Below are 57,671 nucleotides of genomic sequence, written 5' to 3' on the forward strand. Positions count from 1 at the left end.
GCAAGTTGGAGGTTATTTTTGTCGTTGATGATAATCAGGTTATCCAGCTTGTAGTGGGCGGCGACCAGTGCGGCTTCCCAGTTGCTTCCTTCTGCCAGTTCACCATCACCGGTAACGACAAACACCCGGCGCTTGCTGTTGTTACGTTTAGCTGCCAGCGCAATGCCCACGGCGACCGGCAGACCGTGACCGAGCGCTCCGGTATTCAGTTCGATCCCAGGCGTTTTGTGTTTCACCGGATGACCCGGCAAGTGTGAATCGGCGTGCTGATAGGTCGCCAGCCAGTCCACGGGAATAAAACCAGCCTCAGCCAGCACGCAGTAGTAACCGCCCACTGCATGACCTTTCGACTGGATGTAGATGTCGCGCTCATCGCTTGCTATAAGCTCTGGTGAGCAATTCAGGATGCGAAAATAGAGTGCTGTCAGCAGTTCGACCTGCGACAGGTCAGCGCCGGTATGTCCCCCCGCCGGGCTTTCTGCATTCAACACGATAATGCGACGACGTACCGCACGTGCTTTCTTGACTAGCTCTGGTATTGAGAGCGAAAACGGATTCATAAGACACCTCTTGAATGTTTAATCCTTAGTGAATAAATATTCCATGTGAGTGCAGTAGTGCAACTGTCTCGCTATCCACTGCGTAATATGCAGCTAAAACAGTTGGTCGTTATCGGTTAGAATAAATATTCACTACTGATTTATTATTCATGATTAAAGATATGCCTTGTCTGAGGGTTTGTCTACGCCTTGTAGCAGCAATTTTTGGCGAAAAGAGAAAAGGATCACACTAACGCGATAACCGGAAAGGCGCAGATGACTTGTTATCTATTCAGGTATGAATAAAAATAACAGGCAGTTTACCAGGGGAAATGTTATGTCAAAGCAGGATGAACAGCGGTTGCTGGTTAAGATTGCCACACTTTACTACGCCGAAAATAAAAAACAGTCTGAAATCGCCACGCTGCTGCATTTGTCGCAGTCCTTTGTCTCCCGTGCCTTGACGCGTTGTCAGAAAGAAGGGCTGGTGAAAATCACCGTCGTACAGCCGACTAATATCTTTGTCGAGCTGGAAAAAGCCATTGAAGAGCGGTTTGGTCTTCGCCAGGCGATTGTGGTGGATGTTGGCGACAACCCCAGCAATACGCAAATTAAGCATGCCATTGGCAGCGCGGCGGCACATTACGTTGAAACTCGTCTGCGTGCCGAAGACCTGGTCGGTATTTCCTCCTGGAGTAGTACCATTCGCTGCATGGTTGATGAAATGCACCCGCAAAATATCCGGGCGGCAGGCGTGATCCAATTACTGGGTGGCGTGGGGCCAAACGGCAACGTGCAGGCCACGATTCTGACGCAACAGCTGGCGGCACACCTCGGCTGCCCGGCCTGGCTGTTGCCTTCGCAAAGTATTGAGCATTCGGTGGAAGAACGTTCTCGGCTGGTTAACAGCCCGGACGTGGCGGCGGTCGTCGAAAAATTTGCTGAAGTGGATGTGGCGATTGTCGGCATCGGGGAGCTGGAACCTTCTCAATTGCTGAAAAATTCAGGAAACTATTACAACGAAGAGATGCTGCGACTGCTGGCCGAACGCGGCGCGGTCGGGGATATCTGTCTGCATTATTACGACGCGGCGGGCAATCCGGTACTCAGCCATGAGGAAGACCCGGTTATCGGCATGGAGCTGGCGCAGATCCGCGACTGCAACCATGTGATAGCGTTGGCGGGCGGGGTAGAAAAACAGAATGCGATCCGTGGCGCGCTGCAGGGGAATTATATCGACGTACTGATCACCGACTACCCGACAGCGCGCAATCTGGTTAAAGGGTGACGCCGCGTTGAGTCAAGTTATCGCCAGCCCCTGGGGCTGGCTGTAGTTATCAGAGTTTTATTAAGCGTAGAGCAATCCATGGCTTAGCCGGTAGATCCAGCTTGTCACCGTGTTGGATAACCCCCGCAACCGGCGTGATCGTCATGGCCCAGGTATCAATGATATCGACCTTCCACGCCGTATTCTCCGGCAACATAGTCATCATCTTGTAGGCAGGGCAATGATCGCCAAAATAGAACAGTCCCCAGTTGCCCTCGCAGCTTATCCCCATCGACGTATCCCAGTGGCTACCCCACGGGAGCGGTGTCAGGCGTTTGGCTTGTCCTTCCTCAAGGATGTTGCGCAAAAAAGCGATGCGCGGGATGCTTGTTCCTTTGAGCGTGCCGCCATGTGACCACCAAATAATCTCATCTTCATTCAGGTATGTTTCGCCGTGAGTGACATAGCCGCCGAGTATTACGCCATGCCAGAACAATGCAGTCATTTTTTCTCCGGTGATATTGCCCCAGCCGAGATCGACATTGCCTTCATAGCAGCATTCGTCAATGACAATGGGTTTGGCAAATGTCTGCCGCCATTCCGGGACAAAGTGCATATCGTGGTGCTGGATGCTGGCGTGGGTGAGCGCGGGATTGTGATGATCGTACCAGTGCGCATTTGAGCGGTAGTGGATCGGCGGGTTGTGCCAGTTATGAATGGAGATCATGTGCGAAGAGGGATCCTCGCGTTTGATTTGCGCTATGGCGGCATCCCAGAAAGACATCGGTTTTTCTTTCAGCAGGTCGAACTCATTGGCCAGCGACCACCAAATATTTTTAAACGATGCGAGGCGTGCCACCACGTAGCGGAGATAGCGGTGATCGGTCTCCTGCGACATGGCGGAAAATCCCCAGCGGTCGTACGGATGAAAGAGGATCAAATCCACCTCAATATTCAGTTCATCCAGCTTTTGTATTTGACTCTCCAACTGGGCAAAAAAGGTGGTATCGAAGCGGGTAAAATCAAATCCCTGGTCGAGGGTACCCGGAAAGGGGAAGCGCATCGGTTCCTGCAGATTGTAGCGATAGTGTTTAGGAAATACGCACATGCGGATTTTATTGAACGGACTCGCCGCCAGCGATGCCAGCGTTTGTTGCTGTATATCGTCCGGTTGGTAGTTCCAGACGTAGGCCGTGGTGCCAAAAGGATAAAACGCGTTGCCATTGGCATAGCGGAAGTGCCCGTCGCCATCACGCTGTACCGGGCCGGTTAACTGTGTTTCAGGGACGCAGGTAAACGTTCCTTCGACAGGGGACTGCGAAGGAATATTTGAGCTGATGCGATAGTGCCAGACGCCGGGGATATCCGGCATAAAGCGCAGTATGAACTGACCGTTACCGTTGTAAAAGCCCCAAACCGTGCGGGATTCTTCGCCGCAGGTAAAGGTGGCTGATAGCTCGGTGTCGGTAAAATGGCGAGGATCGTCAACGCCCGTGACCTGATACTCAAACCGCCCCCACAGGGCAATACTTTGTTCGCTCATAGCACCTCTCCTTTGGAATATATATTCCATTGTGATTTTATATTCACGATGAGGGTAAGGGAGGTTACCGTTAACATTCCACTGTCAAGGCGAAAAAATGAGCATGCGATCACAAAAACGCCGCCATTTCTGCTGATTACTGTGAGATTTTTACTGTGAGACTGAAAGGAGTAAGCGTTATCTGAATGACGAGAGAAACGGCCAGCCAGCATAAACGTCTTGTTTATTAATAAGATGACATTTCGCCACTAGATGGCGGCGCGGTTAGGAGCAACAGAATGAGGTTAATTGTGATGCTGGTAACAATGTCACGACTAACCACTTGCCAGCGCTAAATTCGTGGGCTTAACCTTTGTGTGAATAGTAATTCGATAATGAATATATATTCATAAAGAGGGTTTCTCATGAAGCAACAGCATAAATTGAGTATCAAAGAGAAGATCTGTTATGGGTTAGGTGATTCGTCAGCGAACATTTTTCTTGGGATGACGATGATGTTTTTGCCCTATTTTTATACCGATGTTTTAGGGATTTCGGCAGCGGCGATGGGGATATTGTTTATTGTTGCCCGTCTGGTTGATGCCTTCTATGATCCATTTATCGGTAATATCTCCGATCGCACGCGGACAAAGCACGGCTCGTATCGTCCTTTTTTGCTCTGGTTGGCGATCCCTTACGGTATTTCCTGTTTTTAGTCTTTCTGGCGCCGGACTTTTCACCCACTGGAAAGCTAGTCTATGCAGTGATTACCTATCTATTTCTGATCCTGATGTATGCCTCCACGGTGGTACCGTATGTGGCGTTGTTGACGACACTCACCGCCGATCCCATGGATCGTTTAAGCGCCAACTCCTGGCGTTTCCCACTGGCTAAAATGGCCTTTCTTATCTGCTCAATGGTAGTGCCGATTTTCGTCGCCTGGTATGGAAAAACCGATGAAGCACGCGCCTACATGATGGCGATGAGCTTTATTGCCGTGCTGGCCACGGCGTTTATGCTGCTCTGTTTCTGGGGAACAAAGGAGCGATATCAGGTTAGCGTGGAGACGGATAAAGTCCCGTTTACCAAACAACTGGGAATTATGCTGAAAGCGAAACCGGTGGTTGTTTTCTATCTGTTCAAAATTACCAGCTCCATTGCTTTTGTAATTAAAGGCAGTGTGACTATTTATTTTGTGAAGTATTTCCTGAATCGTGGGGATGCCTTTGTTTCTGGTCTGCTTTCGGCCACAGCGATTGCGGGGATCATTGCGCCGATGATTGCTATTCAACTGATTAAGCGCAACAAACTCTCGAAATTAGGTACGCTGAAGGTGGCGCAACTGGGCGGTGGCGTGGCGGCATTATGTCTCTATTTCGTTAACCCTGAACAAATCTCACTGGCATGTGTTCTACTGGTGCTGTCGGTATTGATGGCTGAACTTGGCTCGATTACTGCCTGGGCGCTGCCTTCTGATTGTGCCGACTATTGTGAAGACAAATCCGGCGTCAGAATGTCTGGGGCTGTCGCTGCCGGTACGCTCTTTTCGATGAAGGTTGGTCTGGCACTGGCGGGTGGGATGGTTGGGCTAGTGCTCTCCCTTAGCGGTTACAAAGCGGGTGAGGCGGTGTCATCGGAAACGATGACGGCGATTATGTTCTTAATTGCCGGGATTCCTGCCATTTTCCATGTCATTAGTTTGGGGTTGCTGATGATGTTTAAACTGGATGATAAGGTTTCGGCAGGGCAGGCTGAAGCCGTCATGAAATAAAATTTCCCCACTGCCGGATGGCGGCGCATTATCAGGCCCATATGTCATACACGACGTAGGCCTGATAAGCGCAGCGCCATCAGGCGTAATTTCAGGGCTACTGACTTTCCATCGCCGCCTTTTGCGCAACCACTGCGGCTTTTTGCTGCATCCGGTTTTGCATCTGGTCGATAATGACCGCGACAATAATCACGATGCCCTTAATCACCATTTGCCAGAATTCGCTGACGCCCATCATCACCAGACCATCGGCCAGAAAACCGATAACGAAAGCGCCAATCAACGTGCCTAAGATGGTGCCTCGACCACCGGCCAGCGACGTACCACCAAGTACAACGGCGGCAATGGCGTTCATCTCAAATGCTGTACCGTTGGCCGGATGACTAGCGGAAAGTTGTGCTGAAACAACTATTCCGGCAATTGCAGCGCATAGTCCGGACAGGGTGTACACCCAGATTTTTACCTGCCTCACTTTTACCCCGGACAGTTCAGCAGCGCGTTCGTTATCGCCGATGGCGTACACGTGACGGCCAAAGGGCAGACGGCGGGCAACGTAGGCAATAATCAGCGCCAGCACAATCATCATCCAGATGGCCCACGGAATACCAAACAGAGTTCCCGCGCCAATTTCATCAAAACCGGTGTTACCCAACTGTGGATTGCCGGAAAGCCCAGGGAATGTTTGTCCGTCAGAGGTCAGCATCGCCGCGCCGCGCAATACGTACATGGTGCCCAGCGTACAAATAAAAGGTGCGACGTTATAGCGCGTAATAATCCAGCCATTTGCTGCGCCAATCAATCCGCCAATCAGCAGTACGACAGGTACAATCACCCAGACGCTGGGGAAGATAGCGATGCCAAACATGGGTAATACAATGCCTTTGGTGATCAGCCATCCGGCAATCATGCCGCACAGCCCAAGCGTAGCGCCAATCGAGAGATCAATGCCGGCAGTAATAATGACGAAGGTGATTCCCAGCGCCAGAAACGCGTTAATGGCGATGTGCTTGATCATAATGACCATGCTGCCGCCAGAGAGGAAACCGGGGACGGTGAAGGCAAAAAATCCGACGATCAGAAACAGCGCAATAAAGGTACGTAATTTCAGGATCAGCAGCAGGATATTTTCCCGCGAGAAGGTGACACCGGCTCGCGGTGCGACGACGGCAGATTGTAGTGTTTTCATGTCAGAACCCCTGAGCACTTGCGGTGACCAGCGCCGATTCTTCGGCACGATCGCGAATAATATCGGCCGTGAGCTTGCCGCCAGACATCACCAGAATGCGGTCAGATACCGCCATAATTTCTTTTAAATCCGAGGTGGAGAAGACAACGGCAATACCCTGTTGTGAGAGCTGTACCATCATGCGAAACACATCGGCTTTCGCGCCAACGTCAATGCCGCGTGTGGGCTCATCAAGGAACAGAATTTTGGGATTGGTAAGTAGGGAGCGGCCAATCACCACTTTCTGCTGGTTACCCCCGCTCAGAGCCTGGATTTCAACATCCGGTGAGGACACTTTGATCGACAGATTACCAATTGTGCTGGCGACGACTGCCTCCTCATCTTTGCGGGCGATGGCAAAACCGCGCTGCAGGCGACGCCACAGGCTGGCAATAGTCAGATTGCTGGCAACCGAAGAAATGGGAAAAATGCCTGTGCGCTTGCGATCTTCCGGTACCAGACTCATTCCCATACGAATGCGGTCGGCGGTGGTTAAGCGTTGTGGAACTGGCTTGCTGTCGAGCCACAGTTTACCGAGGTAGTTGCGCTCAGTACCCAGCAAGCACTCGAACAATTCGGTTCTTCCGGCCCCCATCAGTCCATAGATACCGACAATTTCGCCCGCGTGGACGTTAAAGGTGACGTCGTTGACCACCGCATTGCCAGCGGCATTGACGCAGGTAATATGTTCCGCTTCGAGAACCGGCGCGCCGAACGTGCGACCTGGCTCAAGAAAATTACTCACCGGGTCGCTGCCCAGCATTTCACGCACAATCCACGGCACATCGATATCGCTAACTCTGGCTTCGGCCTGGAATTTGCCATCGCGTAAAATGGTGATCACATCGCCAATCGCCATCAATTCTTCGAGTCGATGAGAGATGTAGATTATCGAAACGCCCTGGCGAGTCAGTTCGCGAATCACGCGAAACAGGATCTCGACTTCGGTTTTACTCAGCGCCGAGGTGGGTTCGTCGAGGATTAGAATGTCAGCGTCCTCCGCCAACGCTTTGGCGATTTCAACCAGCTGTTGCTGTCCAACTTTGAGATTGCCGACCAGATCGCGGGGTGAAATGGGCTGATCGAGTCGGGTTAGCAGCTCCGCAGTACGCTTCTCCTGTTCGGCCTCATCAATGGGGGTCATGCCTTTTTGGATCTCCCGGCCAAGGAAAATATTTTCCGCGACGGTGAGATTCTCAAACAGGTTAAGTTCCTGATGCACCATACCAATCCCGTGCGCCGCGGCGTCCCGGGTATTGGCGAAGCGAACAGGGTTGCCATTGAGCGTCATCTCGCCGCTGCTGGGCTGCTGAACACCGGCGAGGATCTTCATCAGCGTGGATTTCCCCGCACCGTTTTCGCCAATAATCACGTTGACCTTACCGCGCCACACCTGATAATCCACGCTGTCCAGCGCAATCGTGCCGGGAAACAGCATTGAGATGGCATGTGTGCGCAGGATGATGTCATCTGCTGAGGAATTATTCATCAGTGTGCCTCCTGTTCCAGCGCTAACGCTGCTGCGTTTTCCGCTTTTCCTGCATTCAGCGTTACGGCGAACAGTACCGTGGCACGCTTCCCTTGCCAGCTTTCGTCCACTGCGGGCAAGTGTTTTACCGCTTCGCGGTTATACGCCCGGGAAAGCTGGGCAAACTGAACCTGGTTAGTGAAGTCTTCAAACTTAAACCCACTCGCATCGCGAATGGCATTGCCGCGCATCACCGGGCCTATTTGGATGGTGACAGGGGCGTCATTGACCCTCATCACAATGCTTTTCTCGCGCGCATTGGTGGTATCGACGTTCTCAATCTGACTGGTCAGGCGCACAAATACGCTCTCGGCGGTAGGTGAGGGCGTCTTCAGGCGTGCGCTCAGCGCTGACGCATCCAGAGCGTGTTGCTTTGCCGCATCCAGGACGCGGGATTGCCAGGTTTGTTGCGCGATCTGCTCGGGTGTTTGATTGTCGAAACTGGCTTTGGCCTGTGGGTCGGCCGGGATGATGGGGTTGCCGTTTTCGTCGAGGTCAACTACCGTGCAGGCCGTCAGCAACAGGGTGGCGCACCCAACCAGTGCAGCACCCCATTGTGTTAACGACATAGTGCCTCCGCTTAGTGGCTCAGGTTGAATTTACTCAGCTTGCTGGCATTGGTTTCATCAATCAGCACGCAATCCATGAGCTGTTTTTCTTCTTTCTGCGCTTTGCCGTTTTTCAGGTAGTAATCAGCCTGCTCAACCGCCATTTGTGCCTGCTGCCAGCCGGGCTGAAGGACGGTCGCTTTAATGTTGCTCTTGTTGATGATGGAATCTCGGGTGTAGTCGCTGCCGTCAAAACCCACCACGATGACATTGTTTTTCCCAGCAGCCTTCAGGGCAGCTTCTGCGCCCAGCGCCATGGTGTCGTTGCCGGAAATGACGCCGACGATATCAGGGTTGGTTTGTAAAATAGCTTCCATACGGGTAAACGCTTCAGTTTGGCTCCAGTTCGCCGTTTGCTGGGCGACCATTTTCATATCCGGATAGTCGTCGAGCACATCGTGATACCCCTGTGAGCGCACATGTGCGTTGGTGTCGGACTGGCGTCCCAACAACTCAACGTACTTGCCTTTTCCATCCAGTAGTTTGGCGAATTTCTCTGCGCCGAGCTGCGCGCCCTGGTAGTTGTTCGACACGATTTGCGCGACGGCGATGCCGGTCTTATTAATTTCACGATCGATGAGGAATGCAGGCACGCCCGCCGCTTTGGCTTTTTCCAGTGGACCAACGGTGGCATCGGCGCCCGCGTTATCGAGAATGATGGCTTTCGCTTTTCGGGCTATGGCGGTCTCAATCAGTTGGTTTTGTTTATTGACATCATCATCATGAGAGGCGACCAGCGTGGTATATCCCAGCTCTTTCGCTTTGGCGACCGCGCCGTCGGCTTCGGCTTTAAAGAACGGGTTGTCGTGTGAAGGGGTGATAATCGCAATCAGTCCGTTGTCGGCAGCATACAGCGAACCCGATGCGGTAAGGATCGAGGCCAGTAATACGGATTTAATCAGGGTCTTGTTCATCTTTTTCTCCACTTTGAATATTTATTCAAATATGATTTATTATTCAAGTTAACGATAAGTCGAGATAATCGAACTGTCTACGATTTGCGCAGCTAATTTCTTAAAAGGAGAAAAGGATCACGATCCTGACAGCGTGGGTGCACACAGGGTAATGATGTTTTTATCGCGTTGAAACCAATGTACGTTAATTGCCTGATTGGCGAGGTTAGGCGAAAATGATGGCATGATTTGCAATGTTAATTGCTGATTCGTGAGTGCGGTAATTTTTGCGCTGGTGAAACCTGGTAACCCGGATGCCTGAGTGGAAAACGCCTTATACAGGCTCTCCTTGGCGCTGAATGCCAGAGTTAAGGCGAGTGGAAAGGGCAATTCAGAATGATGCAAAATCGGTCGTTCGTGGTTATCGATAATACCGTCAGCCAACTCAACTGCGGTTTGTTGCGTAAAAATAGCTTCTATATCCAGCCCAACGGGATGCGTCGATACTACCGCCAGCGCAGTTGATGCACTGTGGCTGATGCTGCCAAACAACTTTTGTGGCCACAGCGGTTGTCGCTGCCCGCCGATGCCAGGTACAGTTTTGATACCGTATTCACGTAATGCATGTACTGCGGCGATCCGCCCTGCTAAGTGTTCAGCTTTACGCTTGCGTCCGCTGGACAGAAGCTGGGCGTGGTGGGGGAGCCAGAGCAGATCGTGGTCATGGCAGCTGGCGGGATCAAACTCGACAAAATGCAGCGCGTGGTCGGCGAAGGGAAGCGATGTGTGTGTTGTACGCATGGTTGTGTATCGTTTCCCTCTCCCCGTCGCGAGGAGAGGGAACAACGCTATCAGAAGTGGGTGTTAACGCTCATATACCACGTACGACCCGGTTCGTTATAGGTGTACGCGCCAGCGCCCGCCATATAGTCGCCAGTTTTGATATCGCTGGTGGTTTGGGCATTACCTTCACGCCACAGACGTTTGTCGAAGACGTTATCCACGCCGCCGGTCAGGCTGACGTTTTTCGTCACATCCCAGGTCGCGCTCAGGCCGACGATGCTGTACGGACTCACTTCCTGGGCTGAACTGCCGGTTACTGGTTTACCCTGGTAATCATATTTCTTCGGCTGTTGTTTGCCGTACCAGGTAAAGGTGGATTGCAGCGACAAATCTTCACGCGCCTGCCAGCTCAGCGTTGAGTTCAGCGTGTATTTAGGAATAATCGACAAGCGTTCGCCGGTCTCTTTATTCTTACTTTGCAGCATGTAAGTGATGTTGTTGGTCCAGGTAACGGTTTCGCTAACCGGTACGTTCAACGTCCCTTCCAGGCCTTCCACCACAGCTTTAGGTACGTTTTCCCACTGATAGATATCGGTGTAGGTTGTTGTTTCTTTACCCGTAGTCGGGTTTTTCTGGGTAATTGACGTTCTGCTTAGCGGTACAGTCCCCGCTTCGATCTTGTTACGGTAATCGTTGCGGAACCAGGTTACGCCGGCCAGCCAACCGTCACGTTTGAACTCCAGACCAATCTCTTTGTTGATACTGGTTTCGGCCTTCAGGTCATCGTTGCCCATCATGTAGCAACCAATGCCCGTCGCAGATCCGGTGGCATAGCAGCCCTGGCCTTTGCTGTACAGAATATAGTTCGGGTTAGTCTGGTACAGGCTAGGTGCTTTATAGGCCCGTGCGATACCCATTTTCAGCGTAAAGTCGTCGCCCAGACCTTGGGACAGGTTCAGGGACGGGCTCCAGTTGTCGCCAACGACGCTGTGGTGGTCGAAGCGCAGACCCGGCGTCAACATGGTGCTGTCGGTCAGCTCCATGTTATTTTCAGCAAACAGGGAGAAAATTTCAGCCTGTGAATATGGGCTACGATCGGTGCTGCTGGCACCAGGTATGTTCCCGCCCATAAAGGTCTGGGTATTGGAACTCATGTCTTTCATTCGCTGCTGGTTCCATTCGGTACCGAGCGTCAGGTTCTGGTTAACTAACAGGTCGAATGGAATGCTAATTTCGCTGTGCAGGGTGACATCCGCCAGGTCAGTGTCGGTAAATTGATTACTGTTAAATAACCCTTCAAGGCCACCTGCCAGACCTTCACCCAAACGGGAGTTACGGGTGTGTTCGTATTGCGCCCAGTTGCTGGTGGTAATGCCGTTGTCCCAGCCGCCGTTCCACGTCAGCGCATAGTTCTGGCGGTACATACGGTTGGTTTCTTTACCGTAGTATTTTTTTACCAGCCCGTTAGTTTTGTTATCGTTGTTGGTGTTTTGAGTGTCACCCGCATACAGGTTGCCCTGACGGCTGTAGCCAGCTTCAAACTCCAGCGATTGCATTGGGGCAAAATCCCAACGCAGCAGGCCGTTGATATCTTTGTTTTTTACCCCTTCACGACCCGCAGGCATCGTATCGGCATATGACCCTGTACGTGCTGACTGGTGACCGTCGTTAATGTCCCAGGCATCGGCCTGGGTTTTGTCGAGGTTACCGTTCAGGCGGAAGCTGAAATCTCCGCCCAGCGGTCCATTCAGACTAAAGTTGGTACGCTTGGTTGAACCTTCCTCTTTGTGTTCCGGGGCGTTGAAATAGGTATTCCAGGAACCATGCCACTCATCGCCGCCTTTCTTGGTGATGATGTTCACCACACCGCCAGCTGCGCCATTGCCATAGCGTGCTGCGGCAGGACCACGCAGCACTTCAATACGTTCAATCATTTCCGGAGCAACCCAGGCGGTATCGCCGCGGGTATCACGCTCGCCGCGCCAGCCCTGGCGTACGGAGTTACGGCTGGTAACCGGTTTACCGTCGATCAAAATCAGGGTGTTTTCTGGCCCCATGCCGCGAATATCGATCTGACGGTTGTTGCCGCGCTGTCCGCTGGTTGAGTTACCGGTCAGGTTAACGCCAGGCATGGTACGGATGATTTCCGACACATCGCGAGCGGGAGGGTTCTTACGAATTTCATCAGCGGTAATGGTTGAAACGCCCGGCGCCTGCAGGTTCTGCTGGGCGGCGGTAACGACGATGGTGTCTTCATGAGAGACAGCGACGCTATCGGTTTGATCTTCTGCCATTGCTGGCAGGGCTACCCCGTAAATCCCTAAATTGACCAATAAGGCCAGTGAATGAATCTTGTTGTTCATTGTATGTCCTGCTGTTCTTTTAGCCACGAGTACCAATGTGCCGTGGTGCGGCATTTGGCCTGATGTCGCCCGCATCTGCGTAAACTATCCATTCCAGAAAAAGTACGCAGCGCCAGGTCGGTTTATAAGTGGTGAAAAACTGTACGCGCTTCCCACAGCGCGACAATACGCTATTGCAAATGCAAATAGTTATCAATAATATTATCAATATATTTCACGCTAGATCATAAAATTTCACAATAAACATGGGGTTATGGCTGTGACGACGTTAAAGATGGGAAGCGAGGCGTGGTGGCAGTCGAAAAAAGGCCCGGAGTGGGAGCGTGAAGACAACGAAAATTATCGGGTAACCTTCTGGTGGCGTGACCCGCAGGGAACGGAGAAAGAGTCAGCCATTCATCACGTTTGGGTTTATATCACCGGCGTCACCGACCACCATCAAAATGCTACCCCTCAGTCGATGCGACGCATTGATGAAACGAATATTTGGTGCTGGAGTGTTTCCCTCAGCGCCAACTGGCGTGGCAGTTACTGTTTTATCCCAACAGCGCGCAACGATATTTTTGCGCCGCAGGCGCTGGGCGACACCCCTGACCGAACCGCGCTGCGTGAAGGCTGGCGGCAATTACTGCCGCAGGCTATTGCTGACCCCCTTAATTCGCTGAGCTGGCAGGGCGGTCGTGGCCACGCGGTGTCTGCGCTGGAAATGCCGGAGGCACCCGTACAGCCCGGATGGGATCGACCTGAAAATCCAGATTCACCCGCAGTTTGCCTGCAATGGCATAGCGCCAGGCTCGGCAATACGCGTCGCGTATGGGTGTTTACCACCGGTGATGCTCAACCCGAAACGCGTCCGTTGGCTATCCTGCTGGACGGGCAGTTTTGGGCACAGAGTATGCCGGTCTGGCCTGCGTTGACTTCACTCACGCATCGCGGCCACCTTCCTTCTGCCGTTTATCTCCTGATTGATGCCATTGATACGGCTCACCGCAGCCATGAGCTACCGTGTAATGCGGATTTTTGGTTGGCGGTGCAGGAGGAGTTATTACCACTGGTGAAGACAACGACCGCGTTTAGTGACGATCCGCAGCGCACCGTGGTGGCTGGGCAAAGTTTTGGCGGGTTGTCATCGCTGTATGCCGGGCTGAACTGGCCCGCGCGCTTTGGCTGTGTGCTTAGCCAGTCGGGCTCTTACTGGTGGCCGCATCGTGGTGGTCATCAGGACGGGGCGATCGTCGAGCAACTGAAAAGCGGGAAGGTGAGTGCTCAGGGGCTGCGTATTGTCCTGGAAGCGGGGATCCGCGAGCCCATTATTTATCGCGCTAATCAGGCGCTATATGCCCAGTTACCTTCTGCACCACAGTCTATTTTCTGGCGTCAGGTTGATGGCGGACACGATGCGCTTTGCTGGCGCGGCGGTCTGATGCAAGGGCTAATGACGCTCTGGCAACCGCTTACCGACACGATTTAACCGGACGATGTTCCACGACAGGAGTTGAGTATGGAATTCAGTAACCCCTTCGATAATCCGCAGGGCCAGTTTTACATTCTGCAAAATCCCCAGCGTCAGTTTAGCCTTTGGCCGCAGCAGTGCTCGCTTCCTGCTGGCTGGCAAATTGCTTGCGAACCCCAATCCCAGGAAGCCTGCCAACAATGGCTGGAAGCAAACTGGACCACGCTTACGACCGCGAACTACGTCGATGTGCAGGAGGCTCCATGACTCAGCGTTTACCGTTAGTGGCGGCTCAGCCGGGGATCTGGATGGCGGAAAAACTCTCCACATTGCCCTCGGCGTGGAGCGTGGCGCACTACGTAGAGTTAACTGGCGAACTGGACGCGTCGTTGCTGGCGAAAGCCGTTGTGGCGGGCCTGGAGCAGGCCGATACCCTGCGGATGCGGTTTAGCGAAGATAACGGTGAGATCTGGCAATGGGTGGATTCTGCGCTCGCCTTTGCGCAACCTGAAATTATCGACCTGCGCGCAACATCAAATCCACATGAGGCGGCGCGTGCGTTGATGCAGGCAGACCTGCAGCAGGACATACGTGCTGATGGCAATAAACCGCTGGTTTTTCACCTGCTTATACAGGTGGGAGAAAAGCGTTGGTATTGGTATCAGCGTTACCATCATTTGCTGGTCGATGGCTTCAGTTTTCCGGCCATTACCCGCCAGATAGCCGCAATTTATCGCGCATGGCTACACGGCGAGCCTACGCCAGACTCGCCTTTTACGCCGTTCGACGAGGTGGTGGAAGAGTATCAACAGTACCGTCAAAGCGATGCCTGGCAACGCGACGGCGCTTTCTGGAGCGAGCAGCGAAAGCAACTCCCGCCTCCTGCCTCGCTGTCGAACAATCCGTTGCCGGGACGATCGGCCAGCGCGGATATTATTCGTATGAAGTTAACCGCGCCTGAAGGGGCGTTTCGTCGGCTTGCGGCACGTATGCCTGACGTTCAGCGTGCGGATCTGGCCCTCGCGCTGGTGGCATTGTGGCTGGGACGTTTATGCAGCCGAATGGATTATGCCGCCGGGTTTATCTTTATGCGGCGCATGGGGTCGGCGGCGTTGACCTCCACTGGACCGGTTTTAAACGTACTGCCATTTGGTGTGAGGCTGGATGCGGCAGAAAGCTTGCCTGCACTTGCACAACGACTGGCCGGACAGTTGAAGAAAATGCGTCGGCATCAACGTTATGATGCCGAACAAATCGTTCGCGACAGCGGGCGTGCAGCCGGTGCCGAGCCGCTGTTTGGCCCGGTGCTGAACGTGAAAATATTCGACTATCAGCTGAATATTCCCGGTGTTCAGGCGCAAACCCACACGCTGGCGACAGGGCCGGTGAACGATCTTGAACTGGCGTTATTCCCGGATGAAAACGGTGGGCTGAGTATTGAAATCCTGGCCAATAAACAGCGCTACGATGCAGAAACGCTGGCGCAGCATGCCTCGCGTTTAATCGAGCTTATCGAGCAGTTTGCCGACAATCCGGCGCTATGCTGCGGCGACGCCGGGATGCTGTTGCCAACAGAACATGAGCGGCTGGCGAAGATTAATCACACCACCGTGGAGATCCCGTCCACTACGCTGAGCGCGCTGGTGGTACAGCAGGCCGATAAAACGCCGGATGCCCCGGCGTTGGCCGATGCCCGCTATCAGTTTAGCTATCGCGAAATGCGCCAGCAGGTCGTGGCGCTGGCGAGCCTTTTGCGTGCACGCGGCGTCAAGCCTGGCGACAGCGTCGCCGTGGCATTACCGCGTTCCGTGTTCCTGACGCTGGCGCTGCACGGTATCGTTGAAGCCGGTGCAGCCTGGCTGCCGTTGGATACCGGATACCCGGACGATCGCCTGCGGATGATGCTCGAAGACGCGAAGCCAAAATTGTTGATCGCGACCAATGAGCAACTGGCGCGCTTTAGCGATATTCCTGGGCTGGAAAGTCTGTGCTATGACTCGCCCCTGCCAGCAGAAGATGCTGCTCCGCTGGCGCTATCTCAGCCCAATCATACTGCCTATATCATTTTTACTTCCGGTTCTACCGGTAGACCAAAAGGGGTGATGGTTGGGCAAACCGCCATCGTTAACCGTCTGCTGTGGATGCAAAATCACTATTCGCTGACCGCGGATGATGTGGTGGCGCAGAAAACACCGTGCAGTTTTGACGTCTCGGTATGGGAGTTTTTCTGGCCGTTTATTGCCGGGGCAAAGCTGGTAATGGCAGAGCCTGAGGCGCACCGCGATCCGCTGGCGATGCAGCAGTTCTTTGCCCAATATGGGGTGACGACCACGCACTTCGTCCCTTCGATGCTGGCCGCTTTTGTCGCTTCACTGACGCCGGAAACCGCGCGGGAGAGTTGTGCCTCGCTGAAACGGGTATTTTGCAGCGGCGAAGCCTTGCCTGCAGATTTATGCCGTGAGTGGGAACAGTTAACTCATGCGCCACTGCACAATTTGTACGGACCAACGGAAGCGGCGGTTGATGTGAGCTGGTATCCGGCCTGGGGGGAAGACCTTGCTGCTGTAACCGGCAACAGCGTGCCGATTGGCTATCCGGTATGGAATACCGGTTTACGTATTCTGGATGCCATGATGCGCCCGGTGCCTTTCGGCGTGGCTGGAGATTTATATCTGACGGGGATCCAACTGGCGCAAGGTTATCTGGGCCGTCCGGATCTGACCGCAAGCCGCTTTATCGCCGATCCGTTTAACGTTGGCGAACGCATGTACCGTACCGGGGATGTGGCTCGCTGGCTGGAAAATGGCGCGGTGGAATACCTCGGGCGCAGCGATGACCAGCTTAAAATTCGCGGACAACGCATTGAGCTCGGCGAGATTGACCGGGTGATGCAGCAGTTGCCTGATGTCGAGCATGCCGTTGCCCACGCCTGCGTATTCAACCAGGCGGCGGCGACAGGCGGCGATGCGCGTCAACTGGTGGGGTATCTGGTGTCACAATCGGGTTTACCGCTGGATACGTCCGCGTTGCGGGAAAAGCTGCGTGAAAAACTGCCTGCGCATATGGTGCCGACGGTTTTGTTGCAGCTGGCGGAGCTACCGCTTAGCGCGAACGGTAAACTGGATCGTAAAGCGCTGCCGATGCCGCAGTTGACGTCGCGTACTTCCGGGCGCGCACCGCGAGCAGGGACTGAAACCACCATCGCGCAGTCTTTTGCGGCTTTGCTGGGTTGCGAGGTGAATGACGTGGCGGCAGACTTCTTTGCGCTTGGCGGACATTCGTTGCTGGCGATGAAGCTGGCGGCACAGTTGAGCCGGGTTTTTGAGCGTCAGGTGACGCCGGGGCAGATTATGGTGGCCTCTACCGTTGAACAACTGAGTGCTCTACTGGAGAGCACTGATGATGAGCAGTCGCAACATATGGGATTTGAGGCACTGCTGCCGCTGCGTGAAAGTCACGGCCCAACGCTGTTCTGTTTCCATCCGGCGTCGGGTTTTGCCTGGCAGTTTAGCGTGCTGTCGCGATATCTCAGCCCGCAGTGGTCGATTATAGGTATTCAGTCGCCGCGCCCGGATGGCCCAATGCAGACGGCGGAAAATCTTGATGCGGTATGCGAACATCACCTGGCAACGTTGCTCAGTCAACAGCCTCACGGACCTTACTATTTATTAGGTTATTCGCTGGGCGGCACGCTGGCACAAGGGATCGCCGCGCGCTTACATGCCAGAGGAGAGACGGTTGCATTCCTCGGACTGTTGGATACCTGGCCGCCAGAAACGCAAAACTGGCAAGAAAAAGAGGCCAATGGGTTGGATCCAGCGGTACTGGCGGAGATCGAGCGTGAACGCGAAGCGTTTCTGGCGGCGCAGCAGGGGAATGCGTCAGAGGCTTTATTTAACGCAATCGAAGGCAACTATGCCGATGCGGTTCGCCTGCTCACCACGGCACACAGCGTGCCGTTTGCAGGTCACGCTACGCTGTTCGTTGCTGAGCGCACGTTAGTACCGGGTGTCAGTCCTGAACGCAGCTGGTCGCCGTGGATATCCAGTCTGGATGTTTACCGCCAGGATTGCGCGCATGTTGACATTATTTCCCCTGCCTCATTTGAGGCGATAGGGCCTGTAATAAATGCACTGATTAATAAATCTGTGTAACAAGACGAATATTGCTATCGCGGTGATCAAACAATTCCATAATGTAAATAACATGTTATGGAATTGTTCTTTTTTATGCGATACAAGGTGATGAAAGGGGTGAATAAATTCCGAATATAATTTTTGGTAGGGCGACAAGCACAAAGAGTGTTTCGGATAATTCTGACTAGCTGATAGACTTCTCCCACAGGAATGTTTTTCTTTTAGGAAAGTTTTCAGGTCACGCAACATGTCATCATTAAATATAAAGCAAGATAACGTTTCGGAATTTACTGGGTATCCTCAGCCAACGGCAAACGCAAATGAAATCGATTTAGTGAATCTAATCGAAATCTTATGGCGTGCAAGAACGAAAATTATAGCGACCGTTTTCGCCTTTGCTTGTGTGGGTATTCTGGTCTCTTTTCTGCTGCCACAAAAATGGACCAGTCAGGCCATCGTGACGCCGGCGGAAGCGGTTCAATGGCAGGGATTAGAGAATACGCTGACCAAATTGCGCGTGCTGGATATGGATATTAGCGTTAGCCGTGGTGATGTGTTTAACCTGTTTATCAAAAAATTCCAGTCGCCTTCATTGTTAGAAGAATATCTGCGCTCTTCGCCTTACGTAATGGATCAATTGAAAGGTGCTGATATCGACGAAATGGAGTTGCATCAGGCAATTGTCAGGCTCAGTGAGAAAATGAAAGCGGTTGATACTAACCTGGGTAAGAAGAACGAAACTTCGCTGTATACCGCATGGACGTTGAGCTTTACCGCACCTCAGGCCGAAGAAGCCCAGTCAGTGCTGAAGGGATATATCCAGTATATTTCTGCCCTTGTGGTGAAAGAAACGCTGGAAGATATTCGTAATAAGCTGTTCATCAAAACCAGCTATGAGAAAGAAAGACTGGAGATGGATCGCGTCAGGCTCAAAAACCAGTTGGAAGCAAATATCCAGCGACTGAACTATTCGCTGGAGATCGCCAATGCCGCCGGGATTAAAAAGCCGGTCTACAGTAATGGCCAGGCCGTGAAGGATGACCCCGATTTCTCTATTTCACTGGGTGCTGACGGCATCGAACGTAAATTAGAAATAGAAAAATCAGTGACCGATATTGCTGAAATTAACGGTGAATTACGTAATCGCCAGTATCACGTTGAGCAACTGTTAGCGATGAATGTGGGTGACGTAACATTTACGCCGTTTAAATATCAACTTTCACCTTCGCTGCCGGTGAAAAAAGATGGTCCGGCTAAATCGATGATCGTTATTCTGGCCGCATTACTGGGGGGAATGGTGGCGTGTGGTGGTGTTCTGTTGAACCATGCCATGATGTCGCGTAAGCAAAAAATGACGTTTATTGATCAGCAACTGGTGTGATGAATTGTCGTATGGCGGCAAGCTGGCCGCCATACTGTAACGCGTGTTATTTGTTGCGTCCAAGCGGCACCACTAACGGCGTTCCGGCAACCGGATCGTCGATAATCATACAGCGCAGTCCATAGATTTTTTCAATAAGCTGCGCGGTGACGATCTCCTTCGGTGCACCCTCGGCAATAATTTTTCCGTCACGCAGCGCAATCAGATGCGTTGCATAGCGACAGGCCTGATTCAGGTCGTGCAAAACGGCGGCCAGCGTGTAACCTTTTTCCCGGTTTAGCTCACTCAGCAGTTCCAGCAGATCGATCTGATGACTGATATCCAGCCAGGTGGTGGGTTCATCGAGCAGCATAATCGACGTTTCCTGCGCCAGCACCATCGCAATCCATGCACGCTGACGTTGTCCGCCGGAAAGGGTATCCACACTTTGTGATGCCAGATGGGTGATACCCGTCGCCTGCATGGCGTTTGACACCGCAGTTTCATCCTCTTTCCGCCAGCGGGTAAACAGCGGCTGGTGTGGGTAGCGTCCGCGGGCAACCAGCTCCTGTACCGTAATATCTCCCGGCGTGGTGGCGTTTTGCGCCAGCAAACCTATTCTGCGGGCGACTTCTTTGCTGGCATAGTGCTGAATATGCTCGCCATCAAGCCAGACCTTGCCGTGCGCGGGCGTCATCAGACGACTCAGCGTGCGCAGTAGCGTTGATTTCCCGCAGCCGTTTGGCCCGATAATCGCGGTGAAATGGCCGTCGGGAATCGATACATTGAGGTTTTCCGCCACGGTAAACTTGCCATAACCCAGCGTTAACTGGTCGCCACGCAAACGGGCTACTGATTCGATCATTTTTTGCGGGACTCCTGAATTAACAAGACGATAAGATAAATACCGCCGAGGCTTACGGTGACAACGCCCACCGGAAGCTGATAAGGCATAAACAGCTGTTGGGCGCATAAATCCGCCATCAGCAACAGCAACGCGCCGCACAGCGCCGACAGGGTTAATCCCCAGCGCGATGTACCGCTTATACGTCGCGCGATATGCGGCGCGACAAGAGCAATAAACGAGATAGGACCGGCCAGCGCGGTGGCGGCAGCGGTCAGTACCACCGCAACCAGCATCATCATCAGACGTGAGCGCTCAACGCTGACGCCAAGCGCACAGGCGCTGTCATCACCCATTTCCAGTAAGCGCATCCGGCGTACCAGCAGCGCGGCGCATACCAGCATGATGATAATCAGCGGGGCAGAAGGCCAGGTTTTGGCCCAGGTCAGGCCATTGAGCGATCCGGCGTTCCACAGCCCGGCCGTCAGCGCGGTTTCTAATGATGCTTTCAGCAGTAGCCAGGTGTTGAACGCCACCAGCATGGCGCGAATGCCGATACCGATAATAATCAGCCGGAAGGTGTCGATCCCATTGCGCCAGGCGAGCGCCCAGACCACCAGAGAGGTCAGAATCCCACCCAGCATGGCCGCCAGCGCGATAGCGGTGAGATGCTGTCCGAACAGCACCATTGCCACCAGCACACCGCTCCAGGCTCCGGTATTGAAACCCATCACATCCGGGCTACCCAGCGGGTTACGCATCAGTGACTGAAATATTGCGCCGCTCACGCCGAGAGCCGCGCCAATCAATAGCGCCATGAGCACGCGTGGCAAGCGCCATTCGGTCACCACCAGCGTAATACTGCGCGGCGCATCGCCAAGCAGGGCGGCAATAATTTGCTGGGTTTCCAGCGTAACAACGCCGCTACGCAGGCTCCACAAACCAATGACGAGACAACCTGCAACCAGCAGCAGGCTGCTGATTATCAGGCGGCGGGAGATGTGCATCATGCGCCACCTCCGCGCGATTTACGGCGTACCAGAAAGATAAGCACCGGTGCACCGATAAAAGCACTGACTACCGACACGCGCAGCTCGCCGGGGACAATCAGGCGACCGATTATATCGGCAATCAGTAACAGAGTAGGCGTTGCCAGTAGGGTTACGGGCAGTGACCAGCGGTGATCCGCCCCCACCAGCCAGCGCGCCATGTGCGGCATCATCAGGCCGATAAAGGCGATAGGACCGACAATCGCGGTCGCGCTGCCGCACAGTACGGTAATAACCAGCAGGCCAATAAACTGCGTGCGAGCGACTTTACTACCAAGCGCGGTAGCGGTGTCGCTGCCGAGGCTCAGACTATTCAGAGCGCGACTGAGGAACAGTGCGACAGCCGCGGCAATCAGTACCGGTACCAGCACAACTTTCAGCGTTTGCAGGCTGCGGATATCCAGTGAGCCGGCTTGCCAGAAACGCAGCTGATCGTAAACGTCCGGGTTGAGCAGGGCGATGCCGGTGGATAATCCTTCCAGCACCGCGCCCAGCGCAACGCCCGCCAGCGTCAGACGTACTGGGCTTAACTGCCCGCCGCCCTGACTACCGGTAAAAGCTACGATCAGCGATGCAGCCAGCGCACCGCAAAAGGCCATCAGCAGCTGTTCTTGCGCAGAGGAAAAGCCGAACAGCGCGGCCCCCAGCACAATAGCGAAGCTGGCGCCGGAGTTGACACCCAGAATGCCGGGATCGGCGAGAGGGTTACGCGTGAGCGTTTGCATAAGTGCGCCAGCCAGGCCCAGCGCGCCACCGGCGAGCAGCCCCGCCAGCGTGCGCGGCAGGCGCGCGTCCAGCACGATGGTGCAATCAGCACTTTGACAACTGCCGGTGAGCGCATCCAGCACCACGGAGGCAGGTAGCGACTTGGCGCCAATAACCAGACTTAATACCGTGGTGAGAACAAGTAATAACAATAGTCCGGGCACGGCGAAGGCGCGTGTCGCGGAAACAGAGCATGACATATCAACTTCCCTGATAATGATAGTAATTATCGTTATCGATCTTATTTGGATATGTTAGCATGTGCAGCCATCGAATGGATATTGAAAAAGTACCTGGTAAGGCTCTGTAATGAATCGACAATCCTGGCTGCTCAATCTCAGCCTGTTAAAGACCCACCCAGCATTTCGCGCTGTCTTCCTCGCCCGTTTTATTTCCATTGTCTCTCTGGGGCTACTCGGCGTGGCGGTTCCGGTACAGATCCAGATGATGACCCAGTCGACCTGGCAGGTGGGTTTGTCGGTGACGTTGACCGGTAGCGCAATGTTTATTGGCCTGATGGTGGGCGGAGTGCTGGCCGACCGCTACGAGCGTAAAAAAGTGATCCTGCTGGCGCGTGGAACCTGTGGTATTGGCTTTATTGGCCTGTGTCTGAATGCGCTGCTGCCCGAACCGTCGTTGCTGGCGATTTATCTGCTTGGCTTATGGGACGGTTTCTTTGCCTCGCTGGGCGTGACCGCATTGCTGGCTGCGACGCCAGCGCTGGTTGGGCGCGAGAATTTGATGCAGGCTGGGGCGATTACCATGCTGACGGTGCGTCTGGGATCGGTAATTTCACCGATGCTTGGCGGGGTGCTGCTCGCGACTGGCGGCGTGGCCTGGAACTACGGACTGGCGGCGGCGGGAACCTTCATTACCTTACTACCGCTGCTGAGCCTTCCTGCGTTGCCGCCTCCGCCGCAGCCGCGCGAGCATCCGCTGAAATCGCTGCTGGCAGCATTTCGCTTTCTGCTTGCCAGCCCGCTGATTGGCGGCATTGCGCTGCTCGGTGGTCTGTTAACCATGGCGAGTGCCGTGCGTGTGCTGTATCCGGCGTTGGCGATTAACTGGCACATGTCGAGTGCGCAAATTGGCCTGCTGTATGCGGCTATTCCGCTGGGGGCAGCCGTGGGCGCATTGACCAGCGGACAACTGGCGCACAGCGTTCGTCCGGGACTGATTATGCTGGCATCGACCGTGGCTTCATTTCTGGCTATCGGCCTGTTTGGCTTGATGCCCGTCTGGCAGCTTGGTGTGGTTTGTCTGGCGCTGTTTGGCTGGTTGAGCGCGGTCAGCTCTTTGTTGCAGTACACCCTGTTACAGACGCAGACGCCGGAAGCGATGCTCGGACGAATTAACGGTTTGTGGACGGCGCAAAACGTCACCGGCGATGCGATTGGCGCGGCGTTGTTAGGTGGTCTGGGCGCGATGATGACGCCGGTTGCTTCGGCAAGCGTGAGTGGATTCGGGCTGGTGATTGTCGGTCTGTTACTGCTGCTGTTGTTGCGAGAAGTGCGCCGATTCCGGCAAGTCCCCGTGAATGTCTGATTGCTTTGTGCTCTATGGTTTGTAGGCCGGATAAGGCGTGAGCCGCATCCGGCGCTGAACATTAAAACAGAGCCGACAGACGTTGCAGCAGCAGCGTGGCGCTGTAGTAGTCGAGACGGAAGGTTTCCGTACCCAGGGCGTAAACGCGTTTATTCTGCACGGCTGGCAGATGCGCCAGAAGCGGATTGGCGTAAATAGCGTCGGCATCTTTGCTGTCGCCAGCAAACAGGAACAGCGCTTCGCCGTTCAGGCCTGCCGCCAGGTTCTCACCGCCAAGCTGGATGATATCGTGGCGTTTGCCCTGACTCTGGCTGGTGTGCAAGTTGGCAGGCAGCGTTGCCAGCGTGAACCCTAACTGCTCCATCAGCTTGCCTTGCGCTGACTCAGGCGTCCACAGGTTGGCGCTGTGCGCCGCGGCGGTATATACCAGCGCGCTGACCGGCTGTGGTGGCAGGGTAATATGTTGCTTAACCGCCTGAAGTTGCTTATCAAACTCGGCAATTCGCGCAGTTGCCTGTTGCTCCTGACCGGTAATTTCACCTAACTGGGTCAGCAGCGACTGCCAGCTTTTATCGTCGTAATTAATGATGAGCGTTGGCGCAATGGTGGACAGCTGATCGTATAGCGCGAGGGCAGAATCTCCCCCAGTAGCGCTTACCAGAATCAGATCCGGCATTTGAGCTGCGACGGCCTCGGCGCTCGGTTCGCCGATATACAGGCGGCTCAGTTTGCGTTCTTTTGCTACTTCGCTCCACTGACGTAAAAAGCCCTGCGCATCGCCGATGCGATTGTTCGGCGTAGTGGCACCGCTGGCAATGACCGGGGCATCAATCGCCAGCAGCGAGCCGGTGAGGGTGACGCTGGTGGAGACAATTCGCTGTGGCTTATGCTCCAGCGTATGCGTGCCGCGACTGTCAGTAACCTGACGCGGCCAGTCGGCGGCGTGACCTGAAGAAATTCCTGAAAGAGATAAACCTGCCAGTAAGAGCACGGTGCGGCAAAAAGAGGGGAGACTCACGAATCGGCTTCCTGTTATCAGTATAAGTAATGCTTCTCATTTTCATTGTTAGCGAGCAAGGATGCAAGCCAAAGTCGCACATTGTGCTACCACAAGAGTTGACATACCGCCGCTTTACTTTTAGGTTAGCGACCAAAAATATAAATGATAATCATTATTAGAGCCTTTATCATTTTTGGAGGATGATATGGATACGTCACTGGCCGAGGAAAAAACGCAGACTATGCCGACGCTCGCTCCCGACAGTTTTTTCTTTATGTCGCCGTACCGTAGTTTTACGACGTCAGGATGCTTCGCCCGCTATGCGGAACCGGCAATTGATGGCGATTCGCCAGACAGCCCTTTCCAACAGAAAATGAACGCACTGTTTGCTGATGCCAAATCGCAGGGCATCGTGAACCCTGTCATGGTCGGGGCGATTCCCTTTGATACCCGCCAGCCATCATCGCTGTTTATTCCCCAATCATGGCAGAGCTTCTCTCGTACGGCGAAGCAGCAATCATCACGTTACTTTACCGCGCATCAGTCGCTGAACGTCGTTGAACGTAAATCGATCCCGGAACAGGACTTTTTTGAAGATATGGTCGCCCGGGCGGCTGCGCTGACGTCCACTCCGGAAGTCGACAAAGTGGTGTTGTCACGCCTGATCGATATCACCGCCGATGCCAACATTGACAGCGGTGCGCTGCTGGAGCGTCTGGTGGCGCAAAATCCAGCGAGCTACAACTTCCATGTACCGATTGAAGACGGCGGCGTATTGATTGGTGCCAGCCCGGAACTGCTACTGCGCAAAGAAGGCGATCGTTTCAGTTCTCTGCCGCTGGCGGGCTCTGCACGTCGTCAGCCTGATGATGTGCTGGATCGCGAAGCAGGGATCCGCCTGCTGGCGTCTGAGAAGGACCGCCATGAGCACGAACTGGTGACGCAGGCGATGAAAACGGTATTGCGCGATCGCAGCCGTGAACTGCAACTGCCTTCTTCTCCGCAGTTGGTTACCACGCCGACGCTCTGGCACCTCGGCACGCCGTTTGAAGGTAAAGCCAACCCGCAGGAAAACGCCCTGACGCTGGCGTGCCTGCTGCATCCGACGCCTGCGCTAAGCGGCTTCCCACATCAGGTTGCGCGCAAGCTTATCGCCGAGCTGGAGCCGTTCGATCGTGAATTGTTCGGCGGTATTGTCGGCTGGTGTGATGCCGAAGGTAACGGTGAGTGGGTGGTGACGATCCGCTGTGCGAAGCTGCTGCGCAATCAGGTGCGTTTTTTTGCCGGAGCAGGAATTGTTCCAGCCTCTTCCCCGGTTGCGGAATGGCGTGAAACGGGGGCCAAGCTCTCCACGATGTTGAATGTTTTTGGACTGCATTAAGAGCCTTATTGACCAGGCTTCTGAGGAGCGATAATGAGTATTCCTTTCACCCGCTGGCCGGAGGAGTTTGCCCGCCGCTATCGTGAAAAAGGTTACTGGCAGGATTTGCCGCTGACCGACATTCTGACCCGTCACGCAGAAAGCGATCATACGGCGGTAATTGATGGTGAACGCCATCTGAGCTATCGCCAGCTAAATCAGGCCGCTGACAATCTCGCCTGCAGTTTGCGTTGCCAGGGGATCAAACCCGGCGAAACCGCGCTGGTGCAACTGGGCAATGTGGCTGAGCTGTATATCACCTTCTTTGCGCTGCTCAAGCTGGGCGTAGCTCCAGTGCTGGCGCTGTTCAGCCATCAGCGTAACGAACTCAACGCCTACGCCAAACAGATTGAGCCGGCACTGCTGATTGCCGATCGCCAGCATACGCTGTTTAGCGGCGACGATTTTCTTAACGCTTTTGTGGCCGAACACAATTCAGTGCGCGTGGTGTTACTGCGTAATGATGAAGGTGAACACAATCTGCAAACGGCGATAAACCAGCCTGCGACAGATTTTTCCGCCACGCCATCGCCTGCTGATGAGGTGGCGTACTTCCAGCTTTCTGGCGGGACGACCGGGACGCCAAAACTGATTCCTCGCACTCATAACGATTACTACTACAGCGTGCGTCGCAGCAATGAGATTTGCCGCTTCACCGGGGAAACGCGTTATTTATGCGCAATCCCGGCGGCGCATAACTACGCCATGAGTTCGCCAGGCGCGCTGGGCGTATTCCTGGCCGGTGGCACCGTGGTGCTGGCGGCTGACCCGAGTGCCACTCTGAGTTTCCCGTTGATTGAACAGCATCAGGTTAACGTCACGGCGCTGGTGCCGCCTGCGGTGAGCCTGTGGTTGCAGGCGATTGCGGAGTGGGGCAGTAATGCGCAACTGGCTTCGCTGAAACTGCTACAGGTCGGTGGCGCAAGGCTTTCCGCCACGCTTGCGGCACGTATTCCGGCTGAGATTGGCTGCCAGTTGCAGCAGGTCTTCGGCATGGCGGAAGGGCTGGTTAACTATACCCGTCTGGACGACAGTCCTGAGCGCATCATCAATACCCAGGGGCGCCCGATGTGTCCCGATGATGAAGTCTGGGTAGCAGACGCTGACGGCAACCCTTTAGCCCAGGGAGAGACCGGACGCCTGATGACGCGTGGTCCGTACACCTTCCGCGGTTATTTCAAAAGTCCTGAGCATAATGCCAGCGCCTTTGACGCCAACGGCTTTTACTGTTCCGGCGATCTGATCGCTATCGATCCGGATGGTTACATCACCGTTCAGGGGCGTGAAAAGGATCAGATCAATCGCGGTGGGGAGAAGATCGCCGCTGAAGAGATTGAAAACTTGCTGCTGCGCCATCCAATGGTGATCCATGCCGCGCTGGTCAGTATGGATGACGAACTGATGGGTGAGAAAAGCTGTGCCTGGCTGGTGGTGAAAGAGCCGCTGCGCGCGGTGCAGGTGCGACGTTTTCTACGCGAACAGGGCATAGCGGAATTCAAATTACCCGATCGTGTTGAGTGCGTTGAGTCATTACCGCTGACTCCAGTGGGGAAGGTAGATAAAAAACAATTACGTCAGTGGCTGGCATCACGTTCACTGGCCTGAAGGAGAAATAGAAATGGCAATTCCTAAACTGCAGGCTTATGCGCTACCAACGGCGCTCGATGTTCCGGTGAACAAAGTCGACTGGGCATTTGACCCTGAACGCGCCGCGCTGCTGATCCACGACATGCAGGATTATTTTATCGGCTTTTGGGGCGATAACTGCCCGATGATGGAGCAGGTCGTCGCGAACATCGCCGCGCTGCGCCAGTACTGCAAAGAGCATAACATTCCGGTGTATTACACCGCTCAGCCGAAAGAACAGAGTGATGAAGACCGCGCTCTGCTCAATGATATGTGGGGACCGGGCCTGACGCGTTCCCCGGAACAACAAAAGATCGTTGAGGCGCTGGCGCCGGATGAAGCGGATACCATTCTGGTGAAATGGCGTTATAGCGCATTTCATCGTTCCCCGCTGGAACAGATGCTCAAGGAAACCGGGCGTAATCAACTGATCATTACCGGGGTGTATGCGCATATCGGCTGTATGACCACCGCAACGGACGCCTTCATGCGTGACATCAAGCCGTTTATGGTTGCCGATGCGCTGGCGGACTTTAGCCGTGATGAACACCTGATGTCGCTGAAATACGTGGCGGGACGTTCCGGGCGTGTGGTAATGACCCAGGAATTATTGCCGACACCGGTCCCGACCAGTAAAGATGCGTTGCGCAGCGTTATTCTGCCGTTGCTGGATGAGTCTGAAGAGCCGATGGATGACGAAAACCTGATCGACTACGGGCTGGATTCCGTGCGCATGATGGCGCTGGCGGCGCGCTGGCGTAAGGTTCATGGTGACATTGATTTCGTGATGCTGGCGAAAAAACCGACCATTGACGCATGGTGGGCGCTGCTCTCCCGCGAGGTGAAGTAATGGCTGGATTTGATTTTGCCGGGAAAACCGTCTGGGTAACCGGCGCGGGTAAAGGGATTGGCTACACCACGGCGTTGGCATTTGCGGAGGCTGGTGCTGAGGTGACAGGATTCGATCGCGAATTTCCTCAGGATAACTACCCGTTTGCGACCGAAGTGCTGGATGTGGCGAATGCCGGACAGGTAGCTGAAGTGTGCCAGCGCGTCCTCAAAGCGCGCGAGCGTTTAGATGTGTTGGTCAATGCCGCAGGTATTTTGCGTATGGGGGCCACCGATGCGCTGAGCGCTGAGGAGTGGCAGCAGACGTTTGCGGTTAACGTTGGTGGGGCGTTCAATCTGTTTCAGCAGACGATGGCGCAGTTTCGTCGCCAGCAGGGCGGGGCGATCGTGACCGTCGCGTCGGATGCGGCGCACACGCCGCGTATCGGCATGAGTGCTTACGGCGCGTCAAAGGCCGCGTTGAAAAGCCTGGCGCTGACCGTCGGACTTGAACTGGCGGGCAGCGGTGTGCGCTGTAATGTGGTGTCGCCAGGCTCGACCGACACCGATATGCAGCGCACGCTGTGGGTTAGCGATGACGCGGAGCAACAGCGCATTCGTGGATTTGGCGAGCAGTTTAAACTCGGGATTCCGCTGGGGAAAATCGCCCGGCCGCAAGAGATCACCAACACTATTTTATTCCTCGCTTCCGATCTGGCCAGCCACATTACGTTACAGGATATCGTGGTGGACGGCGGTTCCACACTGGGGGCATGACGATGATCTGGAAGCGTCATTTAACGCTGGATGAACTCAATGCCACCAGTCAGAACACGATGGTGGCGCATTTAGGCATGGTCTATACCCGGCTGGGTGATGATGTGCTGGAAGCCGAAATGCCGGTGGATAGCCGCACGCATCAGCCATTTGGCCTTCTGCACGGCGGCGCATCCGCGGCCCTGGCGGAAACGCTGGGTTCAATGGCGGGTTATCTGATGACCCGCGACGGGCAGTGTGTGGTGGGGACGGAACTCAACGCCACGCATCATCGGGCGGTATCGCAAGGGAAAGTGCGCGGTGTCTGCCAGCCGCTGCACCTCGGGCGTCAGAGCCAAAGCTGGGAAATCGTTATCTTTGATGAACAGGGACGACGCTGTTGCACCTGTCGTTTAGGCACTGCAGTGATGGGGTGAAGATAAGCGCGTCGTTTAGACGCGCTTCGTGACACCAGTTACCAGCTATAGCGCAGATTAAAACTCCCGTTGAGATCGCGGTAGTCGTTATTACCTTTCTGACCCGCCGCCTGGACGCTGACGTTCCACTGGCTATTGAGATTCGCCTGAATTCCCACTTTTAGCTCGCTGCGATCGGCAGGAAGATCCTGTTTTACCGTTGCGTTATCAAATGATACGGCCAGATCGTCGGTGGAGTGTAGCCAGTTAATCTCTGCGAATGGCCGGACGGTTGCATCGACGAATGAAAGCTGGCTATCAATTCGCAGACCAAGACGTGTGGTCCAGCTATCGCCATTTTGCCCGTCTATGCGTGTACCATTTGTCTCAACGCTATCTGCCTCGTAGCGTTGCCAGATAACCTGCGCCTGTGGCGTCAGGCTTACTGTGTTAGCGCTGCTCATATTCATGTCGTAGCGATAACCGCTTTCCAGCGAAATCGCGTGAGCCAGGGAGTCGTAATGCGTTGAACCGGCATTGCCATTCTCGACGCTGTTATTGTAGAAGCCATACTGATACCACGTATCAACATACCAGCCGCGATGTTGCCGGGCATCAGAGAACCAGGTGGCATACGCGCCAAGATTGTAACCGTCGATATCGCCTGTGGCTGTAAACTGACTGCCATCCGCGCCACGATTTCCGGTGCTGTCGGTACTGCCGTCAAGGTAACTGGCCATCAGGCCAAACGTGATGCTTTGCTGATCATCGCGCCAGGTTGCAAGGTCGCCGCCAAGCTGAAACTGGGTGTAATCGCTGTCCATGTCGATATTGCCGTTGACAGCCGATGTGTCCGTTTTTCCGCCTTTAATTCGCGCCCAGACGCTTCCTTCGGCCGAGCGGTACTGGCTCCCTTCACGATCGAACAGCGTTTGCATCTGCAGGCTACGCGCCAGCCATTGGTTGCCCAGATAAGCGCCTATATCGGCGCGATATTGTGGATTTGACGGAATAACGTTGCTGCCGCCGTCATCAGGATCAACCGGTGTGACGTCGCTGCCGCCGTCATCAGGATCAACCGGTGTGACGTCGCTATCGCCGTCATCAGGATCAACTGGCGTCACGTCGCTGCCGCCATCGTCAGGGTCGACAGGCGTCACGTCGCTGTCGTCAGGATCGATCGGAGTGACGTCATCATCCGGGTCGTCGGGTGTTTCTGCTTTGGAACGCAAATACCAGCTTTCGTTATCTTCATACAGACGATACTCATACAGGCCGATTTGAATCTGATTGCCAAGAGAAAATGCGTCATCCGATGATATCCCTCCGACGTCGACAATCTCGATACCTTGATCGGTATATGCACCCACGCCATCCATATTATTGATGTAGAGCGTGGTGCTGCCGTTAACATTACCCGAGACAATGAGCTGGTCGGTTGGTGAATTATCATCGCCTAAACTGGCGTTAAGTGAGAGCTGACCGCCGTTGCCCGTGTAGTCGCCGTTGATGATTAACGCATTCCCGGGAGTCGTGCTACTGCTGCGGATTACACCTTGATTGGTTACGTTACCATTAACGATAAACTGGCTATCTGGCGTTGTACGATCACCAAAGCTTAGCAGGCCGACGTTGTTCACAGCACCGTTGATTACCCCGTTACCGCCGAGAGTGGCTCCAGCTTCAACATCGATGCTCTGCTTGCTCCCTTCAGAGCCAATAGCGCCAGAACTAGTCAACCACAGCGTTCCCTGCTGAATGTCTGTGATTCCGCTCCAGGTATTCTTTGCGGTAAGGGTGAGCGTGCCGTCTCCTTTTTTGGTCAGACTTTTACCGTCCCATCCCGTGGTGGCGTTGGGTGAGGTATCTGCAAGCAACCCATTGACGGTAAATGTCTGGCCCGCGTTCAGGGTGAACGTACCGTGTGCAGGCGTAGAGACCGCGGCGGAGTCTCCGGCGTACCAACTGAGCCCCACGCCCAATTCATATTGGGTATTATCAAGGGCATTAACCTGACCAGAAATCGCGATATAGTCGGGCAGGGTATCCGGATCGGTTGAGATCGAAGCGAAATCGCTCACGATTGCGGAGTTGGCATCAATTAGCGTAACCGTGTCGATGTCTGCCAGTTGATTGTCTGAGGTCAGCGCGTTGAGATCCAGCGCATTACCCGAATTGCTGATGTGTAGATCGCCGCCAGGATTAACCTGTCCGCCGGTAATTAGCGGGTTAGCGGACTGACTGGCCAGCGCCGCGGCGCTTAAATCGACGCTGAGAATACTGCTTTCTTTCAGCGTGACCTCATCAGCATGCACAGTGCTGTAAGTTCCGGCTGTGTGGTCTGCCGCCAGCTCAAGGGTTCCTGCGTTGGTCAGCGTCGTGAGCGTGGAATCATCGGTAACCCGCCACTGGCTCTGCTCGGCAAGGTTAAGATTGAGGATTGAATCAATCCCCTGAGCGTTGAAGCTTTCATTAACCGAGGTTGCTCCGGCGAAATAAGAACCCGCGTCCATATTGAGGTTGATATATCCCCAGCCGCTGTTAACGATGTCGCCGGTTATGGTCATTTTTCCTGAGCCACTTACCGTCCCGCCAGGTAGAACATTCCCGCCCGAGGAAACTTTCGGGTTCCAGATGGCAACGCCGCCGTCGGCGATGATGGTGGTATCGCCCGTCAGATTCACGATACCGCCTTCTTGCACCACCACGCCGTAACCACTGCCGTTAGCGCCGGTCATATCAATGGTCAGATTCTCACCATTGATGATGCCTGCATGGGTAAAATCCCCATCGCCGATGGCCCAAAGACCGTAAGGATTTTTACCGCTCATGATGATATCCGTATTGGATATATTGATCGTCGCGCCACTGTATTGGGCTGATGCGCCATAGCCGTTAACCGCGTAGATAGTGTTTCGCTGCTCTGCGGAACCGTTGAAATTTATGGTTGTCGGTGCGCTGTAAGGGGTGTTGGCCACAATACCGTTGGTCGTGTGGCCTGTGGAATTTCTTCCATCAATGCTGCTGCCTTCACCAATGTTGGCGACGGCGGCATGCATGCTGCTCATTAGTGTAAGAGCGGTGGACTGCGCGGTCGTGACGGTCAGATTTCTGGCATTGAATTCACTGTATCCTCGGCCGGTCAGGTAAATTGTTGATGCAGTCCCGTTTGCGCTAATGGCGCTGTCTGACCCTAAATCAACCACGCCGCCTTCTATTCGAAGCCCTTCCGTCTTCTGGCCGGTGACGTCAATGGTGAGGTGGTTGGCCTTTACTGTTCCGATGGCATCATCTTTACTGGTTGCCGAATAATCCTCAACAATCATCCCGTATCCTTCGGAGAAACCGTGCACGGTGATGGTGGAATCATTGCCAAAATCCACGTTGCCGCTGATGTCCGCGCCTGTACCGTTTGCGCGCTCGTTAGAGGTTGTGGAAAGGGTGATATCAAGGTTATCTGCCGTAAAATAACTTTGTGAACCAGAAACAAGTCCATATGCCGTACCTCCAGGCGTTGAGAGCGTAATTGCGCTGTTCTTGCCCAGATTAATTTGGCTGTATTGCCCCTCCTGGATACCATAAATCGTGGTGCCTGTTCCTGTCTCTGATACGGTGAAATCAATGTTCAGCCCGTTCGCGTTAACCTGGGTGTTTTTTCCAAGATAGAGCGCGCTGCCGCCGGCTGTGCCGCTGGTTAATTCTATGCGGCTGTCATCCCCAAAATTGAGCGTGGTACCATTTGCCCAGTATGTGTCGATACCTACAGCCTTACCGGTTGCATCGGTGTTAACCTGGATTAATCCAGCGTTCATGGTTAACGTATTATTGTCGTCATAGAAATAGACACCCGTCGCATTACCATTTTGGGATTCGGTGATAATTTTACTCTTGTTGCCGAAGTTCAGCGTGGTGTTTTCTGTATGAACGTTAATTCCGTAAGCATCTTTTTTACTGATGGTGTTAATTGATATATTCTCGGCGTCTATATTTGTGCCTGGACTGGTGTTGTTAATATAAAGACCTGTGGTTGATGCTGCTTTCGCCGTTCCTGTGTCTGTAACGTTAATCTGTGTACCGGTACCTAAATTATTATTGGCGCTGTTATCAAGTTTTACCCCAATAGAACCACTATCACCGGTAACGTTAATGGTGGTTTTACCATTAATCTGTACGCCTTGCCCCCCTGAGGACAGACTTTCGATACCCGTGGTTCCATCGACAGATGTCACGGTATCGCCATCATTTAAGTTGATGGTTTCACCGCTAAGCGGGCCGTAGTCGCTGGCATGAACGCAATTTGCCATTAATCCAACTGCCGATAACACCAGGCCTGCGACGGTTGCACGAACCCGTTGATCGCCCTGCGAGAGTTCTGACGTCACCACAAACATATTTCTCGCGATATTCCAGACGATGCGATAGCATTTATTCATAATTTATATCCTTATACGGCCATCCTGAACAACCTGGCGCTGAAAAATTCTGCTGAATTAATTTTATTTTTTTTATGTGGGGTATTTTGTCATTAAAACTGGTGCTGCAGGTATATTCTTTGTTTTGAAATTGGTGATTAAGGTGAAATAAAGCACTTACTGCATACAAAATCAGGATGGTCTGAATCTCTAAGAGCAATAACCGTTAAGCTGAGAAAGTCAGGTTAATATTGTTAATTAATATTCTTATTAATAGTAAAAATATTAAGTGGCACGCTCAGCATCATGCTGAGAGGAGAATTGGATAAAACATAGAGGTGTTGGCACATACTGCGCAATTTTTTCAGTTGTCTCTGCGTTGATAGTGATCAAGTTAACAATACAATGTAAAAAATCAGTGATATATCTGCTTTGCATGGTTGTCAGGTTGTTAAATTCAGAAAAGATGTTATAGAAACAAAATGTAACATCTCTCTGGATCGGACAACGGATAACAACTATGAACAAATCAGGGAAGTACCTCGTCTGGACAGTGCTCTCCGTTATGGGAGCATTTGCCCTCGGCTATATCGCATTAAATCGTGGTGAACAGATCAACGCGTTGTGGATAGTCGTGGCGTCGGTCTGTGTCTACCTTATCGCTTACCGTTTCTACGGCCTGTACATCGCGAAAAATGTACTGGCGCTTGATCCGACACGTATGACGCCAGCCGTGCGCCATAACGACGGTCTGGATTATGTTCCCACCGATAAAAAAGTGCTGTTTGGTCACCATTTTGCGGCAATTGCCGGAGCGGGTCCGTTAGTTGGACCGGTGCTGGCGGCGCAAATGGGTTATCTGCCGGGGATGATCTGGCTGCTCGCCGGGGTAGTACTGGCAGGGGCGGTGCAGGACTTCATGGTGCTGTTTGTTTCTACCCGTCGCGATGGTCGTTCCCTTGGCGAATTGGTGAAAGAAGAGATGGGCCCAACGGCGGGCGTTATTGCGCTGGTGGCCTGTTTTATGATCATGGTGATTATTCTCGCGGTACTGGCGATGATCGTCGTGAAAGCGCTGACCCACAGTCCGTGGGGAACCTACACCGTGGCGTTCACCATCCCGCTGGCGATCTTCATGGGGATTTATCTGCGCTATCTGCGCCCGGGCCGCATTGGCGAAGTGTCGGTCATCGGTCTGGTGTTCCTGGTGTTTGCCATTATTTCCGGCGGCTGGGTGGCTGAAAGCCCGACCTGGGCACCGTACTTTGACTTTACCGGCGTACAGCTGACGTGGATGCTGGTGGGCTACGGTTTTGTTGCCGCCGTCCTGCCTGTGTGGCTGCTGCTGGCCCCGCGTGATTACCTCTCTACCTTCCTGAAAATCGGCACCATTGTTGGTCTGGCAGTAGGGATTCTAATCATGCGTCCGACGCTGACCATGCCAGCGCTGACCAAGTTTGTTGACGGTACTGGCCCGGTCTGGACCGGTAACTTGTTCCCGTTCCTGTTTATTACCATTGCCTGTGGTGCGGTTTCTGGCTTCCATGCGCTGATCTCCTCCGGAACCACGCCGAAGATGCTGGCAAATGAAGGGCAGGCCTGCTTTATCGGCTACGGCGGAATGCTGATGGAATCCTTTGTCGCCATTATGGCGCTGGTTTCCGCGTGCATCATCGATCCGGGCGTGTACTTTGCAATGAACAGCCCGATGGCGGTGCTGGCTCCTGCGGGCACGGTTGACGTAGTGGCTTCTGCGGCACAGGTAGTCAGCAGTTGGGGCTTTGCCATTACGCCAGACACCCTGCATCAAATCGCCAATGAAGTGGGTGAGCAATCCATCATCTCCCGCGCAGGTGGTGCGCCGACGCTGGCCGTCGGGATGGCGTACATTCTGCATGGCGCACTGGGCGGCATGATGGATGTGGCGTTCTGGTATCACTTCGCCATTCTGTTTGAAGCGTTGTTTATTCTGACGGCGGTAGATGCCGGTACACGCGCCGCGCGCTTTATGCTGCAGGACTTGCTGGGCGTGGTATCACCGAGCCTGAAACGTACCGATTCGCTGCCTGCAAACCTGCTGGCTACAGCGCTGTGCGTGCTGGCCTGGGGTTACTTCTTACACCAGGGCGTGGTGGATCCTCTGGGTGGTATCAATACCCTGTGGCCGCTGTTTGGTATCGCTAACCAGATGCTGGCCGGTATGGCGTTGATGCTCTGTGCTGTGGTGCTGTTCAAGATGAAACGCCAGCGCTACGCGTGGGTGGCGCTGGTGCCAACGGCCTGGTTGCTAATTTGTACCCTGACCGCTGGCTGGCAGAAAGCGTTTAGCCCGGATGCGAAAATCGGCTTCCTGGCTATCGCCAACAAGTTCCAGGCGATGATCGACAGCGGTAACATTCCGGCGCAGTACACCCAGTCGCAGCTGACGCAACTGGTGTTTAACAACCGCCTGGATGCGGGTCTTACCATCTTCTTCATGGTCGTCGTTGTGGTGCTGGGTCTGTTCTCCATCAAAACTGCGCTGGCAGCATTGAAAGAGGACAAACCAACTTCGAAAGAGACACCGTACGAGCCGATGCCTGAGAATGTCGAAGAGATCGTGGCGCAGGCGAAAGGCGCGCACTAATATTCTCTTAACCAACGAGCCCTCTCCTGAACGGGGAGGGCGTTTGTACGACAGGGAAACACTATGTTTGAAACACTCGCCAAAGCCGGGAAGTATTTAGGTCAGACCGCCCGATTAATGATAGGTGTGCCGGATTACGACAACTATGTTGAACATATGCGCGTCACGCATCCGGACCAGACGCCAATGACCTACGAAGAATTTTTCCGTGAGCGCCAGGATGCACGATATGGCGGGAAAGGTGGCGCGAAGTGCTGTTGATTTTTTGCCGGATGGCGTTGATGCTTATCCGGCCTACAACATCGTATTGGCGTAATTTGTCGTCGTAGGCCTGATAAGGCGAAGCCGTCATCAGGCAACCCGCACCATAATCACACCGTAAACGACTCTACCTTTTCGAATGCTGCGCGCAGTGTCTCCGGCGTTAACGTTACCGGCAGGGCGTGAATGGACTCCACCGGGCGCAGAGTGTGCGCAATCACTTTGTCGATTTCGGCGCGGTTATTGATGTCCACTTCCAGTTGAGCTAATCGGGTTGGCAGGTTGAATCGCTGATAAGCGGTAATTAACTGCGCCAGCACGACATCTTGTCCCAGCAGCGCGCTCTGCACCAGGATGCCGTACGCCACTTTGGTGCCGTGTAAAAACTTCTCGGTTTGTGGGAGGACGGTCAGGCCATTGTGAACAGAATGCGCCGCCGCCACGCGTGTGTAGCGCTCGCCCAGACCACCAACCATGCCGCCTCCGGCAATAATCGCATCCACCACATCGCAAAACGTGCGGCTTAGCGTGCCTTGTTGTTTGTCTGCCAGCGCCTGCTCGCTGCTTTCCAGCAGGACGTCGCGGATGGTCTGCGCGGCTTGAATACCCAGACGTACTGTCAATGGCAGTGTTTCCGGCTGAGGTGCGAGCACGACGGCTTCATACCACTTTGCCAGCGTGTCGCCGATCCCCGCCAGTAGGTATTCTTCTGGCGCATTGAGAACGATCTCGGGTTCGACCAGCACGAGGAAGTTCGCGTCAGCGAAAATTTCGAAATGTAGTGCCTGGCCCGCATCGTTATACCAGACAGAGAGCGGCGTCCAGGCAGCGCAGGTCGCCGCGATAGTAGGAATACCGACAAACGGCAGATCCAGACGACGGGCCAACGCTTTAGCGGTGTCGAGCAATGTACCGCCACCCACGCCAATCACCACACTGCGATCCTCTCCCAACTCTTTTGCCAGTTGGGCAACATCGGTTTCGCTGCAATGTCCCGTAAACAGCAGGCGTTTAGCCTCGGCAAGATGAAAAGTCTCTGGCAGGTAAGGGCGGGCCGCTTCGATGGCGCGTTCACCATAAACCCACACGGCGCGTGAAAGTTGGTCGGCAGTGAAAAAATCGTTAAGTCTCGACAGGCTGCCAGGATGGGAAAAATAGTTGGCTGGGCCGGTGACGACGCGAATTTCGGTATTACTCATGTTGTGTTGTCCTTTTGGCTGTCCTGTCCAGGCAGGTTATTTTTATATAGACGTCTGAACGTCTTGATTGCCAAATACTAGCATCGTGCTATAGTGGCTTCAACCACAACATCACACGCTGGGATAACAATAATGAGTAATAACCCGCTGATTCCGCAAAGCAAACTGCCTAATCTGGGCACCACTATCTTCACGCAAATGAGTGCGCTGGCTCAGCAGCATCAGGCCATTAACCTCTCGCAGGGGTTTCCTGATTTTGACGGTCCACTCTTTTTGCAAGAGCGTCTGGGGTATCACGTCGCGCATGGCGCAAACCAGTATGCGCCGATGACCGGCGTGCAGCCGCTGCGCGAAGCCATCGCGGATAAAACGGCAGACCTGTACGGCTATAAACCTGACGCGAATAGTGAAGTGACCATCACGGCGGGGGCCACAGAAGCATTATATGCCGCGATCACTGCGCTGGTGCGCCCTGGTGATGAGGTGATTTGTTTCGACCCGAGCTACGACAGCTATGCGCCTGCGGTTGAATTATCCGGCGGTGTGGTTAAACGTATCGCCCTGCAACCACCGGCTTTTCGCGTCGACTGGCAGGCGTTTGGTGCCTTACTCAGCGACCGTACCCGCTTGGTTATCCTGAACACGCCACATAACCCTTCAGCCACTGTGTGGCATCACGCCGATTTTGACGCGCTGTGGCAGGCGATTAAAGAACGCGAGATCTTTGTCATCAGCGACGAAGTTTATGAGCATATCTGTTTCGCCAAACAGGGGCATGCCAGCGTGCTGGCACATTCAGAGCTGCGGGAACGCGCTGTTGCTGTTTCATCGTTTGGTAAGACCTACCATATGACTGGCTGGAAGGTCGGATACTGCGTTGCGCCAGCCGCCATTAGCGCTGAGCTACGAAAAGTTCACCAGTATCTGACGTTTTCCGTCAACACGCCGGCTCAGCTCGCACTGGCGGATATGCTACGAGAAGATCCGGCACACTATCGCGAACTGCCCGCGTTTTATCAGAAAAAACGCGACGTGTTAGTGAACGCGCTGCGTGACAGCCGACTGGAAATTCTGCCGTGTGAAGGCACATACTTTTTACTGGTCGATTACAGCGCCGTTTCCTCGCTTAACGACGTGGAGTTTTGCCAGTGGCTGACCACTGAAGTGGGCGTTGCGGCAATTCCGCTGTCGGTGTTCTGCGCCGATCCTTTCCCGCATAAACTGATTCGCCTCTGTTTTGCCAAGCAAGAATCGACGCTGTTAGCGGCAGCCGAGCGTCTGGTTTCGTTGTAGCTATTTCACAGTCCAGGCTTTGGAGAATCGACGGTCAGCAAACAACGCTTGCAGGCCGTTGATTTGCTTCAGGCGTAACACCTCGTCGCTGTCCATACCAAGATCCTTGCCAATTCTTTCTTCACTCCATCCCAGTTGCGATAGCTCGCGGACAATCTCGGACATGGCGTGGATTTGATGACGCCCGCGGGCGCGGTTGTGGCGAATGGTTGCCGCCATACGCTCATGGCGTTCGCGTTCTAAACAGGCAACCGGCAGATATCCTTTCAGCCTGGGCCTCAGTGAGGCTTTGGCTTTACCTAACTCGTGGCGGTGGAAACCGTCGACAATTTCGTACTCTTCAGCCGTTGAGTGAACCACTACAATGGGCTGCGTAAACCCGTCAGCTTCGAGGGACTTCAGCAGCAGCTTTTTCTCCGGTGGCGCAACGTTATTGGGGTTGTAGTCATTGGGTGAAATATGATCATTTTTAACCCAAAGAACGCAATCTACGGGCTCCTCGCGAAAGGGACTGACGCTGTGTATTGCCTTTCTGAATTCATTTATGGCTTCAATTCTCTCTGGTTCTGATAAACCAGAAAGAAAGCCGAGGAGTTCCTGAGTTAATCGCTGTTGCATAAGAGTCCCCATTCCTGGCGTTTTGTTTTCATGCGCTCATTGTAGCGTTGATAGTTTTTGGGTTTCGTTGGACTAAATGAGAGAGCCCGGCACCAATAGTCGTTATTCAGCAGGACCTTACAGATACGCCGCCATGACGGAATATCCACTGAACCAATATCTCTTTCCTGGGTTTGTGGGATATTCTCCATGCCTTTTTTCTTATACCACTGTAAATAGACGGCGATTTTATTGCGGTAATGTTCGGCGGTCGTTTCCGGCATACTCTTCAATAACAGCATGGCGTATTCCTGCCAGCTTAAATGTTCGGGTTTTAATATTTTGCGGTGACCGTAAAAATGGTTGTCCTGACCAGCATATATCCCGCCACTTTTTACCCCGCTGACGCGGGAGCACATCATTGCCCAGCGTTCAGGCTCAATAACATGGTAAAGCCACAGCCCCTGGCGTTGTTCTGGTCCAAAGGGTTCGCAGATACGCATGTATCGCGTGGGAACTCCCGCCTGATACATCAGGTTGTACAGGGGATTACACGGGAGCGTTGACTTGGCAAACCACGTCCAGATGTCAGCAGTTTTCCAGTCATAAATCGGATAAATATACCAGGTATGCCCGCCGGGGGCGCTGGTGGTCCAGGGTTTGTCATCGGCAAAACGCTGTTTTTTCGAGTTCGCAATGGCGACAAAACGATTATATGACTCATCAGCGCGGATCCCGACCATCATGGCGGCTGGTCGTTTCTGCGAAAACCATTCAGCGAACTCACGAACAAATTGCTCGAAAGTCATACCGGGTTGGTAGAAAGAGAAAAACTCGGGATCGGTAATGGCATCTGCGGGCGGTTGGCGCACCCATTGAGTACCTGGTTCCCAGCATTGCCATTCAGGCTGAAATTGTGACAGTGAATTTTGTGTCGTCAGCGGCAATGCAACCCAATAAAATTCTTCGATGACATCGGAATAATTCTCGCGTAGCGCCTGGACATAGTCGATAGTGCAGGAAAACTGAGCCTCCCAGTCGATAAATAAGACGTTTATTTTTTTCTGTAACTGGCGGGCAATGGCGGCGGTCAGATGTAACATTAACCCCGAATCTTTACCCCCAGAGAAAGAAACGCAGACACGCGGTAGAGTTTCAAGCGTCCAGGTAATGCGTTCCTGTGCTGCTTGCAGAACATTTTTATCCAACGGTATTTTATAAACAGACATATCAAATCCATATCGAATTTTTATTATTTGCAGCCATAATAAATGTCCGTAATAGGATAAGCTTTTTCTTGCAGCATGCAATATTTAAATATATTCATTATCTGCATGCTATTTTGTTATTGTATATTTTATATGAATTATAATGTGCTTTTAATCATGTTATCCTTAACTATCCAAGGATAGTTTGCTTATGTATTCTGCGAAGGCTTTGTTATTCAAGGATGCCCGGTTATACATTATAAATAATTTTACTTTTGGTAATTCAAAATTGGTTTTAATTTCTTTAAATTTCAATGCTGGCTGATAAATTTCATAAATTTGTCTGGGGATCACACCAATAATATCCGTACTGGCGATAACGTTAGCAATCGAGAGTAAGGAGTCGCTACTAAAACCTACTTTATGGAATGCCATCGATTCGCTGGCACGGGAGCGATAATCTTTAATGCCCTGATCTTCAGAGGAAAAATATGTAAATTGCTCTTGTTGGATTTGTTCGAGCGTGCTCGTCTCATTTATTCTTGGATGGTTGCCACTGCACACTAAAACACAGTCAATAGTCTTGAAATGAGTACATACAATAGAACGATTGTGAACTGGCGTTGTTGTAATCACCAGATCGGCTTTACGATAGGCAAGGATGTTTTCGGCCGTTTCTGCTGACATTAATATATCATGATGCTCAATTTCAATATCTGAATTTTCTCTGAGGCTATTAATTAAAGATGTCACATTCAGGTTGGTTGTAATTTGTGGGCTGTAGATGACGAATTTATTTTTCAGGCTGGAACCGTGCATGATATTGATGGTTTGTTCCAGATTATTGAGATTTTTTTCAAGGTGAAGATGAAGGTTTACCCCTGTGACCGTAGGCGTAATGCCTTTGCCTGAGCGAATAAACAAGGGGTCGTTAAACTGTGTACGCAGTCGCTGTAATGACTGGCTGACGGCTGAAGGGGTGATATACAGTGTTGCCGCAGCTTTACTGATGCTCAAATGTTGATAAATACATTCAAAAATTACCAACAGGTTAAGATCGAATTTTTTGAGGTCATAGAGGTTAGCCATGCATACCTTCCTGTGATGGTAATGTATAGGATAATTCAATTGTTGAATAATTTAAATTCTAATCATTCTTAGAATTTATGTTTATGGCTTAATGAATAATTAACTTAAACTAAAATAACACAGATTGCTTGATGGTTACGATAAAAATATATTTAAAAGAGTGATTGAAATGAGAACCATAACAATCACTCATTCTGTTACCTTTATTTATTTCCCATAATAATATTTAATTTATCTTTATCGGGTAATCCCACTTCCTGTTGTAACGTATCGTCTTTGCTCATGTAGTAGATCGCGGGCGTCACATTAGCACCTAAATCATCCATGAGTTTTTGGTTGATATTCAGTACTTTCATCTGTTCTGGATGGACAGACGTGGGGATTTCCAGCTTCATTTTCCCGCCGGATGCTTCATAGTCATGCCAGGTTTTGGCCGGATCTTTGGATGCCAGGATCGCAGCAGCAGTTGCCGGGCTTTCGGGCTTGATCACGCCAACCAGCAGCGTACGCAGCTGAACTTTACCGGAATCTACCCATGGGCGCGCCTGCTGCCAGAACTGTTTGCAATAAGGACAGAAGGGATCGGCAAACACGTAAACGATGACCGGGGCTTCTTTTTTCCCGTCCAGAATCCACGACGCTTTTTCCATTCGCTGCCACATCTCACGTCCGGCAGGGGCATAGATCTCTTTTTCTATGAGCGCATTACTGAGGTTTTCGCCTTTTTCATTATACATGTAGCCGGAGATGGCATGTTTACCGTCAGGCGTGACATAGATAGTGACCCCCATGTCCTGGTATTTTCCCAGATAGCCTTTCATTCCACCCGGTGCGTCGAAGGGCTTCAGGATCGTAATCCCCTGTTTCTCAATGGCTTTAACAGGGGCAGGGAGCTCCTCTGCGTGCACGATAGCGGGGAGAAGAGTTAAGAGTAAGGTGCGTTTAAACATTGATTTTCCTTATAAAATCAGCAGGAAAGTGGGCTTAATTGCAAAACCTATCACAGCCATAGGTAAGATCGACGGTCTGTCGATTGCCCTTTCTTTAGTTGGGTGATGTAATCCCCATCGCTGTTACGACCTTTGTTAAGGTAATGTAGAGCGCAACACATAGCCAGCTCTGCTGGCACTGACGTTACCTGCGGGTAGCTCGGGTAATGAGGCTCCCTGCAAAGGGGGCCTTTTTTACTTTTATCTTTAGGTTCACAACATGAGTTTGAGTGGGTTGTTAGTTAACGCTTATTGATTTGATAAAGGAAACGCATTAGCCCTGCGAAGAGATTTTCGTTAACTTATCTCTCAACGAAAACACGGAGGAAGTACAGATGTCTTTGATTAATACCAAAATTAAACCTTTCAAAAACCAGGCGTTCAAAAACGGTGAGTTCATCGAAGTAACCGAGAAAGATACCGAAGGTCGCTGGAGCGTCTTCTTCTTCTACCCGGCTGACTTTACTTTCGTATGCCCGACCGAGCTGGGTGACGTTGCAGACCACTATGAAGAACTGCAGAAACTGGGCGTAGATGTGTATTCCGTGTCTACCGACACCCACTTCACCCACAAAGCATGGCACAGCAGCTCTGAAACCATCGCGAAAATCAAATACGCGATGATCGGCGACCCGACTGGCGCCCTGACCCGTAACTTCGACAACATGCGTGAAGATGAAGGTCTGGCTGACCGCGCAACCTTCGTTGTTGACCCGCAGGGTATCATCCAGGCAATCGAAGTTACCGCTGAAGGTATCGGCCGTGATGCGTCTGACCTGCTGCGTAAAATCAAAGCAGCACAGTACGTCGCTTCCCACCCAGGTGAAGTTTGCCCGGCAAAATGGAAAGAAGGTGAAGCAACCTTAGCGCCATCTCTGGACCTGGTTGGTAAAATCTAAGTCGCATAGTTTGTAGGCCGGATAAACCTAGTGCATCCGGCATTCCACAGGCGCAAATTTGCGCCTGTTTCATTCCAGCACCATGACGCAAGTTGCATTAATGCAGTCCCGCAAAATCGGCTTGCATGATGATGTTTTCAGAGAGGGAAGAAGAATGCTCGACACAAATATGAAAACCCAGCTCAGGGCTTACCTTGAGAAACTGACCAAACCTGTTGAGCTGATTGCGACGCTGGATGACAGCGCTAAATCGGCAGAAATCAAGGAACTGCTGACTGAAATTGCTGAACTGTCAGAAAAAGTCACCTTCAAAGAAGACAATACTCTGGCGGTGCGTAAGCCATCGTTCCTGATTACCAATCCCGGTTCTCACCAGGGACCGCGTTTTGCCGGTTCTCCGCTGGGTCATGAGTTTACCTCTCTGGTGCTGGCGCTGTTGTGGACCGGTGGTCATCCGTCAAAAGAGGCGCAGACGTTGCTGGAGCAGATCCGCGATCTCGACGGTGATTTTGAATTTGAAACCTATTATTCACTTTCCTGCCATAACTGCCCGGACGTGGTGCAGGCGCTGAACCTGATGGCGGTGCTGAACCCACGTATCAAACATACGGCGATTGACGGCGGTACTTTCCAGAACGAAATCACCGATCGTAACGTGATGGGCGTTCCGGCGGTATTTATGAACGGCAAAGAGTTCGGTCAGGGGCGTATGACGCTGACTGAGATCGTGGCGAAAGTGGATACTGGCGCAGAAAAACGTGCGGCTGAAGAGCTGAATAAGCGCGATGCTTATGACGTATTGATTGTCGGTTCTGGTCCTGCAGGTGCGGCGGCAGCGGTGTACTCTGCACGTAAAGGCATTCGCACCGGTCTGATGGGCGAACGTTTTGGCGGTCAGGTCCTTGATACTGTTGATATTGAAAACTATATCTCAGTACCGAAAACTGAAGGTCAGAAACTGGCAGGCGCGCTGAAAGCACACGTTGATGATTATGATGTCGATGTGATTGACAGCCAGAGCGCGAGCAAACTCATTCCAGCAGCGCAGGAAGGCGGTTTGCATCAGATTGAAACGGCCTCCGGCGCGGTGCTGAAAGCACGTAGCATTATCATCGCCACCGGCGCGAAATGGCGCAACATGAACGTTCCGGGTGAAGATCAGTATCGCACCAAAGGCGTAACCTACTGCCCGCACTGTGATGGCCCGCTGTTTAAAGGCAAGCGTGTTGCGGTGATTGGCGGCGGTAACTCCGGCGTTGAAGCGGCTATCGACCTGGCAGGTATTGTTGAACATGTGACGTTGCTGGAGTTTGCCCCTGAAATGAAGGCCGACCAGGTGCTGCAAAATAAGCTTCGCAGTCTGAAAAACGTCGACATCATTCTGAATGCGCAAACGACAGAAGTGAAAGGCGATGGCAGCAAAGTTACTGGCCTGGAGTATCGTGACCGTGTGAGCGGCGATGTTCACAATGTGGAACTGGCAGGTATCTTTGTTCAGATTGGTCTGCTGCCGAACACCAACTGGCTGGAAGGCGCCGTTGAACGTAACCGTATGGGTGAAATCATCATCGATGCCAAGTGCGAAACCAGCGTGAAAGGCGTTTTCGCTGCCGGTGACTGCACCACCGTACCGTATAAGCAGATTATCATCGCGACCGGTGAAGGCGCGAAGGCCTCGTTGAGTTCGTTTGATTATCTGATTCGCACGACAGTAGCATAAAAAAGTAAGACTCACCTGCAATGCCAAAACCGCCAGTCATCCGCTGGCGGTTTTTTATTTCCATACACTTAAATTGTCAATTCTTGAAACAATAAACCGTTTAAAACATTCACTTAATTAGCCTGATCATTATTTTCATCAAAGAAAGAGAGGGCGTTATCTTTATTATATTAACCTGCATTATTTTTTTATTTGTTGTGTGAATAAATGGTTGGTTAATTCATGGGTGAAATATATGAAACCCTGACGATCTTTGAATCGACAGGGTTATTGTTACGTGATTTTTTTATCTCTCACGATAGTTACACGCTGAAAGCGGCTTATTCAGCTTTAGATACAAATGCCTCAACGCTAACAGAGCAGGAGTGGCTGGAGGCGGAGTACGACTTCAATGCACTATTTGTTGGGCCGCAGACGCTAAAAGCCCCGCCGTTCGCTTCGGTATACCTTGAAGAAGATGCCCTCGTAATGGGTAAATCAACCTTAAGAATTCGGGAATTCATGGCAAATATAGGTCTATCTATAAACCATGTAAATAATATCCCGGATGATCATATTTCCTGCGTATTGGAATTAGCAGTTTTATTATCGGCTAATGCCAGGATATCAGCAGAATACCAGATCGTTATGACTCGATATGTAATTGAGTATATAGCGATGTGGATGCCCGCGTATATAGAAAAAATACATATAAATGCACAAACCGTTACGTTGAAAAACGTCGCGGAAAGGTTGTCTTTTTGGCTTGATGAATTAAACACGAGAGTATCAATATGAGTAATGAACCGGGAGTTCTGAACAGACGTTCATTTTTGAAAGGGTTGATTGCCCTTGGAACGGTGGCTGCCCTGCCAGGGGGATTGCTGACTTCACGCTGTGCATTGGCGCAACCGCCAATTCCGTTTAATCCCAAAACCTACAAAATCTATCGTAACGCCTGTCCACGTAACTGCTATGACACTTGTAGCCTGAAAACCTGGGTGAAGGATGACGTCATCACCTTTGTGGAAGGCGCGCCTGAATCAATGTTTACGCATGGAACTCCGTGTGTGAAGGGATTGAGCTATCCACGTAGGGTATACAGCCCGGACCGCATTAAATATCCGATGGTTCAGGATGTTCGCGGCAGCGATAACTGGCGTCGTATCTCCTGGGATGAAGCAATGCAGCGCATTGCGACCAAGATGCTGGAGATTAAAAAGAAAGATGGTTCAATGTTGGGTCTGGCGCTGACCAAGTACTCAGGCAAATTTGGTGTATTGAACTATGCCGTTGAAGGGATGATGTCTTCACTGGGTTACACCACCCGTTTTGCCGGAACACCTTGCTGGCCAGCCGGTATCGACGCGCAAAACTACGACATGGGCGACATGTGGTGTAACGACCCGGAAGATATGGTGAAAGCCAAATACATTATTATCTGGGGCGCTAACCCGGCCTGGTGCTCTATGCACACCATGAAGTACATCTATCAGGCGCGGGAAAAAGGCGCAAAAGTGGTCGTTATCGATCCACTGTTAACCCAAACCGCTGCGAAAGCCGATCTCTATTTACGCGTTCGCCCAGGATCAGATGGCGCTCTGGCGCTGGGCATGGCACGCCACCTGGTGGACAAAGGATTGGTTGATCAGGATTTCGTTAACAACTATTCCCATGGCTATGCTGAATTTGAAGAGTATTTGCGTAATAACGTTACCGTAGAGTGGGCATCTGAGATTTGCGGGCTGTCGGCGGATGTTATTCGCCAGTTGGCGGAAGAATTTACCGCGGTTAACCCTGCTACTGTGTGGATTGGCTACGGCATGCAGCGCCATGTCAACGGCGGCGCTAACGTACGGGCGATCGATGCCTTTGTGGCAATGACCGGCAATATTGGCATTGAGGGCGGTGGCGCTCGCTACGGTCATTTGCATACCTGGGGCTTTAACTACAATGCCATGTTGCAGAAGCCACCGGTAGGCTCCATTGGGATGCCGGGGGCGGCGGGCACAACCAGCGAGTTTGGTTCTGCGGGGGAAGTCGCACAGTATTCCGATCGCTCGTTGAATATCAACCAGACCGCAAAGGGAATTCTGGAAGCCAATGAGCCGCCTGTCCGAATGCTTTGGGTTGCCTGTAAGAACCCGTTTGCTCAGGATTTTGATCGCAGCAAGATGGAAAAAGCATTCGAAAAACTGGAAATGGTGGTGTGCGCCGACCAATTCTTTAACGAGACCGTCCAGCATGCCGATATCGTTTTGCCTGTCACCACAGCCTTTGAAGAGTGGAACGTAGACGCCTCATATTGGCACTACTGGCTCTCAATCAACCAGCCTGCAATTAAGCCAATGTATGAGGCAAAATGCGATCTGGAAATCGCCGTTTTACTTTCCCGCACAATCAACAAGCTGGAGCCGGGTTCTTGCACATTCCCGCAGGAGTTCGATCATAAGCGCTGGCTGGACCAGGAGTTCAATGACGGAATGGCCAAAATGTTTGGTATCTCCTCCTGGGATGATTTACTGGAAGGGCCGAAAAAAGCCATTCTGCCAAGTTCTGCGGCCTGGTATGACCGTAAGTTTAAAACGCCCTCTGGAAAGTTTGAGTTCAAATCTGAGCTGTGTGAGAAAAATGGTCATACGGCGCTGCCGGAATACAAACCGGAGGCAAAAAGCACGTTGCCATTCCACCTGTTTACGCCGCATGTCCAGTTCGGTATCCATTCCCAATTCATCAACCTTGACTGGATGCAGGTCTTCTATCCTGAACCGTTTGTTTATATGCACCCGGTTTCCGCCGGGAAAAGAGGCATCGCTGAAAATGACCTGGTGAAAGTGTTTAACACCGCAGGTGAGGTGGAGTTACGTGCGAAGGTAACCGCTAACGTTCCGGAGGATTTCCTGGTGATGTACGAGGCGTGGTTCCCGAAACGGAAATACAACGTTCAAAACGTTGTGGCGGATACTCCGGCCGATATGGGCTTGATGAAAACTGGTGCGCCAGGTGCGGCCATCCATAGTCAGTTTGCGGACATCATTTTGATCGATAAAGGAGCAGCGGCATGAGGCGCGCGTTTTTAGTTAATAGCGATAAGTGTATCGGCTGCCGTGGCTGTGCGATGGCGTGTAAGAGTTTTAACCAGCTGGAGCCAGAACGTTTCTGGCGCTACGTCTACCCGCTGGATAAAGAAATTTATCCGCATGAAGAGCGAGCGTTCTACTCGCTGGCCTGTAACCACTGCGAAAATCCGGCCTGCCTGGCAGCTTGTCCGGTAGAGGCGTACACCAAACGTGAGGATGGCGTTGTAGTGCATAACCCGGAACGTTGTATCGGATGCAAAAACTGTATTCGCAACTGTCCATACGGTGCGCCGCGCTTTAATGAAGAGACGAAAAAAGCGGAAAAATGCAGCATGTGCTATGAGCGTCTTGATGTTGGCATGCAGCCGGCGTGCGTGAATGCCTGTCCGGTAGGTGCGCTGACGCTTATCGATCTGGATGCCGATCCTATACCTGATAATGCGGTGCAGTATCCGCCGGGATTCCCGCGTATGCCGCAGCTTAATCCTGGCACGCGTTTTATCCTTGCGCGTCAACCAAAGCAGCCGGAGGCCAAGTAATGGAAAAGTATGAACTTCCTCTGGTCATTTTTACCGTATTAAGCCAAATGTCGGTTGGGATCACGCTCATTCTGACGCTGCGTGTGCTGCAAGGAAAACTGGAGAGCAAGCGCCTGTACTGGCTGGTAAGTGGACTGGTTCTGGCGGCGGCGTCCGTGGCGGCGATATTACACCTTGCGCATCCGGATCGCGCCTACGATGCCTTGATCAACCTGCAGCACGCCTGGCTGAGCCGAGAGATTCTGGGCGCCACTTTATACGGTGCAGCTGTCGGAGTGACGTTTTTGGCAAAAGGGCACAAAGCACCAGCTGTTCTGGCCTCTGTTCTCGGTATCGCGCTGGTGGCGGTACAGGGGATGACCTATGCCGCCCCGGCAATGGTGGCGATCGCCAACGGTCTGACAATGCTGTTGTTCTTCATCACGGTGTGGGTGATGGGGTGTGCTGCGATTCCACTGCTTAACCTCGCACCTGCCGTTGCTGCATTGCGCCAGGGGATTGCCGTGTGTATGGCAGTCATGATCACCGCACCCATTATCTGGCTAAGCGGTGGCACCATCATGCAGATGACGGCGCATGCCTGGCTGACGTCGCCACTTTATCTGGCGAGTCTGGTGTGTCTGGCGGTGGCCTTTGTGCTTAGCCGTCAGGGCGAGCGTCGCGCAAAAGCGCTTTTCGCCCTGCTGTTTGTTGGCGTATTCCTGAGCCGTCTGACGTTTTTTGGCGATACGATCAGCTCCATCGTGAATATCGGCCATTTGTATTAATCGTGAGGTAACAAAAACCCCTGTCAGGCGTTAACCTGGCAGGGGTTTTCTTTAGCAAATCAGTGGCTGTTAACGAACAACCAGCACTGGCAAAGTCGCGTGTCGAACAACGCTGGAAGCGTTTGAGCCGAGCAGATGGGTGCTGATTGATGGGTTACGCGACCCAATGACAACGACATCCGCATTCAACTCTTCACCCAACTCGTTGACCACGTCACGGACGCTGCCAAAGCGGACGTGTTGTTTAATACGGGAAGGATCGATGCTGAAGTGACCAACCATCGTTTGCAGACGGGTTTCCGCTTCGTGTTGCAGATGCTCTTCAAAACGACGGACATCGGCTGCAAAGCGGTGCAGGCTTAAGCTCGCTGAGCCTGGCAGCACATGCAGTAGATGGATAACCCCTTTATCCTGGGCCAGAAATTCTGCATGGCGAATAGCCTTGTCGCTCAGTTCCATTTCGAATACATCAACTGGCATTATGATTGTGTTGTACATAAACATTCTCCTTGTCATTACATGAACACATAACAGCATAGTATTAAAAATGATTCTGTCAGTCACGACACAGATTTATGTTTTGCGAACAGGAAAGAAAGCGAGGAGCAGGGAGATCTAACCGGAAAGAGGATGCGGATGCATCCCCTGTAAGATAAAGCGAGTGGCTTTGATAAGACAGAGTTAGCGCAGGTAGTCGCCTGCAGCTTCAGGCTGGTACTCAAGCTCGATAACTTCGAGGTGCGTTGAGGTCCCGCCTGGCAATTCCCAGTGAATGGTATCACCAACGCGCAGCCCCAGAAGTGCAGCGCCGACAGGTGCCATTACCGAAAGCTGTGTGTTGCTGTCAGTCATAGTAGCCGGATACACCAGGGTACGCACACGGACTTCGCCATCACTCAGATTGCGGAATTTCACGCGGCTGTTCATGGTCACGACGTCGTGCGGCATGGTTTCTGGAGAACACATTTGGGCACGATCCAGCTCGGCGTTAAGGGCGTCGGCAATCGGTAAACCAGCAAACGCAGGTTGCTCCAACAGGCGGTCAATGCGTTCCGCATCGAGGTCGTTAATGATGATAGTTGGTCTGGACATTTATTACTCCATGTCGTCGATACTGCGGGTGCGCAGGTAAATAATCCCAAAAGAAAACCCTCACCGTCAGGCGGCAAGGGTTTAGCTTTTATGATGATACTGAGACTTACCCCATGTTTGAAGTGATTTAGTTCACATTCAGGTAAATCATCAACATTGTCGCATATGGTGTGATTTTAGCCGAAAAACGTGATCGTTCTCCAATTTGCATTATGCTTTTTAAGCGCTCGCTGCGGGCGCGTCAAACAACTCAGTGTTCCGCGACAGGAGATCTCATGAGCCAGTACGACAAACTTACCTTGAAAGACGGCAGCTATTTGCATTTTAAAGACTGGGGAAGTGGACAACCTATTGTGTTTAGTCACGGTTGGCCGCTGACGGCAGACGCGTTTGAAGATCAGATGCTGTTCCTTGGATCGAAAGGATTTCGTGTGATCGCCCATGACAGGCGCGGACATGGGCGTTCGGCCCAACCCTGGGATGGACATCATATGGATCAGTATGCTGACGACCTGGCTGAACTTACCGCGCATCTCAATCTTAAAGATGCCGTACATGTTGGGCACTCTACCGGCGGTGGGGAAGTGGCTCGTTATATTGGCCGGCATGGGACGCAGCGGGTGGCAAAAGCGGTGTTAATTGGCGCGGTGACGCCCATCATGATCAAGACTGACTTTAACCCAAATGGCGTGCCGAAAGAGGTATTCGATGGCATCCGTGAGGGGGTTGTGAACGATCGCGCCGCCTTTTTCTATGAGCTGACCGCTGCATTCTATGGCTACAATCGTCCTGGCGCAAAAGAGTCGAAAGCCGTCAGGGAAAGTTTTGTTGAACAGGGCTTACAAGGGTCCATCAAAGCGTTGTACGACTGTATACACGCGTTTTCGGAAACAGATCTGCGTGAAGACCTCAAAAAGATGACCATCCCGACGCTGGTGATCCACGGTGATGACGATCAGATTGTTCCGTTTGACACCTGCGGAAAAGTCGCGGCGGAAATACTGCCGGACTCGCAGTTGAAGGTATATGTCGGCGGCTCGCATGGCATCTGCACCACCCATAAGCAACAGATCAACGGTGACCTGCTCAACTTTATTCAGTCGTAATCGTTGGCAGATTGTTCTACGCTGATCTTCTTTTTCCAGGGGGATGAGCGAAGCATAATTTGTGCTGCGCTGACGTTAACTTCAACAGGGAACGCTATGTATTTCTATCAACCGTCACAGGGACACGGCTTACCGCATGATCCGCTAAATGCCATCATTGGACCGCGCCCGATTGGCTGGATTGCGTCGCGTGACAGCAACGGTCGGCACAATCTGGCACCATACAGTTTCTTTAACTGTTTTAACTATCATCCGCCGATTATCGGTTTCGCCAGCAGCGGCTGGAAAGACAGCGTGCAGAATATTATCGAAACCGGTGAATTTGTCTGGAACCTGACGACTCTTGAGCTGGCCACTGCGATGAACGAAACGTCAGCCAGCTTGCCGCACGGTGAGGACGAGTTTTTTGCCGCCGGGCTTAGCAAGGCAGATAGCCGGATAGTCAACGTGCCGCGCGTGGCGCAAAGCCCGGTCAATTTTGAGTGTCGCTTATCGCAAAGCCTGCAACTGACTACCGCTGATGGCTCACCGGTTGATACCTGGCTGGTGTTGGGGGAAGTGGTAGGCATTCACATAGATGAAACGCTCCTGGAAGACGGCATCTATCAGACGGCGAAAGCGAAACCGGTACTGCGTGCAGGTGGGCCAACGGCGTATTATTCGATCAGTGAAACACATCGTTTTGATTTAGTTCGCCCGGACGCCCGTGCAAAACGCTAAGTTTACGGACCGACGCCAGCTTGCAGCGTCGGTCACGAGTTTCAGTATCCCACTTTGTCGATAATAAACTGTTTACCGCAGCTACCCGGATGCGGTTGCGGTAGGAATGACTGGGCAGATAACGTCTGGTTGATGTTGTCAGCTTTCAGGGACAACTGGATCTCCGTGAGATACGCCGGACTACCGTGGCAGCTTAGCTTCACGGCTTTGACGTTCTCTTTGCCCCAGCTTTTGGCTACGGCGGCGTCAAATGCGCTACGGCTGACGGTTTTGCCGTAGTTTTCCGCCAGGAATTTGCCCGCTTCGCTGTTTTTAACCTCATTATTCAGCCGTACCATCGTGCCAAAGTACGCGTCGGGGTCAAAGCCGAAACACGCGCCATGTTTGGCATACTCGTAACGTTCCAGACATGATCTTCCACCAGCACCAGGCATTACGGCGCTGAGTTTTGCCGCGCTTTCCAGCGACAGCCCGGTTTCGGGGGCCGCGCATTTACGGCTGGCGCGCGCTTCAGGCAGGTTGGGAATAGGGCGAGTCGCGCAGCCAAAACGCATCCAACGGCGATTGTCTACTCCACGGGCGGCAATGGATTTAGGCAGGCTGGGCCATAAACCGTGAACGGTCAGAAAATCCGCTTTGTCTGCGCTCTCTTTTTGCAGACGACATTCGTCAGGCTCCTGACGATTACGCTCATGTTGGCTCTGACAAAATCCGGTTTGCCAGGAGAGGGCCAGCACGTAGCTGTCAAAATCAGCGTACTGTTTTGCCTGAAGTTCATCGGCCTGAGCCGCAGAAACTGGCAGCAGGAGTGCCGCCAGCAACGAAGAATAACGCCATGTTGATGTCATGATGATTTCGGATACTTATATAAATTCTGAATATCATCTATTTAATCATAAAAAATGCCAGTCAGGTTTAGCTGACTGGCATCATTTTCATCAGGCGTGAACCAGGATGATTAGCTCCACATAGCCAGAATCGGCCAGCCGACCAGCAGAAGCATGGAGATGTAGATAACGCCGAAGATAGCACCCAGACGCCAGTAGTCTTTGGACTTCACATAACCACAGCCGTAGATGATAACGCCAGGGCCCGTTGCATACGGAGTCAGACAGCCCATGATACCGATGGACAGTACCAGCAGGATACACAGGTGTTCCATCGGCACGCCCGGGATGCCTTTACCTACAGCCAAAATAACCGGCAGCATGGTGGCCGTGTGTGCAGAAAGGCTGGCAAACAGGTAGTGAGCAAAATAGAACACCAGCACCAGTACGATCACGGTCGCGTTAGGCGAGAAGCCTTCCAGATGCGTGCTCATGGTGTTGGCGAACCAGTCGATGAAGCCTGAACGGGTTAAACCATTCGCCATAACGACCAGCGTGGCGAGGTTAACCAGAGTGTTCCATGCGCTGTTATAACGGGTAATGTCTTTCCACGGTACAACGTGCAGCGCCAGCATCAGGGAAACAGCCAGCAGGCCCACTGCGGTTGCATCAATTAGTTTACCACCGAAGACCCACAGACCCAGACTGAGCAATACCAGACCGATCAGCGTTATCTCTTTACGGGTCAGTTTACCCATACCTTTCAGTTCATCACCGGCCCAAGCGGCAACTTCAGCACTGTGAGTAACTTCTGGTTTGTACAGAACATAGGACAGCCACGGAGCAACGATCAGCAAAATAATACCGACCGGCAGGAAGCTGAGGAACCACTGCAACCAGCTGATTTGAATACCGGCAATTTTGTTGACGAATTCCAGACCCAGCACGTTAGGCGCAGCGCCGGTCACGAACATCGAGGAACTCAGGCTGGTACTGATGACCATCATCCACATCAAATATCCACCGATACGGCGCGCGGAAGGATCGTTCGGGAATGATTTAAACAGCGGCGGCAGGTTTTTGATAACCGGGAATACGGTGCCACCGGTACGCGCAGTGTTAGATGGAGTAAACGGTGCCAGCAGAATGTCGATGATAACAATCGCATAGCCCAGCGTCAGGGTACGTTTACCCATGAATTTCACCAGGAACAGCGCGATACGACGACCCAGACCGGTGACTTCATAACCCAGTGCGAAGATAAACGCACCAAACACCAACCACACGGTGGTGCTGGAGAAGCCCGCCAGGCCCCATTTCAGCGCTTGCTTACCCGCTTTAAACGCCGGGTCGGCCAGTTCTGAAGCATCAAACAGCAGATAGTTGCTGCCGATAACGCAGATCGTTACGGCGATAAAGCTGATCGCTGTTGCCGGAATTGGCTCCAGGATCATACCGACGATCATCGCCACAAACACGGCAAAGTAGTGCCAGGCCTGTGGAGGCATTCCATCAGGGACGGGGATTAGAAACATGACACCCATGACGACCAGGGGGGCCAATAACTTCCATATTTTATCTTTTGCTAAAGACATGTGTGTGATTCTCCGGAAAGGATCTTTAATTGTGATAATGATGAACTTGTGAAATCTGAGCTAAGAACCAGGTGACGATCAGCAGATCGGCGCAGCCTCCGGGACTGAGGTTGCGTTCAATGCACTGTTGGTCGAACTGGTGTAGATATTCGAGATCGGCAGGGGTACGAATCCCCCCTTGCTGCATCAGGGCGGTGGCCTGCTGCTGTAGCCAACGCAGACCTTCTGCGCCGCCACGTGAAGCCACGTTGGTGTCGCCGTTGATAGACATCAGCAGCAATAATGTGTCGAGTAACGCCAGTTCAGGGTCGCGGCCCTGAGTCAGCAGTGCGCGGTAGTGCGGCAGGGCATGCTGGATGACAAGCGGATATCCCGCTTCGGCTTCGCCCCGTGCGCCGGTTAATCCCAATTGCTGATAAAGACGTTGGCCAGCCGTGAGTTGTTGATTGTTCTGGCGCAGTTCGCGCTCGGTCAGGCCACGGCAAAATGTTGCTGCCGTAGAGCAAATGGTTTCAGCGGTAACAGTGAGTTGGAGCTGGTGCAGGCGGCCAATGGCGGCGCACAGCAGTCCCAGTGAAAAGATGCTCCCTTTATGGGTGTTCACCCCGGCGGTGGCGCGGAACATATCGGCTTCGCAGGCCATGCCCAGCGGGCGCAGTCCTTTCAATACATCTTCAGGCGACAGCTGTGCGCTAAACGCCCCATACTCAATAAAACGTGGCAGCCATGACTGAATCGCTTCAGCGCTGCGATGAAAATCTTCCAACGCCATATCTTTATGCGCGCCGTTGTTAATACGATCTACCAGACCGGGTTTGGGCGACAGGTTGACTTCAGTCAACATGGCGCGCCACGCAAGCGTTGCGTAAGCATCAGGCAGATCCAGAGGAAGGACTGCGTTATTGGTTGATGTTGCGGGAATCGGCATCATGCAGCAGTGCCTCCATCTGAGTGAGTAAGTCGGAAAGCGCGTGGGTTTTACCCCGCGCACAGTCGGCAGCACTTTGCTCGCACAGCAGACAGCGGCGGGCAGGGAGTGCGAAATGACGCCGGGACAGAATTTCCCCTTCAGGGGTCAGGACATCGATGTCCCATAGCCGTCCCAGCGGGTGTGAATGCTCAAGTTCAATCGTGGCGAGCTTGAGGTCGTGGGCCGGAGCCTCAATAGACAAAAGACCTTCTGGACCGCTGGCAGAAACCAGCGCTGTTTGCTCCCTGACAATCCAGGTGGATTGTTTCGCCAACGCGAGCAAGGCGGTTACGCCATGATTAAAGATGCGACGAGTTAATTCGCTGTCTTTAATCGGTCCTGGTGCGACGACGGTAAACGAGACCAGCGGTGCAGAGTGGCGTGTCAGCCACTCCTGTTGCCTTGCCTGTCTCTCATCGCGGCTGGCTAGCAGCTCGGGAATGGAAACCTCGTGTCGGGTGGCGTATTCAGGGAGCAGGTGCATGGTTTATTCCTTCACCTGATGCACAACGTCAATCACTGAACCATCGCGGTAACGCACAACAGCAATCACGCGGTCAGTGAATTCGATAGCGCGTGGCTGACCGGTGAGCTGCTGTGCACGTTCGCGCAGCCATTCAATGGACACCACTTTCATACCGGCTTCTTTCAGACGTTCTGCCAGTTCCGGACGTGCAGGGTTGACGGCGATACCGTGGTCAGTGACCAGAATGTCAACGCTGGAGCCTGGAGTTACGCAGGTCAGCACGTTATCAACCAGGGTCGGGATGCGTCCGCGAACCAGCGGCGCGACGATGATAGACAGCGCAGCGGCAACCGCGGTATCGCAGTGACCGCCGGATGCGCCGCGCAGTACGCCGTCAGAACCGGTCAGTACGTTAACGTTGAAGCTGGTATCAACTTCCAGCGCGCTGAGCACCACGACGTCCAGACGATCGACGGATGCGCCTTTTGAGCCCCAGTTGGCATACTGGTTGGCACTGATCTCAATGTGGTTTGGATTGCG

At 52.8% G+C, this 57,671-nt stretch carries 47 protein-coding genes and 1 pseudogene (2 of these 48 cut by a window edge); 23 read left to right on the forward strand and 25 right to left on the reverse strand.

Annotated features, from left to right (window positions below):
- A protein-coding gene (locus tag OGY09_RS24420) for a transketolase (RefSeq protein ID WP_032942640.1) crosses the window boundary here: on the reverse strand, nt 1–560 show its 5' portion. The gene continues 271 nt to the left of window position 1, outside the view; the window shows 560 of its 831 coding nt (coding positions 1–560); it begins with the start codon at nt 558–560; its stop codon lies beyond the left edge, outside the window.
- Between the two features lie 316 nt (nt 561–876).
- Between OGY09_RS24420 and OGY09_RS24425 the strand changes: the two genes are divergently transcribed.
- Entirely contained in the window at nt 877–1,827 is a 951-nt protein-coding gene (locus OGY09_RS24425; protein ID WP_032942641.1) for a sugar-binding transcriptional regulator, read from the forward strand.
- Nucleotides 1,828–1,876: 49 nt separating this feature from the next.
- On the opposite strand, the gene OGY09_RS24430 is transcribed toward OGY09_RS24425, so the two are convergent.
- Nucleotides 1,877–3,349 (reverse strand): apiosidase-like domain-containing protein, encoded by a 1,473-nt coding sequence (locus OGY09_RS24430; RefSeq protein WP_032942643.1) that lies wholly within the window; start codon nt 3,347–3,349, stop codon nt 1,877–1,879.
- 494 nt (nt 3,350–3,843) lie between these two features.
- Here OGY09_RS24430 and OGY09_RS24435 point away from each other — a divergent pair.
- A pseudogene (locus tag OGY09_RS24435) lies at nt 3,844–5,099 on the forward strand (glycoside-pentoside-hexuronide (GPH):cation symporter).
- Nucleotides 5,100–5,196: 97 nt separating this feature from the next.
- Here OGY09_RS24435 and OGY09_RS24440 read toward each other — a convergent pair.
- The 6 genes from OGY09_RS24440 to OGY09_RS24465 form a co-directional block, all read right to left on the reverse strand.
- On the reverse strand, nt 5,197–6,285 hold the full coding sequence (locus OGY09_RS24440) for an ABC transporter permease (protein WP_032942645.1): 1,089 nt from the start codon (nt 6,283–6,285) through the stop codon (nt 5,197–5,199).
- A 1-nt stretch (nt 6,286) separates the two neighbouring features.
- Nucleotides 6,287–7,813 carry a sugar ABC transporter ATP-binding protein gene (locus OGY09_RS24445; RefSeq protein ID WP_172111171.1) on the reverse strand — a complete coding sequence of 509 codons (1,527 nt, stop codon included), beginning with the start codon at nt 7,811–7,813 and terminating at the stop codon, nt 6,287–6,289.
- Nucleotides 7,813–8,421 carry a DUF2291 family protein gene (locus OGY09_RS24450; protein WP_032942646.1) on the reverse strand — a complete coding sequence of 203 codons (609 nt, stop codon included), beginning with the start codon at nt 8,419–8,421 and terminating at the stop codon, nt 7,813–7,815. The genes OGY09_RS24445 and OGY09_RS24450 overlap by 1 nt, the downstream gene beginning before the upstream one ends.
- A gap of 11 nt (nt 8,422–8,432) precedes the next feature.
- On the reverse strand, nt 8,433–9,374 hold the full coding sequence (locus tag OGY09_RS24455) for a D-ribose ABC transporter substrate-binding protein (protein ID WP_032942648.1): 942 nt from the start codon (nt 9,372–9,374) through the stop codon (nt 8,433–8,435).
- Between the two features lie 117 nt (nt 9,375–9,491).
- Nucleotides 9,492–10,154: an enterobactin synthase subunit EntD gene (gene entD / locus OGY09_RS24460; RefSeq protein WP_032942649.1), complete on the reverse strand. Its 663-nt coding sequence runs from the start codon at nt 10,152–10,154 to the stop codon at nt 9,492–9,494.
- Between the two features lie 50 nt (nt 10,155–10,204).
- Nucleotides 10,205–12,499: a TonB-dependent siderophore receptor gene (locus OGY09_RS24465; protein ID WP_008784051.1), complete on the reverse strand. Its 2,295-nt coding sequence runs from the start codon at nt 12,497–12,499 to the stop codon at nt 10,205–10,207.
- 253 nt (nt 12,500–12,752) lie between these two features.
- On the opposite strand from OGY09_RS24465, the gene fes reads away from it, so the two are divergent.
- The 4 genes from fes (at nt 12,753) to wzz(fepE) (ending at nt 19,469) form a co-directional block, all read left to right on the forward strand.
- On the forward strand, nt 12,753–13,970 hold the full coding sequence (gene fes / locus OGY09_RS24470) for an enterochelin esterase (protein ID WP_080685914.1): 1,218 nt from the start codon (nt 12,753–12,755) through the stop codon (nt 13,968–13,970).
- A 30-nt stretch (nt 13,971–14,000) separates the two neighbouring features.
- Entirely contained in the window at nt 14,001–14,219 is a 219-nt protein-coding gene (locus OGY09_RS24475) for an MbtH family protein (protein ID WP_032941816.1), read from the forward strand.
- On the forward strand, nt 14,216–18,106 hold the full coding sequence (entF, locus tag OGY09_RS24480) for an enterobactin non-ribosomal peptide synthetase EntF (protein ID WP_275399113.1): 3,891 nt from the start codon (nt 14,216–14,218) through the stop codon (nt 18,104–18,106). Before OGY09_RS24475 ends, entF begins: the two co-directional genes overlap by 4 nt.
- Before the next feature lie 229 nt (nt 18,107–18,335).
- Nucleotides 18,336–19,469 (forward strand): LPS O-antigen length regulator Wzz(fepE), encoded by a 1,134-nt coding sequence (gene wzz(fepE), locus OGY09_RS24485; protein ID WP_267458324.1) that lies wholly within the window; start codon nt 18,336–18,338, stop codon nt 19,467–19,469.
- A gap of 46 nt (nt 19,470–19,515) precedes the next feature.
- Here wzz(fepE) and fepC read toward each other — a convergent pair whose 3' ends face one another.
- Genes fepC through fepD form a run of 3 tightly spaced genes read right to left on the reverse strand, consistent with a single transcriptional unit; the run spans nt 19,516 to nt 22,306 of the window.
- Nucleotides 19,516–20,313, reverse strand: a complete 798-nt coding sequence (gene fepC, locus OGY09_RS24490) for an iron-enterobactin ABC transporter ATP-binding protein (RefSeq protein ID WP_032942652.1) — start codon at nt 20,311–20,313, stop codon at nt 19,516–19,518.
- Nucleotides 20,310–21,302 carry an iron-enterobactin ABC transporter permease gene (gene fepG / locus OGY09_RS24495; RefSeq protein WP_032942653.1) on the reverse strand — a complete coding sequence of 331 codons (993 nt, stop codon included), beginning with the start codon at nt 21,300–21,302 and terminating at the stop codon, nt 20,310–20,312. The genes fepC and fepG overlap by 4 nt, the downstream gene beginning before the upstream one ends.
- Nucleotides 21,299–22,306, reverse strand: a complete 1,008-nt coding sequence (gene fepD / locus OGY09_RS24500; protein WP_032942654.1) for a Fe(3+)-siderophore ABC transporter permease — start codon at nt 22,304–22,306, stop codon at nt 21,299–21,301. Before fepD ends, fepG begins: the two co-directional genes overlap by 4 nt.
- A 109-nt stretch (nt 22,307–22,415) precedes the next feature.
- Here fepD and entS point away from each other — a divergent pair, with 109 nt between their 5' ends.
- Nucleotides 22,416–23,651, forward strand: a complete 1,236-nt coding sequence (gene entS / locus OGY09_RS24505) for an enterobactin transporter EntS (protein WP_032942657.1) — start codon at nt 22,416–22,418, stop codon at nt 23,649–23,651.
- 61 nt (nt 23,652–23,712) lie between these two features.
- On the opposite strand, the gene fepB is transcribed toward entS, so the two are convergent.
- Nucleotides 23,713–24,669 (reverse strand): Fe2+-enterobactin ABC transporter substrate-binding protein, encoded by a 957-nt coding sequence (fepB, locus tag OGY09_RS24510; protein WP_032942658.1) that lies wholly within the window; start codon nt 24,667–24,669, stop codon nt 23,713–23,715.
- A gap of 187 nt (nt 24,670–24,856) precedes the next feature.
- On the opposite strand from fepB, the gene entC reads away from it, so the two are divergent.
- The 5 genes from entC to entH are packed head-to-tail and all read left to right on the forward strand — an operon-like array spanning nt 24,857 to nt 29,718.
- Entirely contained in the window at nt 24,857–26,032 is a 1,176-nt protein-coding gene (gene entC / locus OGY09_RS24515) for an isochorismate synthase EntC (protein WP_032942659.1), read from the forward strand.
- 33 nt (nt 26,033–26,065) lie between these two features.
- Nucleotides 26,066–27,676: a (2,3-dihydroxybenzoyl)adenylate synthase EntE gene (gene entE / locus OGY09_RS24520; RefSeq protein ID WP_275399112.1), complete on the forward strand. Its 1,611-nt coding sequence runs from the start codon at nt 26,066–26,068 to the stop codon at nt 27,674–27,676.
- Nucleotides 27,677–27,689: 13 nt separating this feature from the next.
- Nucleotides 27,690–28,547 carry an isochorismatase gene (locus OGY09_RS24525; protein WP_003831197.1) on the forward strand — a complete coding sequence of 286 codons (858 nt, stop codon included), beginning with the start codon at nt 27,690–27,692 and terminating at the stop codon, nt 28,545–28,547.
- Nucleotides 28,547–29,302 carry a 2,3-dihydro-2,3-dihydroxybenzoate dehydrogenase EntA gene (entA, locus tag OGY09_RS24530; RefSeq protein WP_032942661.1) on the forward strand — a complete coding sequence of 252 codons (756 nt, stop codon included), beginning with the start codon at nt 28,547–28,549 and terminating at the stop codon, nt 29,300–29,302. The genes OGY09_RS24525 and entA overlap by 1 nt, the downstream gene beginning before the upstream one ends.
- 2 nt (nt 29,303–29,304) lie before the next feature.
- The gene (entH, locus tag OGY09_RS24535) at nt 29,305–29,718 is read left to right on the forward strand and encodes a proofreading thioesterase EntH (RefSeq protein WP_032944336.1); all 414 of its coding nucleotides are present in this window, start codon (nt 29,305–29,307) and stop codon (nt 29,716–29,718) included.
- Nucleotides 29,719–29,756: 38 nt separating this feature from the next.
- Here the strand turns inward: entH and OGY09_RS24540 are convergent, their stop codons facing one another.
- Nucleotides 29,757–34,130: an autotransporter outer membrane beta-barrel domain-containing protein gene (locus tag OGY09_RS24540; protein ID WP_032942663.1), complete on the reverse strand. Its 4,374-nt coding sequence runs from the start codon at nt 34,128–34,130 to the stop codon at nt 29,757–29,759.
- Between the two features lie 499 nt (nt 34,131–34,629).
- On the opposite strand from OGY09_RS24540, the gene cstA reads away from it, so the two are divergent.
- Both cstA and OGY09_RS24550 read left to right on the forward strand, forming a co-directional pair.
- Nucleotides 34,630–36,735: a pyruvate/proton symporter CstA gene (gene cstA, locus OGY09_RS24545; protein ID WP_008784063.1), complete on the forward strand. Its 2,106-nt coding sequence runs from the start codon at nt 34,630–34,632 to the stop codon at nt 36,733–36,735.
- A 63-nt stretch (nt 36,736–36,798) separates the two neighbouring features.
- Nucleotides 36,799–36,996 carry a YbdD/YjiX family protein gene (locus OGY09_RS24550; RefSeq protein WP_003022064.1) on the forward strand — a complete coding sequence of 66 codons (198 nt, stop codon included), beginning with the start codon at nt 36,799–36,801 and terminating at the stop codon, nt 36,994–36,996.
- 110 nt (nt 36,997–37,106) lie between these two features.
- On the opposite strand, the gene OGY09_RS24555 is transcribed toward OGY09_RS24550, so the two are convergent.
- Nucleotides 37,107–38,195 (reverse strand): oxidoreductase, encoded by a 1,089-nt coding sequence (locus OGY09_RS24555; RefSeq protein ID WP_275399111.1) that lies wholly within the window; start codon nt 38,193–38,195, stop codon nt 37,107–37,109.
- A gap of 132 nt (nt 38,196–38,327) precedes the next feature.
- Here OGY09_RS24555 and OGY09_RS24560 point away from each other — a divergent pair, with 132 nt between their 5' ends.
- Complete coding sequence (locus OGY09_RS24560; protein ID WP_032942665.1) at nt 38,328–39,488, forward strand: pyridoxal phosphate-dependent aminotransferase; 1,161 nt, start codon at nt 38,328–38,330, stop codon at nt 39,486–39,488.
- Here the strand turns inward: OGY09_RS24560 and OGY09_RS24565 are convergent, their stop codons facing one another.
- The 4 genes from OGY09_RS24565 to dsbG form a co-directional block, all read right to left on the reverse strand.
- A complete protein-coding gene (locus OGY09_RS24565) occupies nt 39,489–40,106 on the reverse strand; it encodes an IbrB-like domain-containing protein (protein ID WP_032942666.1) in 618 nt (205 codons plus the stop codon).
- Nucleotides 40,091–41,314: a phosphoadenosine phosphosulfate reductase gene (locus OGY09_RS24570; RefSeq protein ID WP_032942667.1), complete on the reverse strand. Its 1,224-nt coding sequence runs from the start codon at nt 41,312–41,314 to the stop codon at nt 40,091–40,093. Before OGY09_RS24570 ends, OGY09_RS24565 begins: the two co-directional genes overlap by 16 nt.
- A 165-nt stretch (nt 41,315–41,479) precedes the next feature.
- Nucleotides 41,480–42,382: a DNA-binding transcriptional repressor CitR gene (gene citR / locus OGY09_RS24575; protein WP_032942668.1), complete on the reverse strand. Its 903-nt coding sequence runs from the start codon at nt 42,380–42,382 to the stop codon at nt 41,480–41,482.
- A 203-nt stretch (nt 42,383–42,585) separates the two neighbouring features.
- Nucleotides 42,586–43,332, reverse strand: a complete 747-nt coding sequence (gene dsbG / locus OGY09_RS24580; protein ID WP_032942669.1) for a thiol:disulfide interchange protein DsbG — start codon at nt 43,330–43,332, stop codon at nt 42,586–42,588.
- Nucleotides 43,333–43,706: 374 nt separating this feature from the next.
- Here dsbG and ahpC point away from each other — a divergent pair, with 374 nt between their 5' ends.
- The 6 genes from ahpC (at nt 43,707) to OGY09_RS24610 (ending at nt 50,355) form a co-directional block, all read left to right on the forward strand.
- The gene (gene ahpC / locus OGY09_RS24585) at nt 43,707–44,270 is read left to right on the forward strand and encodes an alkyl hydroperoxide reductase subunit C (RefSeq protein ID WP_002894394.1); all 564 of its coding nucleotides are present in this window, start codon (nt 43,707–43,709) and stop codon (nt 44,268–44,270) included.
- Between the two features lie 154 nt (nt 44,271–44,424).
- Nucleotides 44,425–45,990, forward strand: a complete 1,566-nt coding sequence (gene ahpF / locus OGY09_RS24590) for an alkyl hydroperoxide reductase subunit F (protein ID WP_020996553.1) — start codon at nt 44,425–44,427, stop codon at nt 45,988–45,990.
- Nucleotides 45,991–46,212: 222 nt separating this feature from the next.
- Nucleotides 46,213–46,767: a TorD/DmsD family molecular chaperone gene (locus OGY09_RS24595; RefSeq protein ID WP_032942671.1), complete on the forward strand. Its 555-nt coding sequence runs from the start codon at nt 46,213–46,215 to the stop codon at nt 46,765–46,767.
- The gene (locus OGY09_RS24600) at nt 46,764–49,034 is read left to right on the forward strand and encodes a molybdopterin-dependent oxidoreductase (protein WP_286591080.1); all 2,271 of its coding nucleotides are present in this window, start codon (nt 46,764–46,766) and stop codon (nt 49,032–49,034) included. Before OGY09_RS24595 ends, OGY09_RS24600 begins: the two co-directional genes overlap by 4 nt.
- Entirely contained in the window at nt 49,031–49,588 is a 558-nt protein-coding gene (locus OGY09_RS24605; RefSeq protein WP_008784074.1) for a 4Fe-4S dicluster domain-containing protein, read from the forward strand. The genes OGY09_RS24600 and OGY09_RS24605 overlap by 4 nt, the downstream gene beginning before the upstream one ends.
- Entirely contained in the window at nt 49,588–50,355 is a 768-nt protein-coding gene (locus tag OGY09_RS24610; protein ID WP_032942673.1) for a dimethyl sulfoxide reductase anchor subunit family protein, read from the forward strand. The genes OGY09_RS24605 and OGY09_RS24610 overlap by 1 nt, the downstream gene beginning before the upstream one ends.
- A gap of 69 nt (nt 50,356–50,424) precedes the next feature.
- On the opposite strand, the gene uspG is transcribed toward OGY09_RS24610, so the two are convergent.
- Both uspG and rnk read right to left on the reverse strand, forming a co-directional pair.
- A complete protein-coding gene (uspG, locus tag OGY09_RS24615) occupies nt 50,425–50,853 on the reverse strand; it encodes a universal stress protein UspG (protein ID WP_003022101.1) in 429 nt (142 codons plus the stop codon).
- 183 nt (nt 50,854–51,036) lie between these two features.
- Nucleotides 51,037–51,447 carry a nucleoside diphosphate kinase regulator gene (rnk, locus tag OGY09_RS24620; RefSeq protein WP_003831264.1) on the reverse strand — a complete coding sequence of 137 codons (411 nt, stop codon included), beginning with the start codon at nt 51,445–51,447 and terminating at the stop codon, nt 51,037–51,039.
- Nucleotides 51,448–51,722: 275 nt separating this feature from the next.
- Here rnk and OGY09_RS24625 point away from each other — a divergent pair, with 275 nt between their 5' ends.
- Nucleotides 51,723–52,553, forward strand: a complete 831-nt coding sequence (locus tag OGY09_RS24625; RefSeq protein WP_032942674.1) for an alpha/beta fold hydrolase — start codon at nt 51,723–51,725, stop codon at nt 52,551–52,553.
- A 96-nt stretch (nt 52,554–52,649) separates the two neighbouring features.
- Nucleotides 52,650–53,273, forward strand: a complete 624-nt coding sequence (locus OGY09_RS24630; protein WP_032942675.1) for a flavin reductase family protein — start codon at nt 52,650–52,652, stop codon at nt 53,271–53,273.
- 41 nt (nt 53,274–53,314) lie between these two features.
- Here OGY09_RS24630 and rna read toward each other — a convergent pair whose 3' ends face one another.
- The 5 genes from rna to citF all read right to left on the reverse strand — a co-directional run.
- On the reverse strand, nt 53,315–54,121 hold the full coding sequence (rna, locus tag OGY09_RS24635) for a ribonuclease I (RefSeq protein ID WP_032942677.1): 807 nt from the start codon (nt 54,119–54,121) through the stop codon (nt 53,315–53,317).
- 110 nt (nt 54,122–54,231) lie between these two features.
- Nucleotides 54,232–55,695 carry a citrate/succinate antiporter CitT gene (citT, locus tag OGY09_RS24640; RefSeq protein ID WP_003022114.1) on the reverse strand — a complete coding sequence of 488 codons (1,464 nt, stop codon included), beginning with the start codon at nt 55,693–55,695 and terminating at the stop codon, nt 54,232–54,234.
- Nucleotides 55,696–55,720: 25 nt separating this feature from the next.
- Nucleotides 55,721–56,626, reverse strand: coding sequence for a triphosphoribosyl-dephospho-CoA synthase CitG (citG, locus tag OGY09_RS24645; RefSeq protein WP_003831272.1), 906 nt, complete (start codon nt 56,624–56,626; stop codon nt 55,721–55,723).
- Entirely contained in the window at nt 56,595–57,149 is a 555-nt protein-coding gene (gene citX, locus OGY09_RS24650) for a citrate lyase holo-[acyl-carrier protein] synthase (protein ID WP_008784077.1), read from the reverse strand. Before citX ends, citG begins: the two co-directional genes overlap by 32 nt.
- 3 nt (nt 57,150–57,152) lie before the next feature.
- Nucleotides 57,153–57,671 carry the 3' portion of a citrate lyase subunit alpha gene (citF, locus tag OGY09_RS24655; protein WP_008784078.1) on the reverse strand. 1,014 nt of this gene lie beyond the right edge of the window, so only the last 519 of its 1,533 coding nucleotides appear in the window; the start codon falls outside the window, past its right edge — the gene reads right to left on this strand; it ends in the stop codon at nt 57,153–57,155.

Origin of the sequence: Citrobacter sp. Cpo071 (assembly GCF_030332765.1) — a bacterium.
Classification (GTDB): Bacteria; Pseudomonadota; Gammaproteobacteria; order Enterobacterales; family Enterobacteriaceae; genus Citrobacter; species Citrobacter portucalensis.

Excerpts from the sequence above, each read along its gene's own strand:
- citR (WP_032942668.1), bottom strand. The coding sequence starts at position 42,382 with ATGGCTAACCTCTATGACCTCAAAAAATTCGATCTTAACCTGTTGGTA.
- OGY09_RS24610 (WP_032942673.1), top strand. The coding sequence starts at position 49,588 with ATGGAAAAGTATGAACTTCCTCTGGTCATTTTTACCGTATTAAGCCAA.
- OGY09_RS24625 (WP_032942674.1), top strand. The coding sequence starts at position 51,723 with ATGAGCCAGTACGACAAACTTACCTTGAAAGACGGCAGCTATTTGCAT.
- ahpC (WP_002894394.1), top strand. The coding sequence starts at position 43,707 with ATGTCTTTGATTAATACCAAAATTAAACCTTTCAAAAACCAGGCGTTC.
- OGY09_RS24600 (WP_286591080.1), top strand. The coding sequence starts at position 46,764 with ATGAGTAATGAACCGGGAGTTCTGAACAGACGTTCATTTTTGAAAGGG.
- entC (WP_032942659.1), top strand. The coding sequence starts at position 24,857 with ATGGATACGTCACTGGCCGAGGAAAAAACGCAGACTATGCCGACGCTC.
- OGY09_RS24555 (WP_275399111.1), bottom strand. The coding sequence starts at position 38,195 with ATGAGTAATACCGAAATTCGCGTCGTCACCGGCCCAGCCAACTATTTT.
- OGY09_RS24550 (WP_003022064.1), top strand. The coding sequence starts at position 36,799 with ATGTTTGAAACACTCGCCAAAGCCGGGAAGTATTTAGGTCAGACCGCC.
- rna (WP_032942677.1), bottom strand. The coding sequence starts at position 54,121 with ATGACATCAACATGGCGTTATTCTTCGTTGCTGGCGGCACTCCTGCTG.
- entD (WP_032942649.1), bottom strand. The coding sequence starts at position 10,154 with ATGCGTACAACACACACATCGCTTCCCTTCGCCGACCACGCGCTGCAT.
- uspG (WP_003022101.1), bottom strand. The coding sequence starts at position 50,853 with ATGTACAACACAATCATAATGCCAGTTGATGTATTCGAAATGGAACTG.
- OGY09_RS24440 (WP_032942645.1), bottom strand. The coding sequence starts at position 6,285 with ATGAAAACACTACAATCTGCCGTCGTCGCACCGCGAGCCGGTGTCACC.
- entH (WP_032944336.1), top strand. The coding sequence starts at position 29,305 with ATGATCTGGAAGCGTCATTTAACGCTGGATGAACTCAATGCCACCAGT.
- OGY09_RS24525 (WP_003831197.1), top strand. The coding sequence starts at position 27,690 with ATGGCAATTCCTAAACTGCAGGCTTATGCGCTACCAACGGCGCTCGAT.
- citX (WP_008784077.1), bottom strand. The coding sequence starts at position 57,149 with ATGCACCTGCTCCCTGAATACGCCACCCGACACGAGGTTTCCATTCCC.
- OGY09_RS24475 (WP_032941816.1), top strand. The coding sequence starts at position 14,001 with ATGGAATTCAGTAACCCCTTCGATAATCCGCAGGGCCAGTTTTACATT.
- entE (WP_275399112.1), top strand. The coding sequence starts at position 26,066 with ATGAGTATTCCTTTCACCCGCTGGCCGGAGGAGTTTGCCCGCCGCTAT.
- fepG (WP_032942653.1), bottom strand. The coding sequence starts at position 21,302 with ATGATGCACATCTCCCGCCGCCTGATAATCAGCAGCCTGCTGCTGGTT.
- fepC (WP_032942652.1), bottom strand. The coding sequence starts at position 20,313 with ATGATCGAATCAGTAGCCCGTTTGCGTGGCGACCAGTTAACGCTGGGT.
- entS (WP_032942657.1), top strand. The coding sequence starts at position 22,416 with ATGAATCGACAATCCTGGCTGCTCAATCTCAGCCTGTTAAAGACCCAC.
- fes (WP_080685914.1), top strand. The coding sequence starts at position 12,753 with ATGGCTGTGACGACGTTAAAGATGGGAAGCGAGGCGTGGTGGCAGTCG.
- OGY09_RS24570 (WP_032942667.1), bottom strand. The coding sequence starts at position 41,314 with ATGTCTGTTTATAAAATACCGTTGGATAAAAATGTTCTGCAAGCAGCA.
- rnk (WP_003831264.1), bottom strand. The coding sequence starts at position 51,447 with ATGTCCAGACCAACTATCATCATTAACGACCTCGATGCGGAACGCATT.
- OGY09_RS24445 (WP_172111171.1), bottom strand. The coding sequence starts at position 7,813 with ATGAATAATTCCTCAGCAGATGACATCATCCTGCGCACACATGCCATC.
- OGY09_RS24450 (WP_032942646.1), bottom strand. The coding sequence starts at position 8,421 with ATGTCGTTAACACAATGGGGTGCTGCACTGGTTGGGTGCGCCACCCTG.
- OGY09_RS24465 (WP_008784051.1), bottom strand. The coding sequence starts at position 12,499 with ATGAACAACAAGATTCATTCACTGGCCTTATTGGTCAATTTAGGGATT.
- OGY09_RS24540 (WP_032942663.1), bottom strand. The coding sequence starts at position 34,130 with ATGAATAAATGCTATCGCATCGTCTGGAATATCGCGAGAAATATGTTT.
- OGY09_RS24630 (WP_032942675.1), top strand. The coding sequence starts at position 52,650 with ATGTATTTCTATCAACCGTCACAGGGACACGGCTTACCGCATGATCCG.
- cstA (WP_008784063.1), top strand. The coding sequence starts at position 34,630 with ATGAACAAATCAGGGAAGTACCTCGTCTGGACAGTGCTCTCCGTTATG.
- ahpF (WP_020996553.1), top strand. The coding sequence starts at position 44,425 with ATGCTCGACACAAATATGAAAACCCAGCTCAGGGCTTACCTTGAGAAA.
- OGY09_RS24565 (WP_032942666.1), bottom strand. The coding sequence starts at position 40,106 with ATGCAACAGCGATTAACTCAGGAACTCCTCGGCTTTCTTTCTGGTTTA.
- dsbG (WP_032942669.1), bottom strand. The coding sequence starts at position 43,332 with ATGTTTAAACGCACCTTACTCTTAACTCTTCTCCCCGCTATCGTGCAC.
- fepD (WP_032942654.1), bottom strand. The coding sequence starts at position 22,306 with ATGTCATGCTCTGTTTCCGCGACACGCGCCTTCGCCGTGCCCGGACTA.
- citT (WP_003022114.1), bottom strand. The coding sequence starts at position 55,695 with ATGTCTTTAGCAAAAGATAAAATATGGAAGTTATTGGCCCCCCTGGTC.
- OGY09_RS24560 (WP_032942665.1), top strand. The coding sequence starts at position 38,328 with ATGAGTAATAACCCGCTGATTCCGCAAAGCAAACTGCCTAATCTGGGC.
- OGY09_RS24605 (WP_008784074.1), top strand. The coding sequence starts at position 49,031 with ATGAGGCGCGCGTTTTTAGTTAATAGCGATAAGTGTATCGGCTGCCGT.
- OGY09_RS24595 (WP_032942671.1), top strand. The coding sequence starts at position 46,213 with ATGGGTGAAATATATGAAACCCTGACGATCTTTGAATCGACAGGGTTA.
- OGY09_RS24430 (WP_032942643.1), bottom strand. The coding sequence starts at position 3,349 with ATGAGCGAACAAAGTATTGCCCTGTGGGGGCGGTTTGAGTATCAGGTC.
- OGY09_RS24425 (WP_032942641.1), top strand. The coding sequence starts at position 877 with ATGTCAAAGCAGGATGAACAGCGGTTGCTGGTTAAGATTGCCACACTT.
- entF (WP_275399113.1), top strand. The coding sequence starts at position 14,216 with ATGACTCAGCGTTTACCGTTAGTGGCGGCTCAGCCGGGGATCTGGATG.
- citG (WP_003831272.1), bottom strand. The coding sequence starts at position 56,626 with ATGATGCCGATTCCCGCAACATCAACCAATAACGCAGTCCTTCCTCTG.
- entA (WP_032942661.1), top strand. The coding sequence starts at position 28,547 with ATGGCTGGATTTGATTTTGCCGGGAAAACCGTCTGGGTAACCGGCGCG.
- OGY09_RS24455 (WP_032942648.1), bottom strand. The coding sequence starts at position 9,374 with ATGAACAAGACCCTGATTAAATCCGTATTACTGGCCTCGATCCTTACC.